We start from the raw sequence: 57671 nt of genomic DNA, 5'->3' as shown, positions 1-57671 counted from the left end.
CGACCCCGCGCTCATCCGCGCAGCTGTCTTCGAACTGTTGCACTGCGGTCGCATCCAGGCGCTGGAGCTACACACTGAAAGCCTGTCGTTTCTGACGCGCTTTGTTGCGGTCCAGGCCAAATCATGAGCCGCCGCAGACCCGAATTCCAGACACTGGATCTCGCCTCGTGGCCGACCATCGCATGGACAGAACTCGACGCCACCGGGCGCAGTCGCCTCCAGAAGCATATCGACGCCATTGAGCGTTATGCTAAAGATGAGACTATTGGAAGTATTGAGGCCGTAACTGGAGTCAACCGCAAACAGCTCTACCGGTTTCTCGACAGGGCACTCTCGCTGCATGCCGACGGGCGGATATATGGCTTTCGTGCGCTTGTCGTTCATGCCCGCGTGACGGAATACACACGCCTGCTGCCCGTGACCAAGTGCGGCGAACGGGGCGGTGCCGTGGTGCGCTTTCGCTACTGTTTGAGTGTTATCCCAGGCTCGCTGCGTGGCTCGTGCTGCAGATCAGACAGCGCCGCGTGACACTCAAGCAGATACCTTCGAACGACGGCATCCGGATCCGGCTGCACGGTTTGCGAGCCCTGCACGAAAGATTTCTGCAGGAGTGCAGGCAACTGGGCTTGACGGCCGCCGATTATCCGTTCAACACCGCGGGGCGGGCGGTCCGGTCGCTGTCCTCGCGGGTGAAGGCGGAGCTTTTGCGTGGTTTTGGAATGGTAGCGGCTGCTGCCGGCGCATCGCACCTGAAGGGGGACTACCCCGAACCGACGATGCGCCTGCTCCCGCAGCGACGCGGCCGTATCAGGTCGTCGAATTCGATGGTCACCGGCTCGATGTGCGGCTGAAGGTTGTCATTCGTGATCCGCTCGGATTCGAGCATGAGTTTGAAATCGAGCGGGTGTGGCTGCTAATGATCATCGACGTATGCACGCGCGTGGTGCTCGGTCATCACCTGGTGCTGACCCGCGAATACAGTCGTTACGATGTGATCAAGACGATCGAGAACGCGCTCGAACCTCGGCCAGTGCGCGCCTTCACCATCCCCGGACTTGCCTGCCAACCGCAGGATGGTTTCGCGTCACAGCGCCTGCCCGAGCTTGCCTACGTCAGCCGGGAGTGCATACGACTCGACAATGCGAAGGCGAACCTCGCTGGTGAAACGCTGGCTGCACTCTGTGAGTTCGTTGGTTGCGTCGTCAGTGCAGGACCGAAACACAGTCCGGACGAGCGCCCGTATACCGAGCTCTTCTTTGGCACAATCGCCAGCAGGCTGTCCTCACGCCTCCCAGGCTACACGGGCTCCCATCCTCGTGACCTGCGCCGCGCGCTGGCCGACCCAAAACGTAACCTCCGCCTGTATGTGTCGCTTGATGAACTGGACGAGTTGATCACTTATTCGATTGCAAGCTACCACGGCACGCCTCACAGTGGGCTGAATGGCGCGACGCCGCTCGAAGCGATGGAATTCTTTGTTCGTGGAAGAGTGCAATTGCTGGCTTGGTTGCCCGAGGTGCGCAGACGTACGTTATGCCTGATGCAATCCGCGCGGCACTGCCGGGTGCGCGGCTATCTTGCGCTCGGCGTCCGTCCTCACATTAACCTGTTCGGCGTGCGCTATACCAACGTGGTCCTTGCCAGCAGCGCCCAGCTGATTGGCCAATCGCTCCGCGTCTACATCAATGCTGACGATCTGCGCTGCGTACGTGCGTTCCTCGCTGATGGCAGCGAGGTCGGTGTCCTTGATGCACAAGGTGCGTGGCGTGTGATGCCGCACAACCTGACCTTGCGCAGGGAAATACTGAAGGCTAGAAGTAGCAGGGGCTCGGCCCACTTGCCAGCTGAAAATCCGATTGACGCCTACGTACGGACCAAGGTCGCGGCAGCAAGCAGGTCTCGCAGGGCGGCCTCAGATGCAGCGCGGACGCTGCGCCTTCTCGCAAACGCACCAACGGCTAGAACACCGCCAGGGCCGCCAGGATCAGATGCAATTCCAGCAACACCGTCAGCGGAAACAGCGAAGGGGACCGACGTGGTCGCCGATACAGCACCCGTCGAACCGGTTCGTCCGCGCACGCTTGGTATCGGAACGGGGCAGGTCTTTTAACAGGTAGTTCTGACAGGTGGTACCCACAGGAGGGAGGCATGTCGCTTCAGGTCTCGCGTCCAGTCGATCCGTCGCTGCACCCGCTCGTCACTGGAAACTACCGGATTGCCACACCGGCTATAGAATCATTCTACGAACTCGTCGTAAGCTGTCTTCGCTACCGTGTGACGGGCGCGCTCATCTACGGCGCTCCGAGGATCGGCAAGACGCGTTCGATAGAATACGTGCGGCTGCTGCTTGCCAGGGAATATCCCAAAGTGACGAGCTATCACGCGCGGTGCGAGCACAAGCCGCGGCACGCTGAAGGGCCATTCTTTTCAAACCTGCTGGAAGCTGTTGGCGATCATGATCCGAACGCGGGCACCAACCCCGCGAAACGCATGCGACTATCGTTGCGGATCCGGGAAGCGGCTGCTCGCGCTGGCAGCGGGACGGTTCTGCTCTTTTGTGATGAGGCGCAACGCTACAACGAAAACGAATATGAGTGGCTGAGGGATGTACACGATGCACTCGACCGCCAGCAGATCAAGCTGTTCACGTTCCTCGTTGGTCAGCAGGAGCTGCTCGCCCAGAAGAGCGCGCTGCAGATCGCCGGCAAGACGCAGATCGTCGCGCGCCTGATGGTCGAAGAACTTGCCTTCCATGGCATCCGCAATGCCGAAGATGTCGCCACGTGTCTGAACGGGTACGACCAGACTGCCTATCCCGAGGGCACGCAGTGGAGCTTCACGAGGTTTTACCTGCCCCAGGCGTTCGATGCAGGTTATCGACTTGTCAGCGATGCGGCCCTACTCTGGAATGCCTTCGAGGCCGCGCACCACAAGGCGACCCTGCCTGGCCGTCTCGAAATACCTATGGAATCGTTTGCGCGGGCCGTCGAGATCGTGCTCAAGGATAGCGAACTCAGGGATGCTCCGGGGTATTGTCCGGACGCCTCGTTATGGGCCCACGCTGTGCGGCACTCCGGCTATGTCCAGTCGCGCCATGCAACCGGCCGTGTGCTCGTCCACGCGTAAGGAGGCGCCCGCGCTCATTGCGCCGCGCTTTCCAATCCTCAGCCTCGAAGAGCGTCGTCTCAGCCCGGCATTGGGCTTCATATTCGATGCGAGGTGGCTGTTGCCTGGTGAATCGATCGTATCGATCCTGTGGAAGTTCGCGCGTGCAAATGGACTGCCTGGGCACACACTGGTCCGGCTGATGGGTGTGGACATTGACCCATACGAAGGCGTTGAGCCGTTACGTGATGCCGTCGATCTTAAACATCTGAGGCGCATGCTGCTGTTGCCCGGCAAGGTGTTGCGCGCTTCACTCCTTGACGCTGGCCAGCGGGGACGGCATCACCCGGTTTTCCGGTATTGCAGGCAATGCGTATTGCTCGGTCATCACAGCGTGACGTACCAGATGTTCAGCGAAAACCGTTGTCCCGCTCACCAACGAAAGCTCGAGACGCAATGCCATCGTTGCGGGCGGGAAACACCCTACATCCTCAACGCGAGTCTTGTGGGATCGCCGTATCGCTGTGCGCAATGCGGCGAGCTTTATGCGCGTCAATCTCCTCCAGCCTTTGCAGCGAAACCAGCGATGCGCAAGGAGCATCGTATTGCCATCGCGCGACATTTCCACAATCGCATGGCAGGCAGCTTTTGCCTTGGCAAGGATGAACGCAACCTGTAGCTCGCGGCCTCGTGGCAGGGGCGCTCGCCTCATAGATCAGAAGCTTTCCATTAATCTGCGTCACGAAACTGTCGTGCGAACTACGCAAAGACGGGTGTTGACGACTTTACTTCGTTTTTGGTGACAAATTTACTTCGCTCTACGCACGTGGCTGGTGCGCGCGCCGCATCACACCATCCTGATCGATACCGGCTCCGGCAACGACAAGGAACGGCCGCAGAATCAGATCTTCCATCATCTGAACACGCCATATCTGCAGCGGCTCGCCGCGGTTGGCGTGCGCCCTGAGGAAGTCGACTATGTGTTGCATACGCACCTTCACGTCGACCATGTCGGCTGGAATACACGGCTCGTCGATGGCCGTTGGGCGCCGACCTTCCCGAATGCGCGGCGCGTGTTCGCAAGGGCGGAGGAGGACTATTACGGCGGCCCCGACAGCCACAACGAAGTGAACGTGCCCAGCCTTGGCGTATTCGAGGACAGCGTCGCGCCGATCATTGCCTCCGGGCAGGCCGAACGCATCAGCAACGACGGGGGCGAGTACCTCGATAACTTCGTGTTCCGCCCGACCAAGGGACACAGTATTGGCCACATGTCGATTGAACTGCATTCGAAGGGGCAGGCGGCGCTCTTTACCGGAGACGTCATGCATCACCCGTTGCAGATGGTGCGCCCCGACTGGAATTCGGTGTTCTGCGAATGGCAGGACGAGGCCCGCGCGTCGCGCCGCTGGGTGCTGGAGCAGGGCGCCGAACGCAATCTGCTGCTGTTCACCTCGCACTTCGCCGAGACATCGACCGGTTACGTCACCAGCCAGGGCGACCGTTTCTCCTGGCGCTATGAATAATGAGCCAGACCCAGGAGCTACCCATCATGAGCCAGAACATCGTAGTTACAGGAAAGCAACTTGTCTTCGAGGAATTGCGCGTAGCGACCGGTACCCCCGGCATTGACCTCTACGTTCGCAACAAGCGCCCCGCCCCGCTCGAGACCTTCACGGCGGAACGCACCATCGTCATGGTTCACGGTGCCACCTTTTCGTCGGGAAGCCTGTATGACGTTCCGTTCAACGGAATGTCGTTCATCGACTTTCTTGCCGCGGCGGGATATGACGTCTATGCGCTCGACGTGCGTGGTTACGGCCATTCAACACGCCCGGCGGAGATGGAGCAGGCAGCGGATCTGAGTCCTCCGGTCGTCGGCACCGACATCGGGTTGGCCGATCTCGGCACCGTGGTCGATTACGTCCTCAAGCGTCGCCAGCTGGACAAAGTATCGGTATTTGGCATGTCATGGTGCGGCACAGTGGCGGGTGCCTATAACAGCCGCAATAACGACAAGGTCCATAAACTGGTCCTATTGGCGCCGCAGTGGCTGAGCGATCGGCCGATTCCTATCGACACTGGCGGGAGGCCCGACGCGTGGCGCCTGGTTCCGGTGCGCGAAAGCAAGGCCCGCTGGCTCAGCACCGCACCGGACACGGACGCGCGAGCCTGGTCCCGGAACGTTGGTTCGAGCAGTGGGCCGATTTCACGCTGGCCGAGGATCCCTGGAGCCGAGAGCGCGCGCCGCACCAGTTGTGGGCCAGTAACGGCCCGATCCAGGATATCCGTGACTACTGGCGTGCGGGACGAAAATACTACGAGCCGGCCGAGATTCGTGTGCCCGTGTTGCTTGTCCATGGCGAGTGGGATATCGATGTGCCTATTGACCTCGCGCAGTCGCTTTTCCTCGAACTCAGGAACGCGCCTTACCGTCAGTGGGCTGAAATAGGCGAAGCCACGCACCTCGTTTTGCTCGAGAAAAATCGCTTGCTCGCGTATCAGGCGATCCGGGACTTCTACGACCGCACTTTCCAGGAAGAAACCGGGAAGCGCTAGCACAAGCGCAGGCCCACGCCCCGAAGCCCCACACTCATTGCGATTCTCGTCGACAGGCTTATCGGCCTAAAAAGTGGTGTGCCCGATGACTGACTATTAGTGCGATTAAGTTGCGATCGTCGAAAAGATTGCTAGTCGAACACATTTTATAGATAATAGATAATAGATAAAAATCACCCGAGGCCCTCATGGCAAAAAACGAAATCGCCCTCACAGGTTCCGATCTGACGATTGACCAGATCATCGCGATCGCGCGTCACGGCGCTCGCGTTCGTCTGTCTGACGCGGTTCGGGCGAATCTGTGGTCGACTCGACGATTCATTGAGGAAAACTGGCTGGTTGACGACGCTCCCCTGATGTATGCGTTCAACACCGGGGTAGGAGCCTTGAAGAATCAACGTATCAGCGCTTCGGACATCGCGCGGTTTCAGCGCAATCTTATTCACTCGCACTCCGCGAGCACCGGCGAAAACATGCCGCTTGAGGTAGTGCGCGCGATGATGGCGATCCGGGTGAACACCTTTGCTCGCAATCACTCCGGCATACGCGTCGCAGTGGTCGAGCGGCTTGTCGCGATGCTCAACGAGGGCATTACGCCCGTCATCCCGGCAAAAGGAAGCGTCGGTGCCAGCGGGGATCTTGCACCGTTGGCGATCATGAGCGGTGCATTGCTTGGGTTGGAACAATCGAAAGTGACGTTCCAGGGCGCCGTAACAAGCGCGCGCTCAGCATTTGAGCGATCGGGCCTTCCAGCGACCTTCGATATGGAAGCAAAGGATGCGACAGCATTGATCAATGGCTCGACGGCGTCGTTGGCGTACGCGGTCATCGCCGCTTTCGACGCGCGTCGCCTGCTGACTAGCGCAACGGTCTCACTGGTGTTGTCGTTGGAGGCAATGCGGGCCGAGCGGGCCTGCTTTGAAGACCGTGTGATGCTAGCGCGTCCACATCCGGGGCAGCGCCGCGTCGCTGCGGCCATTCGCACGCTGCTCAATGGTTCCATGCGATGCACCACCGAGGCACGCGCCATTCCGATCGATGCTCTTGCCGCGCCGGGCGGCACGGTCCAACCGCGGATACAAGACGTCTATTCGTTCCGCTGCGCGCCACAGGTCTACGGGCCCGTTCTTGATGCACTCGATTACATCGACGGCATACTCGTCACCGAGATGAATAGCGCAACGGACAATCCGTTGATATTCGCTGCCGATGCAGGCTACGACATCGTCTCGTGCGGGCATTTTCACGGACAATACGTTGCGCAAGCGATGGACCTTCTCGCGTTGGTGATGACCGACCTCAGCGCAATCTGTGATCGCCGTAATAATCAGCTGATCGATCCGGCCTGCAACTACGGATTGCCGAGAAACATGATCGCTACCGAGCCGGGCATCAACACGGGTTTCGCCGTTATCCAGAGTATGGGTACCCGACTCGTGCTCGAGAACATAGGGCTATGTAGTCCAGCCAGTGTGACGAGTCTGCCTGCCAAAGGTAACCAGGAAGACCACATCAGCAATTCCTGTTTCGCTGCGCGGCGCACGCGGACGGTTGTCGAAAATGCGCAGGCGGTTGTCTGCGCCGAAATTCTGATTGCATCTCAGGCGCTCGATATTAGTCGCCAAGCGCTCTCACACCTGCCGCTCGGCCTTGGCGCATCCACGGCGCTGGAAAAAGTCAGATCGGTCGTTCCTGCGATGATGGGTAACGATCGGTGGGTGCATGACGATGTCGAAGCGGTAAAATGCCTGGTACAAAACGGCACGCTGAATGAAGCGGTTTCGGTTGCCTGCGGCGATATGTGGGCACCTTCGGCATAGGGAAAGCAAACGTGGATGTAGACAGCTCGGATTCACTTCCTGCACGCATTGCGGCGGCGCTGGCCGAACAGATTATCCGGGGCGATCTTAGGCCGGGAGCGCGAGTTCGGCAGGACGCAATCGCAGATGAGTTCAATGCCAGTCACGTTCCGGTCCGGGAGGCATTCAGGCGTCTCGAAGCTCGCGGCCTGCTGGTTTCGCGCGAGCGTAAAGGTGTGTATGTCCCAGTGCTCGATCAGGCATCCATCATTGAGATTACCCGGATGCGTACCGCACTTGAGGTTCTGGCGCTCCGGTACGCGATACCCAACCTGACTCAAGATGACATCACGTGTGCAGAAAACGCGATGCACAAAGGGAACACGGCCCGTGACATCAGCACGTGGGAGGCCGCCAACCGGGAATTCCATGCAAGTATTTATCGACCCTGCCAAATGCCTCGGCTGCTTTCACATATTGACGCCCTCCATGAGGCGCGACTTCGCTACATGTATGCGACATCGACGCTGATCGAGTGGGACGTCAAATCAGAAAACGAGCATCTGGAAATCCTAGAAGCGATAAAAGCGAAAGACGGTCGGAGTGCCCGTGCGTTGATGGAAAAACATATCAATGACGCAGGGAGCATTCTTGTCGCTGCGGTGAGTTCTCTTCACACACAAACTGACGACTGAGTCTACTTGTCGGTCGCTTGCCCTACCAGCCCATCGTCGCCTTAATGCACTGACAGCCGTGTACACGCAAACGACCATGAGTAGCCGTTCACTTGCATGCGACTTCGGACGTTCGAGAGGCTGCTTTACGCACCGGACGCGCCAGTGGCTCCCCCGCAGCTCACTGGACCTGAGGCGCACCAGTGACTAACGCTCTCCGTTAGGCTGTCGCCGCCAAATCCGGCGCGTAGTCCGTGTACGCTCGTCCGTCGCCACCATAGAACGTCGAGCGGTCATAAGGTGTGAGCGGCCTGCCATTACGCAGACGGTGCGGAAGATCCGGGTTGGAAAAGAACTTCCTGCCCAGGGCGACCAGAGCTGCATGTCCGTCAACAATGATCTGTTCCACACTTTCGCCAGTCAAGCCGGAGTTGTCGATTGCGTCCAGTGCGCTGCGCGAAAAAAAAGCCGGCTCAGGTGAGCCGGCTGGAAGTTCTGGCGATCCGAGGGCCGCGCCAGGACTGAGAGAATGTCCAGCCACGCGATGGTGCTTCTGCAATGTGCCGATCGTTCAGCTGCCTGGCACGCTGGCGGCGTCGCTTTGGCGAGCGATTGCGCGTGAATCACGAGGGCTCAACGCGGACGACCGACAGCCGCTGCCCGGTTGTTCTTCTGCACGGCGCTTTTCGCATAGCGGCCCGCAGACGATGGACGCGAGCCCAGTTCATCGAGCGGTGTGCGATACGTCTCCCGCGCCGTCCATGCGGCGAACGCCGCAAGACTTGCGATGACGAGCGTCGCGGTACCGATCACCAAAGGGATGTCCTTCGTGCCGGGCGGTGCAATCGCCGCGAACATCGAAGGCAGGAGGGCCGTCAGCGCCATGCCGATGTTCTGCCCGATCGACATCGCCGAGACGCGAGTACGGGTCGGGAACAACTCAGGCATGAAACTCGGAAACACCGCGTTGAAGCCCTGGTAAATCACGCCCCACATCAGCACCGACGTGACGATCGCCAGGGGCGCATTCTTCACGCTGATCGCGTAGAGATAGGCGTAGGAAAGCAAGCCCGCTCCCACCGAACCGACAACCACGGGAATGCGCCGCCCAATGCGGTCCGACAGCTTTCCGACGAACGGAATCACGATCACCGCGACGATGTTCCCGACGAACGGAATCACCAGATACGTATTGGCATGAAAGCCGATTCCGTACGATGGCTGCACTGCATAGGCTGCGCCGAAGATGGTGGCGACCATCGCAATGACTGCAGCAAGCGCCATGATCGCGATTCGCACGATGTCGCGCCAGTTCTCGCGCAGTGCAATGGTGACAGGCGATGAAGGCACGCCGCCCTGTGAATCCTCCTGCACGAACGCAGGGGATTCCGAGACCTTACGTCGGATAATGAAGCCCGCCACCAGCACCAGTGCACTGAGAAGAAATGGAATGCGCCAGCCCCACGACGCGAAGTCTTCCGCCGGCATGTAATAGGCAAGAGGGATGAAGATAGCCGCGGCGAAAATCTGACCCGCCTGCGTGCCCTGCAAGGCGAAGCTCGCATAGAACCCACGCTGGCCGAAGGGTGCCTGTTCGAGGATCATCGAACTGGCGCCGGAAATCTCCCCGGCCACCGCGAAACCCTGGACGAGCCGCAGCAGCACCAGAGCGATGGGTGCGAGTACGCCGACCTGATGATAGGTCGGCAGAAGTCCGACGAGAAACGTCGAAACGCCCATCAGGAACATGCACAGCAAAAGCAGGTGCTTGCGTCCGTGCGTGTCTCCCCGCCGTCCGAGGATAAAGCCGCCGATAGGACGCGCCACGTAGCCGACACCGTAGGTCGCGAGCGAAGCGACGATCGCCAGCTTCGGATTACCGGCCGAAAAGAACAATTGTGGGAACACCATCGCCGCAGCCTGAGCGTAGATGAAGAAATCGTAGTACTCGAGTGCGGAGCCGATCCAGCCGCTGGCAGTCGCGCGCCTGGTCTGCTGCGTGGTTGGACTTGCTGTCTTGCTTGTGACCTGCATGTGTGTCTCCTCTATGGTTCTTGCTGTGTTGCGTTAGAACTCGCGCGCATTCGCGGATGCGGCGCGAGGGCTCGTTGTGCGCTCAGATGTGCAGCGGCGTCATGTTCATGAAGGCGCCGAGATGCCCGAGTTGGGCCAGCGCCATTTCACCGCCGGTCTGTATGCGGCATCCCGCTGCGCGGGCTGTCTCGAGGAAAAGAGTGACGTCCGGCGACGTCACGACGTCCGCCACGAGGCTGCGGGGATCGAGGGTCGCCAGCAGCGGATCGGGAAGGGGGAGGCTTTCGTTGCCCGTCATTCCTACCGGCGACGCATTGACGACCAGATCGAACGGTTCAAGCGATGCAAGCGCGTGACCGGTCGCGACCTGCGGAAAGTGAGTTGCCAGAAGCGCGCCAAGTCGCGCTAGGCGGGCGTCGTCCGGGTCGGTCAGCGTGATGGCCGTTACCCCGTGCTCGCATAGCGCCCAGGCTATCGCGCTGCCCACGCCCCCGGCGCCGATGACGAGCGCCCGCGCCCCGCGGGGCTCGAAGCCGTGGCCGCGTGCGGCATTCATAAAGCCGTCGCCGTCGACCATGTCGCCGATTAGCGTGCCGTCGGATTCGCGGCGAATCACGTTGACGCACCCAAGCGCCGCCGCCCGTTCGCTCAGTCGGTCCATACGTCTCGCCATGTCTTGCTTGTACGGCACAGTAACGACACATCCGCGCAGATTGCGCCACGCACGCATGGCGTCGATGAAGTGATCGACGGAACCTCGGTCCAGATCAACCGGAATCATCGACGCGTCCTTGCCGTGACGTTCGAACCAGGCATTGAAGTTGTGCGGCGACTTCACCTGCTTGATGGGGGATCCGACGATGGCCAGGAGTTCGGTCGTACCGCTGATCATGTTGCGCACTCGATGACGTTGATGAGCGGCGATGATGCTACCGACTGTGGTTACCAGCAACGCCACAAACGAACGAGTAGGCCAATTATCGAATTTGCGATGCGATAATCGCACTCTGGCAACGCATCTAAAGGGTGAGAAGCGTGAATACACCGCGAATTCGCAAGCGGGACTTGATCGTCGGTCTTCAGAAGGGCCTCGCGCTCATCCAGTTGTTCACTGACGAAACTCCGAGGCTGAGCGTGCCCGACGCGGCGCGCCTGGCAGGCATGACGGCGAGTGCCGCGCGGAGATTTCTTCTTACTCTCGTTCATGACGGTTACGCTCAAACCGATGGTCGCCATTACTGGCTCGCGGCCAAGACTCTGCGGCTCGGTCAGGCCTATGTGGACTCGGCGCGATTGCCGCGCATGCTCAGGCCGATTGTCGAGAAGGTTGCCAGCGAAACGCGCGAACACGTTTCCGTTGCAGTGCGTGATGGCGATGAAGTTGTTCATATCGTCCGAAGCCGTGTCGCCAACGTCTCTTCGCTCTCAATACGACAGGGATATCGCCTGCCGATGTACTGCACAGGCAGCGGCCGCTTATGGCTCGCATCTGGATCCAACGAAGAGCTGGATCAGTATCTGGGACGTGTAGCGCTGCAAGCTTTGACGCCGTTCACGCGCACGTCGATAAGCGACATCAAACACGCGGTCGAGCAGGTTCGAACACTGGGATACGTCGAGCTGGACCAGGAGTACGAAGTCGGCATGCGCATTCTCGGCGTGCCTCTTACCAACCGTAACGGCGACATGCGCGCGAGCCTGACTATTACGATGCAGGTAACGACGATGACACAGGCGGAAATTCGGGAACGGTACCTCCGATTCTTGTATGAAGGCCAGGCTTTGCTTCGTCCGATAATCGACGTCTAGTTCAACTAGCAGAGAACCTTTAGCTTTCGGATACCTTCGATCTTCACCGGTGCACTGGGTAAGCATGTCGCCATGCCGTGCGCAGGCGGGCGCCGCGACATTTTGGTCGCCGGGGCAGGACTCGGGCCAGAAGCGGCCACTCGGCCTCGGCGGCCAGTCATTGACAATGCAGCTGCGGAAGACGTCGAAATCGGAGATATGGACAAATCGAGAGTTTTTTCTGCCGTTCAGAATCGTCCTTAGGGTTGAGGACGGTATTGCAAGCATCGAATCCGACTTGCCGGAGTCGCTTCCTAGTCATAGCGACCCGTCGAAAACGCGCGCATCGTTGGGGTCGTTGAAGGCGTCGAGTAATTGTTGCTTTCGCTGGCGCGTGTCGGTATCGATTTATCCGATCCACAGTTCGCGCAGGCAATCCATGACTGCGTAGCCAACTTGCAATCTGGCTGATCGGCAAACGGCCATGTCCGGCCGAGGGTGTGTGAAAACGCATTGATCGCCTAAACTGAATCAACGCAGTCAGACCGGGTGACTCATGAAGCGATTCGTTGAAGGCGATGACAGCAAGCAGGTCGCACTCCTACCCGAATGCATCGATGACTACATTGGACAGGATAATCCAGTCAGGGTCATAGATGTTTTCGTCGACGAACTGGACCTTGCGGAACTCGGTTTCAACGGTACCACGCCGGCGCTCACGGGTCGCCCGTCCTACCACCCAGGCCTGATGCTCAAGATCTATATCTACGGGTATCTGAACCGCGTACCCTCCAGCCGACGTCTTGAGCACGAATGCCAACGCAACGTCGAGTTGATGTGGCTGACAGGACGTCTGGCGCCAAACTTCAAGACGATCGCCGACTTCCGCCGCGACAACGGGCCGGCCATTCGCAACGTATGTCGTCGCTTCGTCGAACTGGGTCGAGGATTGAAGCTGCTATCCAGCGACATGGTCGCCATCGACGGCAGCAAGTTCAAAGCTGTGAACAGCCGGGACAGGATGAGAGTCGGCGCCGATGGCGCACGGTTGATAGCACCGGGTCGACACAATCAATCTGAGCTTGTGTCGATCCGACATTGCCGGCCGGGAGACCGGTCCTGTAGCTGAGCAATGGAGCCAAGTTTCAGGTCGACGTCGTTGCGTCGCCAACATGCGTCTCCCATGCTCTCGGCGTCTCGTTTATCTCGGCCCGTTGCCCGCCCACAGCATTGGCCGACGATTGGCCCACGGACGGGCCCGCTCAAGTTGTCCGGCCAGCCTCAGCAGCGTGTCTTCCCGCCCGAATCCTGCGGCGAACTGCATGCCGATCGGCAAACCGGTTGCGGGATGCACTTCAAGCGGGACAGACATGGCCGGGACGCCGGAGACGTTGAAGGGCGGCGTGAACGGAGAATGCTGAAAGACTCGCTGCGTCCATTGAAGACCGCTCATCGATTCGGCGCCGGCCCCGTAGGCGCCGATAGCTGGCGGCATCTGCGGCAGAGTCGGCGTGAGCAACAGGTCAATGTCCTCGAACCAGGTGGCTACTGAACGCGTAACCGTATTGCGCATCGCCAGGGACGCGGCGAACTCAGATGCTTTCTCTTGCTTGCCGTGTCGAAAACAGGCTAGGGTGGCCGGCTCGAGCGTCGTGTCGTCGATGGGGCGGCCGGTCGCAGCCGCAAGACCCTCGATCCACCCGACGAGCGTGGCCGTCCATATCGTCGCGTTCATCTGCACGAAAGCGTCCCACGAAACACCAAGCGGTGGATTGACTTCAACGACGGTATGCCCGAGTGCTTCCAGAAGACGCGCTGTCGATAACGTTGCGGCCGAGATAACCGGATCGGTACGCTCGCCGTTCCATGGATCGAGCATCAAGCCGATCTTCAGCGCGCCGGGTTCGCGGCTGACTTCCGACAGGAAGCTTCGCTCCGGTGCCGCGGTCACGTAGGGCTCACCAGCGGCGTGGCCCTGAATCGCGTCGAGCAGTGCGGCGCTGTCCCGCACGCTGCGGCTGACGCCCAACTGCACGCCGAAACCGGCGAATACCTCATCGAGCGAGGGACCGTTCGAGCTGCGACCGCGCGTCGGTTTAAGCCCGAACAGGCCGTTGTAAGCGGCGGGTACGCGAATCGAACCCGCTGCATCGGTCGCATGGGCAAGCGGAACTACGCCCGCTGCGACCGCTGCGGCGGCGCCGCCGCTTGAGCCGCCGGCGCTCAAGGACGGCAGCCAGGGGTTACGGGTTGCGCCTTGCAACGTGGACTCGGTGGTCGTGCTGAATGCCATTTCCGGCGTCGCACTTCGTCCTATCGTGACCAGCCCCGCTGCGCGAAAGCGCGACATCAGCCATGAATCCTCGGTCGCGACGACGCCTTTCGCGAGCCGGCTGCCCAGCTCGAGCTTCTTGCCTTGCATGCTGACCGCAAGGTCCTTGATGAGGAACGGCACGCTGGCAAGCGGGCCGCCCGAAGCAACTGCGTGGCCGCTTTCGGAAGCCGGCCAGCTTTCGATAACCGCGTTGATGTCGGGGTTGACGACTCCGATGGCCTGAAGCGCGAGGTCGGCAAGCTCGGCCGAAGTGACCTCGCCGTTAGCGACCAGCTGGGCCAGTCCGATCGCATCGTATTCCGTGTATTCGCCAAGTTTCATTTTTCCTCCGTGTTGATGGAGGAAACGATAGGGCAGAGGGCGTCAGCTGATTAGTCAGGCAGCCCGGCAAGGATTGAGCCACCAATGGGACAATGCCACGCTTTGTATAGCGGACTCGTGACTACCATGACCAGAGATTTCAACGACACGCTCGTCTTCGTTCGCGTTGTGCAGGACGGGAGCTTCACGGCAGCGGCGAAAGCCTTGCAGATCCCGAAGACGACCGTGAGTCGGCGCGTTCGCGAGCTTGAAGCGCACCTCGGCGCGGCCCTGCTACACAGAACGACACGAAAGCTACGGCTGACGGAAGCAGGAGCGGCCTATTTCGAGCGGTGCAACGCAATCGCCAGACAGCTCGACGATGCCGAAAACGCCGTTCAGCAGATTCGTGGAACACCGGGAGGGTGGCTGCGTGTGACGCTGCCGTATTCGTTCGGCGCCACGTGGATTGCGCCGTTGATCGCTGGCTTCTGTGCGCGCTACGCCGAAATGCGCGTCGATATCATCGCGACGCATGTGCCGCTCGATCTGATCGGCGAAACCGTCGATGTCGCTCTGCGCCTCGGCGCGCTTCCTGATTCGAGCCTGGTGGCGCAGCGGCTGGGCAGCTTTTCGACCTCGATCTACGCGAGCCCCGCCTACATCGACAAGCATGGCGCGCCGGACAGTCCAGACGATCTGCACCGCCATGCGGCGCTTGCGCTGCATCAGGCACGCACCGATAGCGGCTACGCATGGCCACTGCGCATGGCCGGACGCAAGGCAAAACAGTTTGCGGTCGATCCGGTGATCGTCGCCAGTGATCCGGTGCTGCTTCTTGACGCCGCGCGGGCCGGCAACGGCGTGTTGCTGGCCATGGAGGCAAGCATGGCTCCGGAAGTCGCAGCGGGACGCTTGTGCAAAGTGTTGCCGGACTGGATCGGTCCACAGCAGGATCTCAATGCGCTGTTTCCGAAGGAGCGCGTGCCGTCGCCGAAAGTGAAGGCGTTTCTTGCTTATCTGAAGGCTCAGCTACGGTTTCATCCGTGACCGTCATAGCTTGCGCGGTGCATGAGATAACACATCAGGCTGGGCTTCCAGGCCCCTACCAGTGACTGCCACTCATAGGATACTGTCAAGCTCGGCGCGATGCGGACGCCGTACGCGACGGCTAGTCAGGATGGCGAATTGTGGCGGGTGACGCCGCTTGTCTCGCCGCGCGTGTGGCGACCGCGCTGATTTCCACATCCACGTTAGGGCGCGGCTCCTCAGCCACTGGAAAGAGCGCCGTGCGGGCGCAAATCCACGTCGCCTGTCCCTGCGGGCACGGCGGACCCGTCTTAGCAATCCCATAGGGTGCCGGCCACAGCGAACTCGATGAGCATGTGGAGCTTCTGAGCTTCTGTCTCGCCGCGTCGAAGCAACGGTTGCCAAGAGTCGGCGACCACGCCGACAGGAAGGCGGCAGCCGACCCGCTACGGCGCCGAGGATCCGTTAGGGCGGTCAGTCAGCCGAATTAGGTACTTGCGCACTCAAGCATCTTGAAGCGGACGTTGGCGAGCTCACCCCATCGGCCAACATGAGTCGTTCGTCGATCGCGACAATTGGACACCTGAATGGCTATTCATCCCTGTCAACGGACGTGAGCAGGTCCGTCGTGGTCACGCGCAAGCTGACTCCGCCAGCCCTTCCCTGGCGCTAGAAAATGCAACGCGAGAAAGCTTCGTTTGCGGATTCCGATAGGTCAATTACTCTCACCGGGCGCAGGTATCTTTATCGGTAGGAACAGCACGGTGGACGCAATGGAACATGTAATCTCTGATGTGGAGCAACTTGATTGCCGGTCTGCGCGAGTTTGCCCCTCCATGCGGTCCTGCAACTCGCTCTGATGTCGTCGAATAACAGCGCCGCATATGCGCTGGCGCATGACTATCCTGGCGGCTTCCCGGCGTTCCAGTCCGCGATGCGTGCCAAGATCGCCGCGCTCGGGCTGAAGCACACGACGATCCAAGAGCCAAGCGGCCTTTCGTCGCTCAACACGTCGACGGCAAACGACATTAGGGGGGCGATCTTCCAGCGAAAGGATGCTTCATCCTCACATGTAGATGGCAACAAAACAACTGATGTAGTGACCTTCACTTCATCGGGCACGGCATTTCAGACTGGCGTCTACAAATCGGGACCGGACCACGAGACGGTCGAGGGCCCACGAGGCTACCTTTATAACGAGTTCATGTATTTTATCTCGGGCAGCGTTAAGCTGACTTCGTCTGACGGTTCCGTGATGAAGGTCCGCGCCGGCGAGGCTGTCACGCTTCCCAGTGGCTGGACCGGGAAGTTCGATACCGAAGGCTACAGCAAACTGTATGTCGACTATCACTCTGTCGCCGCAAAAAAGTAGTCGAGATATTTTCCCAAGATGGAGATTTGCCAACCATCTGTTTGGTGGTAATGACCGTCGTTCGAAATCGTTGGTTCGCGCGTACTGACTTTGCCGGTGGAACGGACTCAATACGAACCTGTTATTCAAGTGGCGCCGAGCCTATCAGCGGGACAGTATGAGCTGCCGACGCTATTACCGGTAGAAGCAGCTCACGAGGAACGCCCAATTGAGAGCGCGGCTGCCTTGCCCGTTCAGTCATAGAGTTTCCACCCCATGTACACCTCTAGCCACCAAGAGATTCCTATGAAAGCTATTCAAGTCACCCAGTTTGGGGGCCCATCCGTTCTCGTTGCTGCGGACTTGCCAGATCCGACGCCTGGCCAGGGCGAAATCGCAATCGACGTGACCCACGCTGCAGTGGGGCTTATCGATGTCTTCTTCCGTCAGGGACTGTTCGAGGATGTACCGGGCATGCCTAAGCCGCCCTTCATTCCTGGTCTTGAAGCGGCAGGCAGCGTGCGTGCGCTTGGGGAGGGTGTAACCGGGTTCACGGTCGGTGAACAGGTTGTGGCGATGTCGGCCGGTTCCGGCACAGGCGGCTATGCGTCGGTTTATATCGCCAAGGCCTCCTTCGCGGTGTCAATCGAAAGCTTCGGGATTGACCCGGCGCTTGCCGTCGCGGTAGTGCCAAATGCTGCGATGGCATACGTTGCCCTGACGTCGATTGCGCATCTGTGCGCAGGCGAGAGCGTGCTCGTTCACGGAGCGCTCGGCGGTTTCTCGGCCGCGTTCGCGGGCATTGCCAGGCAGCTCGGTGCGTCTCGTGTGGTAGGCACCGTGCGCGCGAGCAAGCTGGAAGCCGGACGGAACACGAAGCTGCCTTACGACCAGATCGTGGATTCCGCAGGGTTGCCGGGAATTCTCGGTGACGAGAAATTCGATGTCGTCATCGACCCTGTTGGCGGTGCAATCCGCAGCCACAGCTTGGCGTTCATGAAGCACGGCAGCCGGCTCATCGTCTGTGGCAATGCCAGCGGCGACTGGGAGCATCAGGTACGGACCAATGATCTCTGGGGCAGCGGTATCACCGTGTCCGGATTCAACGCTGGCGCTTATCTTCCGATGCATCCGCAGGTGGTCCGTCCCGCGCTGGAAGCGGCGCTGCGGGCGGTCGCTTCAGGACTTGGCGAGACCGAGGTCGACGTGCTTCCACTTCACGAGGCCGCTGTCGCGCACGAACGGATGGACGACCGCGCTCTGAACGGACGAATCGTCCTCGCACCCTAAACCGCATGCGTTGGCTTCATCACAGTTTCACTACTTAACCGACTAGCAAGTAGGTGAATGGAAATCCGACATCTGCTGTTACCTCATCGCTGTTGCGAAGGAGCTCCAAATTTCCCGTGCGGCGGAGCGTCTGCATATCGAGCAGTCCACGCTTTCACGAGCGATCAGAGAGGTCGAAGAAGATCTGGGTGTAATGCTCTTCTTTCGCACTACGCGCAGCACACGGATGATCAATGTGTCGCTTGAGAATGAGCGTTGAAGAATTATAAGCGCACGGGCAACCCATCTTGAGTTGCGTTGAAGGTCTTGGGAGCACTGTATCCACTTAAATTGAACCGATCCCGGAATGTCGGACACGATGACGTTAGTGCTGCTTATATTTCACTCTGTTGGATTGGACTAATGTCCCTGTAATCTTAGCTTGATTCGATCATGGTTGTAATAGTGGATGTAGCCTTTGATGCCCGAAATGGATCTGCTCGAGCGCTTGGTCCGGGACTTGCTGGCTTCGCAGCAAGCGCCGCCGCTCTCGCGAAACCTAATCAAGGTCGCACGACTTGGTGGCTACCTTGCCCGAGCCAGCGATGCACCTCCCGGCAACACCGTCATGTGCCGTGGCATGCGGCGTCTCACCGACATTCAACTGGGGTACGAACTCGCGCTAAACGGAAGTGGGTAACTTGCAAGCGCGGTCGAACGGGTACCGATATATCGCCAGACCCTAGGATTTCGTTTCACGGGCACGTGTTCTCGGCAGGGAGTTTACGGGGGGCTATTCTGAACGCCCGCTCAATTGCCTCGGCAGCGACGTCCAGTCCGTTACGCCGCGAAATTATCTCTTTGAAATGCTGCGCTTTCTCGCGATAGATCGGGTTAGCGAGAACCTGCCGAATTAGTTCCTCAAGAAGATCGGCCGTCAGGTTCTCGATTTCAAGAAACTCGCCGACTCCGTGGTAAGCGATGCGTTGCGCAACACCGAACTGATCGTAGGCGATAGGAATCGCCACCATGGGCAAACCCTGCGCAAGCGACTCCAGCGTTGTATTGAGCCCGGCGTGGGTGATGCACATCACCGAACGCTTGAGAATCTCGATTTGCGGAGCTTTGTCGACGACAATCACGTTGGTTGGAATCGGTCCTAATTCCGCTAACTTGATGTTGGCGCCTTTCGACAGAACAACCTGAATTTCGGGCATTTGTCCGACCGCGGTGAGAATGGCTTTGTAAACCTGGTCTAGGCCGTTCACAAGCGTTCCGAGCGATGCATAGACGAGTGGCCTGCCGTCCAGCTTCTCCCAATCAAACGGAATTGGCTCACGTCCGGCTTCGTCAAAGAACGGCCCGGCATAATGAAACTCGGAAGGCCACGGAATATTGGGAAGGTCGAACTCTCTTGGGGTCTGGGACACAACGGCGGCCGCCTGTCTTGAGACTGTTGCAGGGCGATTGCTCCAGTCGAGCTTCAATCCGACGCGCTCAGCGTATTCTTCAGCCAGGTTCTGCACGATCCCAAAAAATGCGTTGTCGCTTTCTTCCAAGACTTCGCGATTACGCGCGCGTGCGGCCGCAGTGTCCGCGTTCACACCAGGCCACACGGACGGTAACGTCGTGCCGGAAAAGTCGATGTTCAAGATAGACCACACATGGGCATAGGGTATGCCCAGGCTGATGGCAACAACCTCGAGATACATATGAATGGTATCGATGACTAGCGCTTCAACGCCTGTTTCCGCGATCACGTTTGGCAAATATTGCGACGCCAACTGAAACATTGCCCGGCCCGCCTGTTCGATGGTCCAGCGTGTCGCGGCCGGACCGTAGAGCTTTGCAACAGGCGCGACGATATCCGCTGATGAACCCAAGGGAAGCTCCGCTTCTCCGAAAGGGGCAAACTTTAATCCCGCAGCACGAACAGCGTGCTCAACGTCCGGGATTCCAATAAACACAATATCGTTGCCACGTGCTTGCATTCTTCGAGCCAATGCAAGCATGGAATTTAGATGCCCCGTAAGTGGCATGCTGATAAAGCCGATCTTCATTCTTTGCCTCCAGTCTCGATCCTGATACCGTGGATGAAGCGCAATTTCCTCACGCACGCAAATCAGGGGCGGGAGGAGTGCAGCTACCTTGGTTACAACAGCGGAATGTCTTCTTTATTCCAGCAGCGGGCAGGTTTTCTTTTTCTGTGAAGCCAGTGCGGGCGGATTTTCCCCGTCAAGTTGGATTAACGGGGTTTCTCAATCTGCCCTGTAGGAGCGGGAATCGCGACGCCGATCACACGTTCTAAAGGGCGGATGGATTCGGGATAACCTTGTATATTTTCTTTTAGGCGAACAACGCCATTCGCTTCGTTTAGTCAAGGGAAGGCGCGCGTGATCCCTTGGGAGCCGAAGGATCGTCTCTCCAGGAAACACCTGTCGTCGCAAGAGCGTGACAGCGCGCCTTCTTGCGAACACGAACCGACGCGCGCAGCATGATTGCCGGCGACTTCCCTAAAATAATTGACTCAGAACCAGTACAGTGCCGACCAGGCTAGCGAGATAGGCCAGCGTCCGGATTCCCTTGATGCCAGCAAGGTAGGTGATGACGTGAACGACACGTGCGCCCAGGAACAACCATGCACCAGCGACCGTGATCGAATTCGATACACCAATCCAACGTGCAGCTAGGACGACAATGGCGAAAGGCACGAGGTTTTCCAACAGGTTGCGGTGCGCGCGTATTCCTCGCCCCGCTATGCCGGTCGGCTCAGGCGCCCCCTCACGGTTGCCGGAGACAACTGGCATACCGACCTGCCTGGCGTAAAGGGCGACGTAGATCAATGGGAGCGCCAAGCACAGCACGCCGGAGCCCACGAGAGCCAATAATTCACTGGTCATGCTTTATCCTACCTATTAGTTGATGAATAAAAAAAACGGCGCACGGCCAACTGACCTTGCAGAACTAGTCACGCCGAATCGGTCAACCTGCGCATAGCGGACTGCACGATCGACTGGAAGTTTTCGGTTCCCCGGACGCTGCCATGCAGCGTCCGGGGAACCAGTAAGCCTTAAGCCTTAAGCCTCACCGACGACTACCGTGCTCCCAGCGCCCATCGCCCAGTGATTACGCAACAGGTTTTGCAACAGGGGCACTGTCTGATCCAGCAACGGCCCCCGTGGGCGCTGTGCCGATGTCGCTATCCAGAGGGTAGTTTGAAGTTGGGGTTGGCGGATCGGCCGGACGTGGAAATCGTGCTCGTGGCCGCTTGAGCGAACCGCTTTGAGCGACAGTATCGCGTGTACACCCTCATCGCGGACGAGCGTGAGAATCGCCGGGATGCTTTCGATTTCGAGCGTGATCCGCGGTTTTAGCGACGCCTGCGCCATGGTTGCTTCTACCAGCATACGAATGGAGTGCGGACGGCTGGGCATAACCAGATTTCGCTCGGCGACATCCGCCAGACTGATTTCGTCATTGATTGGCGGGTCAGAAAATGAAGGGTCCGACCTGCGGCTCGATACCAGATAAAGCTGTTCGTTCAGCACCGGTGCCAACTCCACGGCTGACGAAGTCGGGACCGTGTAGACCACGGCACAGTCGGCGCGGCCGATTGTCAGCCATTCGAGCACGTAGGTCGACAGCCCCTCAAGCACGCAAAGGGTCGCCTTAGGGAAGTGATCACGGAAAACTCTTACTAACGGGGCCGTCAGGGTAAGGCTAACGCTAGGCGGCAGCGCCACCACAAGCCGTCCAGTAGAGGCGCCCCGACCTTCCTCCATGTCAAGCTGCGCGCGTTCGATCTGGGCCAGAACGCTACGGCCATGCTCCAGGAGGCGCTTCCCGGCTTCGGTCAACGTCACCCCCCGACCGTTGCGCTCAAGCAGCGCCTGGCGAAATTCCACTTCCAAAGCCCGCACCTGACGGCTCAGCACGGGCTGAGCGACCGAAAGGAAATTCGAAGCCCGGGTGAAACTTCCGAGCTCCGCAACGTGAACAAACGATTCAAGCTGTCGCAGTTCCATGACCATCTCCAGAATTGCATTTCGTGCATATCTAATATGCTCGAAATGTTATTGCAGAATGGCAGATAATGTAAAAAAATACAAGCACATCAACGAGCCGGATTGGGAAGATCTATGCAACACGCCATACCACACGCACGCCGTGGCGACGATGACCACAGCAAGTACGCCGATCGCAATCCGCAGATGGTGCAGCGTGCGGCGCTGTTGCGGACGCCACGTCTGATCGTGCGTGGCGAAGTCATGGCGACTGACTCGACTTCCATGGAAGGGAGTGCAACATGATTATCGATTGCCACGGCCACTACACGACGGCGCCCGCGGCGCTGGAAAAATGGCGCAACCGTCAGATCGCGGCGTTGACCGCTCCGGCAGAGCAACCCCGGATTACCGAGCTGAACATCAGCGACGACGAACTGCGCGAATCGATTGTCAACAACCAGCTTAAAAAAATGCAGGAGCGCGGAAGCGACCTGACGATTTTTTCACCGCGTGCGAGCTTCATGGCGCATCACATCGGTAACTTCCAGACCAGCGCGACATGGGCGTCGATCTGCAATGAGCTTTGCTATCGCGTCTCGAAACTGTTTCCTGATAGCTTCATCGGCGCCGCCATGCTGCCCCAGTCTCCAGGTGTCGATCCGAAAAGTTGCATCCCGGAGTTGGAGCGGTGCGTGAAGGAATACGGCTTTGTCGGCATCAATCTGAACCCGGACCCTTCCGGCGGTCATTGGACGTCGCCGCCGCTGTCGGATCGTCACTGGTATCCCATCTACGAGAAGATGGTTGAATACGGGATTCCGGCGATGGTGCACGTATCGACCAGTTGCAACGCCTGCTTTCACACGACGGGCGCGCACTATCTGAACGCCGACACGACAGCGTTCATGCAATGTTTGACCTCCGACCTGTTCAAGGATTTCCCGGAATTGAAGTTTGTGATTCCCCACGGCGGCGGTGCAGTTCCTTACCACTGGGGTCGCTTCCGTGGTCTTGCGCAAGAATTGAAGAAGCCTTTGCTTAAAGAGCACCTGCTCAACAATATCTTCTTCGATACCTGCGTCTATCACCAGCCAGGCATCGATCTGCTAACCAAAGTAATACCGGTCGACAACATTCTTTTCGCAAGCGAAATGATCGGCGCGGTGCGAGGCATCGATCCGGAGACGAACTTCTATTACGACGACACTCGACGCTATATAGATGCCTCGACGAATCTTTCCGCGCAGGACCGGCAGAAGGTTTACGAAGGCAATGCGCGGCGTGTATATCCGCGCCTCGATGCGGCGTTGAAACGCAGAGGATTATGAGCACCATGACTGATACCCATCTCGGCAGCCAGCTTGGCGTTGTCAAGCGCAACATCGTTCGCGCCGACGAGGCTGCAGTAAAAAAACTCTCAGCCTTCGGCGTGGCAACCATCCACGAGTCGATGGGGCGTATGGGCCTGATGAAAACCTACATGCGCCCGGTGTACGCAGGCGCGTACGCGTGCGGCACCGCAGTGACAGTGCTGCTCCATCCGGGCGACAACTGGATGATGCATGTTGTGGCGGAGCAGGTTCAGCCGGGTGACATTGTCGTCGCCGCCGTAACGGCCGACACCACCGACGGTTTCTTCGGTGACCTCCTGGCCACCAGCTTCCGGGCGCGCGGAGCCGTAGGCCTCGTGATCGATGGCGGATGCCGGGATGTGAAGGATCTCACTGCCATGAAGTTTCCCGTTTTTTCGAAAGCAGTGAGCGCAAAAGGTACGGTCAAGGCGACTCTCGGCTCCGTCAACCTTCCCGTCGTATGTGCTGGCGCTTTGGTCAATCCGGGCGATGTCGTTGTGGCCGACGAAGACGGCGTCGTCGTGGTCCCGGCCGCCTTGGCGCAAAGAGTCGCCGACGCAGCGGCCGCGCGGGAGGCTAACGAAGCCGATAAACGTCAGAAGCTGGCCGCTGGCGTCCTCGGGCTGGATATGTATTCGATGCGCGAACCGCTGGAACGGGCGGGGCTGAAGTACATCGATTGACGTGAGTCAAGCGATGACCTCGCAGGGCGCTTTTCTCCACCCTTATTCCCGCATTGAAGAGCATCCAGAAACTGGGCCTGAAATAGATTGAGACGGAACGAGAAAGACAATGAGCGAGCATTTCCCGAAGTCACCCGGTTGGTTGGACTGGTGCCAGAATCCTTCCAAACCGCGTTTCCAGCTACCGGCCGGTTCGGTAGATGCCCACTGCCATGTGTTTGGTCCCGGTGAGCGCTTTCCCTATGCAACCGAGCGCAAGTACACCCCGTGCGATGCCAGCAAGGAACAGCTGTTTGCGTTGCGCGATCACCTGGGGTTTGAGCGCAATGTAATTGTGCAGGCAACCTGCCATGGCGCAGACAACCGTGCGCTGGTGGACGCGTGCCTCAGTTCTGGCGGTAAAGCGCGCGGCGTGGCGACGGTAAAACGCAATGTCAGCGATCAGGAACTTGACGCGTTGCATGCTGCCGGGATACGGGGAGTCAGATTCAATTTCGTCAAACGGCTCGTCGACTTTACACCGAGAGAAGAACTGATAGAAGTCGCACATCGCGTCGCCAAACTAAACTGGCATGTCGTTGTCTATTTCGAGGCTGTGGACCTGCCAGAGCTGTGGGACTTTTTCTCGGGATTGCCGACTACCGTGGTGATCGACCACATGGGACGGCCTGACGTCAGCCAACCTGTAGACGGGAAGGATTTCGAATTGCTCATGAAATTCATGCGCGAGCATGCCAACGTCTGGTCCAAAGTTAGCTGCCCCGAGCGACTTTCTATAACTGGAAAACCAGCGCTGAACGGAGAGGAGGACGCTTACCAGGACGTCGTGCCATTCGCCCGGCGCCTGGTGGAAACGTTCCCGGATCGGGTGCTTTGGGGCACCGACTGGCCCCATCCGAATCTGAAGAACCACATGCCGGACGATGGATTGCTGGTGGACTTTATTCCTCGCATTGCCACGACGCCTGAGCTCCAGCGCAAGCTGCTGGTCGACAATCCCATGCGACTGTACTGGGAGAAATGATGAATGCCACCAACGCTCGCGACTATCGCCAGATTCCCGGCACCTATGTCTTCGACGGAGCACATTGCCAGAAGGGATACGCGCTGAACATGTTTTGCAAGTCGCTAGACCTGGAAAGCAATCGTGCAGCCTTTCGAGCCGACTCTCCCGGCTACCTGAAGAATTTCAAGCTGAGCGACGAGCAACGCAATGCCGTGCTGAATCGTGACTGGCTCGCAATGTTACGACTCGGCGGGAACATTTACTACACGTTCAAGCTGGCAATTTTCGACGGTCTTACGATGCAGCACGTCGGCGCGGCCATGTCGGCCAACGGAATGTCAGTGGATGACTTCCGCCAGATGATGATTTCCGGTGGCCGTCCGATCAACGGTAACCGCAGTGTCGAGGAGTGGTCTCATGGCTAGGTTCGTCGGAGGGGTGGGTACTTCACATGTGCCGTCAATTGGTGCAGCCATCGATCACGGAAAAACCCAGGAACCATACTGGAAACCGCTGTTCGACGGAGTGCAGGCAGCGCGCGACTGGATGGACGAGGTCAAGCCCGACGTGGTTATCGTTGTCTATAACGATCACGCGTCGAGATTCGGTCTCGATGTCACTCCGACATTTGCAATAGGCGTCGCCGACGAGTTTCCTCCGCATGACGAGGGGTATGGACCTCGGCCTGTGCCGACGTGCTTTGGGGACCCGGCGCTGGCGTGGCACATCACCGAATCGCTGGTATTGAACGACGAAATCGATGTGACGATGGTCGGCGAGATGTCGGTAGATCACGGTCTTACTGTGCCGCTCTCGCTGCTATTTGGTCAGCCACAGCAGTGGCCCTGCCGTGTGATCCCATTGTGCGTCAATGTGATCCAGTATCCTCAGCCGACCGCCTTGCGTTGCTTCAAGCTTGGACAGGCTCTTCGCCGGGCAATCGATTCGTATGGTCCCGACATCAAGGTAGCTGTGCTTGGGACCGGTGGCATGTCGCATCAATTGCAGGGGGAGCGTGCCGGGCTCATCAACGCTCCCTACGACAATCAATGGCTCGACGACATGGTGCGTGATCCGCTGTCATTGACGAGGATCGGACATACAGAACTGTTGCGCGAGGCGGGCTCTGAAGGGCTGGAGATCATCATGTGGCTCATCATGCGCGGTGCGATGAGTGAAACGGTCCGCCTGATTCATCGTTTCTATCACGTGCCGGCATCGAACACCGCCTATGGTCTGCTTGTATTGGAGGACACTTGATCAAGCCGGTGAAAGTCGCGCTTGCCGGGGCTGGCGCATTTGGCATTCAGCATCTGGACGCCATTCAGAGCCTCGGTGTAGCCGAAGTGGTGTGCATCGTAGACGAAGACCTGCAAAAAGCCCGTGAGGTCGCGGGCCGCTACCAGATTGCACAGACAGGCACGCAACTCGAGGAGGTGCTGTCTCAGCCCGATCTCGACGCGGTTATCCTCTGCACGCCAACTCCATTGCACGCCGCTCAGGCGATCATCTGCCTGCAGGCGGGCAAGCATGTCCAGGTGGAGATTCCCCTTGCGGAGTCGCTTGACGATGCGGAAACGGTTGCACTTTGGCAGCAACGCACGGGGCTGGTCGCGATGTGCGGACATACGCGACGTTTCAACTCTGGGCATCAGTGGCTGCGCGAACGCATTCTGACTGGCGAGTTTTCGTTACGTCAGCTCGATGTGCAGACACATTTTTTGCGCCGTTTCAATACAAATGCCCTCGGGCAACCCCGGAACTGGACGGATCATCTGTTGTGGCATCACGCGGCTCATACCGTAGACCTGTTTCAGTATCAGACCCGTGAAGAGGTGATCGCCGCCAATGTGTTGCAAGGGCCGATTCATCCGAGGCTTGGTATTGCCCTCGATATGTCAATCCAGCTCAAGAGTCGCAGCGGTGCATTGTGCACGCTATCTCTTAGTTTCAACAACGATGGACCGTTGGGATCAACGTTTCGGTATATAGGCGACGGCTTGACCTACATCGCTCGCTATGACGTCTTGACCAACGGCATGGGGGAACCCCTTGATCTTGATATGGCCGAGCCGGTGCTGAGCGGAGTAGCGCGGCAAGACCAGGAATTTTTCGCTGCGATCCGCGAATGCCGCGAACCGAATGCAAGCGTCGCAAGCGTGCTTCCGTGTTACCGGGTCCTGCACCAGCTTTCCAAACAGCTAGAGTGAGCAACCGACTCACGGCTCACACTTGGCGCGCGTAATCAGCTCGCATGACGGCGTTGATACCGCAGTTGGACGAAGAAATGACTTCATGGAGGGCGTTAGCGGAAGATATCTGAATCGCGTCGTGTTGGCAGGCTCGTTAGCACTACAAAAAACAACATGAAGTACTTGTCGGCCGACAGGCAACTTTTCGCTCCTTTGCGGGTTGCCGTGTTTGACGGACGCAAACGGATCGCCGTTCGTCGTTCGTAATAAAAATAAAAAAATATCTTTTGAGGATTGGAGACATGAAACAAGTTCTGAACGCGGTGGTACTCGCATCCGCGCTGCTGGCGTCCGTGCATACCTATGCACAGGGCAGCGTGACCCTCTATGGAATTATTGATACCGGTATCGATTGGGAAAGTCAGGCGGCCAGGGCGCCGGGTCAAAAGAGCGCTTCCGGTTCTGCGGTCCGGATGACCTCATTATCCGGCTCGCTCCCGTCGCGTTGGGGGTTGCGTGGAAAAGAAAACCTCGGTGCCGGATTGAATGTCATTTTTGAACTCGAGAGTGGCTTTGCACCGAACTCAGGTGCTCTTCAAAATGGAAACCGCCTTTTTGGCCGATCGGCATGGGTAGGACTTGAAACACCGTATGGCACGGTTCGCGCGGGGCGTCAGATCAATATGACGTATATCGCGTTGATGAAGTCGACTGTCCTCGGGCCGGCCCTATATTCGTTGGCGGCGCTTGATCCGTATCTGCCCAATAGCCGCTCCGACAACACGATAAGTTACTTCAACGATTTCCATCATTTCGTCATAGGTGCCACGTACAGCACTGGCCGGGATGCTGCGAGCAGCCAGGGTAGCTCAACGGTAAATGGCGGGGCGGCATTCAACCCCGGTGCAACCAATTGTCCGGGCAATGTTCCAGGAAACTCGACAGCGTGCCGTCAGATTACGGCGCTGGCCGGTTATTGGGGTCCGGAGTACGGTCTACAGTTCGTGTACGATCAGTTGCGCGGCGGCCCGGGCTTGTTGCCAGGCAGCGTTTCTTATGATCCGTCGATGCCGTTGCTGCTCTCAAGTGCAGACCAGAAGACGACGCGATATATGGTCAGTGGCTATTTTCAGTTGGGGGAGCTTGCCTTGCGTGGCGGCGTAATCCACCGAATGACGACTGCGGCAACGGACTACCAGACCAACATTTTCTACGGCGGCGCCTCTTACATGCTCAAGCCAGATATCGCGCTGGACGCGGAGGTATCGAGGATCGCCACAACGGATCACAAGAATGCCAACTACTACGTGATGCGCGCGACGTATCTCCTGTCGAAAAGAACATCCGTCTACACGATGCTCGGCTTCATGCAGAACAGCAGTCGTGCGTCCTATTCCGTTGGGGCGGGTTACTCCACGGTGGCGAACGCGAAACAGGTCGGTGTTCTTCTCGGCATTCAACAGCGTTTCTAAAAAGGGTGTCCCATGGTTTCTGGCGAGGCCATGGAATCTATGCTGTTGCGGGTGTCACCCGTCGATGGCTCTCTCGACGTCTCCATGAAATTGCACGAGTTGCTGTCGAACGACGTCGCGTACTAACGAAGTACCTTGCGCAATCAGGGAGTCGTTGAGCGCACGCACCGGCGTCGCAACGGAAAGACTGCATTTCAAAATTGGCTTGCGAATGCGATGCAGTCGCAGTTTGGAGTCTCCGATGCAGGGGTGCACGCCACTCAACGGGATCACGGCGCTTCCGTAACCTTTGCGGACCAGTTCCAGTATCGCCGTCAGGTTTTCGATCTCGTGCACAACCTGCGGCGTCAGGCCGAGCGAGGCCATGGCGGTCGCCAGTGCCGCGTGCACCGCATTATTGGTGCCCGCTGTCACGAGCGGGAGTGTCGCCACGTCTGCGAGCGCAAGGGAGCGCGGCAGCGCTCTTCCAGCGCGCTGGGTCAGTGGCCCAGAGACAAGGTACAACTCCTCGTCGGCTAGCAGGCGTAATTCGGCGGAATCGCTAGGCGGTTGGTTATAGACCACTGAACAGTCGAGCTTGCCCGTGCCGACCATATCGACCAGACTCGCCGATAGACCGTCGACGGTGCGCAGTGTCACTTCTGGCAAGTGCTCGCGGAAGGCATCAATCAGCGGGACGACGACTGTGCGTGCAAGGCTGGGGGGTAGTCCGAGCACGAGGTTACCCTGCGCCGGCCCAACACTGCCTCTGACCGCGCGTTCCGCTAGCGCGACCTGACGCAGGACCATGGGAACGTGGTCAAGCAGCCTCTGACCGGCGTCGGTCAGGACAAGGCCGCGGCCGTTGCGCCGGAATAGCTCGGTGCCAAGCTCTGCCTCGAGCTGCGCGACCTGACGGCTCAGTGCCGCCTGGGTCAACCCAAGCACGCTGGCGGCCCGCGTCAGGTTGCCGATCTCAGCGATGCGCGAGAAATGCTGAAGCTGTTTTATTTCCATTTGCCAGTCCCATCAAAAATGTATATCAGATATGCGGACAATGTGGTTTCTTTAGGTCAGATATCACTATATCTTAACACTCATGGACACCGAGTGAACTGGCAATGTCTCTGCAGCGATGGATCACTTTATGGCGGCGTGGCCGCACTGTTATCAGGAGCGGCCTGCTCGGCTCGTTTCTGACCTGCCTGGCGGGCACGCTGTTCAATGCATTCGTTGACGGTCACTTCGAGGTGTTGGGAACAGCGGGGCTCATGCGGAGGCTGGCCATCGGGTATGCCGGATCGGCTGTGGTGGTAGTGCTTGCATTCCCGCTTCTGTCGGGACGTCCGCGTCGCAGGAGTCCGGACGGCGGCGCATAGGTGACGCCTGTCCCAGCCGGGTGCGCCCGCCTTTTACGTCTTGCCCTTTGAACAAAACACAGGAGACATTATGGACACCTCCACACATCCGATCACCATCAAGCCACGGCCGCGCGGAGCCGATCGCTATCAGTATCTGACGCAGACCAATGCGGGTACGCCCGCAGGCGAATTGCTCCGGCGTTACTGGCAGCCAGTGGCGTTGATCGATTCGTTGCCCCCCGGCGCTGCACCACAGCCCATTCGTATCATGGGCGAAGACCTGGTGTTGTTTCGCGATGACGATGGTCATGTCGGTCTGATCGACCGGAAGTGTGCTCACCGCTGCACGGACCTCGCGCTGGGCCGTATTGAATCTGGCGGTATCCGTTGTCCTTATCATGGCTGGCTGTTCGATGTGAACGGCCGCTGTCTTGATCAGCCCGCCGAAGCTTCCGCTGCCGCCAAAGACCGGATCCGGATGAAGTCATATCCGCTTCATGAGGCGGGCGGCGCGTTCTGGGCGTATATGGGTCCAGGCGAACCACCGCTTTTTCCGAATTATCCGGCGCTCGCGGGCGGTAGCGAGTATCGCTACACGACGCGCTGGTTCGGGGACTGCAACTGGATGCAGGCGAGCGAAGGCAATATCGATCCTGTTCACACGTCTTATCTGCATCAGTTGGAACTGTCGAGCGCGGACATGCAAGCCCGCTGGGGCGTGTTTTCCAATCAGGCGAGGCCCGAGCTGGCTGTCGAAGATACACGCTTTGGCGTGAGGCTCTATACCCTGCGCAAGATTGAAGGCACTGATCGGTCGTCAATCCGCATCACCAATTTCGTGATGCCTAACGCCTGCGCTGTTGGTGGCTTCGAAGGCTATCTCGGTGACGGTGGGGTCACGATGCTGTGGGACGTTCCTATCGATGACGAACATCACTGGCGCTGGGAGTTCATTTTTCATCGCAGCGGCAAACTCGATAAGGCCGCGCTCGCGGAACAATACGAATCCGAAAAAGCCGAAGGCGACCGTATGCGGCGCGCCAAAGACGACCTGTATTCACAGGATCGCGAATCGATGAAGCGTCAGGCTTACCTGGGTCTGGGCGAGTGTTTTTCGGTGCATGACATTGCGATTACGCAGTCGCAAGGGACGATCCACGATCAGACCGGCGAACACCTCTCGTCGTCCGATATTGCCATCGTACGAGCGCGCCGGATGCTAGACGAGGCGGCTCAGGTCGTAGCGGAAGGGGGAGATCCTCGCGGTGTAGTTCGCCGCCAGGAAGACAACGATTTCCGGGACATGGTCGTGATAACGGGAGAGATTGGCGCTGGGGAGTCGAAGGAAACGTATTGCGCTGGTTACAGCGAAAGTGCCGAGCTGTTCAGTTTGCAACCGCGCACGACTTAAGGAAACGTCCACGCGTCTCGCCAGGTTTTCCGGCGGGACGCAATTACTCTTTGCCGCAATGACGTCGTCGTTGTGTGACCTGACTTTTCCTGACGTATCTTTGCCATGAATACCATCCCCGTTCGAGTCGTTGCTGCCGAAGTCATTGCAGAGGGAATCCGCCTGTTGAAACTCTCGTCGCAGGACGGATCTCCGCTGCCTACATGGGAGCCGGGTTCGCATATCGATGTGCATCTTGATCCGGGAGTGATCCGGCAGTACTCTCTGTGCGGTTCGTGTACCGACACATCGACGTACGAGATCGCCGTCAAGCGGGAGCCCGAATCGCGCGGCGGCTCGAAGTTTGTCCATGAATCGTTGGGTGTCGGCAGTCAATTGAGCATCTCTGCGCCGCGGAATCATTTCACCACTAGTACTGAAGCTGATCACAATCTGCTGGTGGCGGGCGGTATCGGCATTACGCCGATTATCAGCATGGCGCGACAGTTCCACCGCCAGGACCGTGCGTTCGAATTACTGTATTTCACCCGCTCTGAAACTCACACGGCATTCCGCGACGAACTGGCCAGTGGGCCGCTCAATAGCTCGTGCCGGCTGCTATTCGGCCTGGAACGCGATGCTGTCGAGGCGACGTTGGACGATGCGCTGCGCAACCGTCATGACGGAAGTCATCTGTACCTGTGCGGACCTCAGCCTTTCATGGACACGGTCCGCGCGGTCGCCGCGCGTCACGGTTGGCCAGACGACGCCGTTCATCTCGAGTATTTTGCCGCTGCGGCGCCATTAGACGCCGAGCCGCAAACGTCGTTCGACGTCAGGCTCGCACGCTCGGAGAAGACTTTCACGATCCCGGCTGACAAGACGATTGTCGACGTGCTGCGAGAGCATGGAACTGACGTCGAGACGTCCTGCGAACAAGGAGTGTGCGGGACATGCATTGTGAAGGTGCTGGAAGGATGCCCCGACCATCGTGACTACTTTCTGACCGCACAGGAACACGCGAAGGGAGATTGCATGGCGATGTGTGTATCCCGTTCGCTTACGAAGTTGCTGGTGGTCGATTTGTAATTCGGAGCCCGCCGTTAAGGGCAAAACTCAATAAAAAAGACTGGAGACAACGATGTCAAAGCGCTTTGGCAGGACCGGCTGTGTGCGCGCGCTAACCGCGAGCGCCCTTGTAATACTCCCCGTGAAGCATGCAGTGGCTGTCGACGGCATCGCGCTTAGCGGGTCCAATGTCCTGTCCGCCGGTATGGGCGGAACTTCGATCGCGTATCCGCAGGACAGTACAGCCGCGGCCGACAATCCTGCCGGCATGGGGCTAGTCGGATCGCGCACCGACTTCGGCCTTCAGCTTCTTGAGCCGTTGACAGACTTCAACTACGGAAGTGCCTCCAACAGGCTGCATAGCGGAAAAGTATATCCGGTTCCCAACGGTGGCGCGAACTGGCAGATTTCGCCGCGGCTCACGTTGGGCGTCTCGCTGTTCGGCGTTGGTGTGGGCACGAGCTATGGCCGACCCGCGCTCCCGATTGCCGGTGCCGGAGTGGCTCAATCGAGCTTGCAGACCGCAATCGCTGCGCCGACTGTCACGTACAGAATTACTGAACACAACATCGTCGGTTTCAGTCTGGCGCTGGCCTACCAGCGATTTTCTGCGAATGGCGCCATTGTCCCCATGAGCGACGGGACACTCCAGCCGCTGCCTTCGCACGGTGTGTCGAACGCGTTCGGCTACGGAGCACGGGTCGGTTACATCTGGCAACCGACGCCTGCTTTCACCTTTGGAGCAAGTTACGCCTCGCGCATCCGGATGAGTAAGCTCGCCGGCTACAAGGACGACCTGCTGGCGGCTGGCGGCGGCCGCATCGATATCGGCGCCCAATACGGCGTCGGCATTGCCTACAGGATCATACCGAGCGTGACACTGGCGGCAGACTGGTTACATATGGAGTTTTCCAATACGGTAATCGGCTCCGCGCAAGGATTCGGCTGGCAAAACCAGGACTTCTTCCGCGTCGGTGCGGCGTGGGACGTCAATTCGCGGTGGACGCTGCGCACGGGGTTCTCACGCGGCAATCATCCGATCGGACCGTCAGTGGTCGCGCAGAATCTGCTTTCCGCGATGCCGGTCTCAACATCGGTTTCCGTCGGCACGACGTACCGGTTGAACAGGACCGATGAAGTGAGCGGAGTGTTCGAATATGGATTCCCTGTCACGGTGACCGGAGCCGGCGCCAGTACCGGGTTCAGTGAACGAACGAGAACCGAGGTCGTCGGCGTCAGTTTTGGGCACCGCTTCTAGGGCGCATGCCTCAGCGAAGCGATGCCGGCCAGACCGGTTGTCTTATCCCGCCACGAAAAAAGCAGTTAATACCAGGAGAACCCATGCCTACGTTTCCGTTCGACCCGAAATCCGAACTGACCCACGACGTCCTATCCCGCTTTTACATTGATGGGCAGTGGGTGAAAGCCGTGTCCAACGCATCGGTCTCACTTGTGGCGCCCTCGACCGGGCAGGCCTTTGCATCGGTCCCCCTTGCGAACACCCAGGATGTTGACAAGGCTGTCGAGGCTGCGCGAAGGGCGTTCGATAACGGGCCATGGCCACGCATGACCGGCCCGGAGAGGGCGGCTTGCCTGCGAAGGATGTCCGCGGCGCTGGCGTCGCGCATGCAGCTTCTGTCGCGTATCTGGACTGCGGAAGTCGGCGCGCCCGTCTGGTTCGCGGATATGTTCGTGCCCACGGCGACGGCAATGCTTGACTACTACGCCGACCTTGCATCGACGTTCGCTTTCGAGGAAAGTCGGCCGACGCGCAATGGCGCGGCCAGCATTATCCGGCAGCCCGTCGGCGTTGCCGCGCTGATCGCGCCGTGGAATGCGCAGTTGCCAATTCTGTCTTACAAGCTGGGTGCGGCACTGGCTGCAGGCTGCACGGTGGTGGTTAAAGCACCGCCTGAAACGCCGTTCGACGCACTCGTCGTCGCACAATGTGCGCATGAGGCAGGCCTCCCGCCGGGCGTGCTGAACGTGATTACTGCCGATGCAGACGGTGGCGCGCATCTGGTAGCCAAGCGGGAAGTCGACAAGGTCAGCTTCACTGGAAGCACAGCGACAGGAAAAGTGATTGCCAAGACTTGCGCAGACCGGCTCGCGAGAGTGACGCTCGAACTGGGCGGAAAATCCGCCGCCATCGTTCTGGATGACGCGGAACTGAATCCGACGCTCGCCGCGCTAGTGCCGTTCACAATGCCGTTCTCCGGCCAGATCTGCTTCGCGCAGACAAGAATCCTGGTTCCGCGCACGCGCGAGCAGGAGTTCGTCGAAGCCTATAGCGCGGTCATTGGCTCTCTCAAGGTAGGGGACCCCTGGGACATGGCCACGCAGGTTGGCCCGCTCGCGAGCCGCCGTCAGCTCGACCGGGTGCTCGGATACATCGAGGCGGGGCGTAAGGAAGGGGCGCGGATCACGACGGGCGGTGCCCGGAGCCCTCGATTCGAACTAGGGTTCTTCGTCGAGCCTACGGTGTTCGCAGGCGTGACAGCCGACATGACGATTGCCCGCGAAGAAATTTTCGGCCCCGTCGCGTCGATCATCGCGTACGACGACGTCGACCAGGCGGTGGCATTGGCGAACGACACCGACTTCGGACTGAGCGGTACGGTGTTCACCAGCGACGTCGAGCGCGGTTATGCAATGGCGCGGCGGATCAGAACCGGCAACGTTTCGGTGAACGGACTGGAGATGGCGCCTAACGTGCCGTTTGGCGGCTTCAAGCAATCGGGGATCGGCAGAGAGGGCGGTCCGGAAGGCTTGCATGCATTCCTGGAAGACCAGGCGATATATCTTCCTGCAGGTTCGCCGCGCGCGCGGCAGGAGTGACGTGATGGACTACGACTACATTGTGGTCGGCGCCGGGAGCGCTGGCTGCGTGACGGCGAGCCGACTGGTTCGCGAGTGGCGGGCGAAAGTACTGTTACTGGAAGCGGGGCCGCCAGCCAACAGCGCCCTTATCCGTATGCCAGCCGGGACGTTCAAGATGCTGTTCAACGGTAGCCCTTATATCAAGCGCTACGCGTCGGGCCAGCAGGCGTCGCTGGGCGGTCGCACGGTTTCCATTCCGCAGGGCAACGTTGTCGGCGGCGGCAGCTCCGTGAATGCGATGGCCTATACCAGAGGATCGCGTACCGACTACGAACGCTGGGTCGCCGCTACTGGCGATACGGGTTGGTCGTGGGAGGGATTATTGCCGTATTTCCGCAAACAGGAGGGCAATCAGCGACTCGACAACGAGGCGCACGGCGCGGACGGCCCACTGAAGGTTTCGGACCCGTTGTACAAAGCCGATGTGGCGGACCGGTTTGTGCGCGCCATGCAACGCCAGGGCTTACCGTTCGCAGCGGATTTCAATGCCGGAACGCTGCGCGGAGTCGGGTACATGCAGACGACTACGCACGGGGGGCAACGCTGCAGCGCTGCAGATGCGTTTCTTGCGCCCGTCATGTCGGATCCGCTGCTGTCCCTGATCACACAAGCCAATGTGCACCGCATTATTTTCGAAGGAGAACGGGCGGTCGGTGTCGAATACTCCGCAGGCGGTGCGCTCGTGCAGGCGCGGGCGTCATCTGAAGTGATCGTCTGCGCCGGCGCTTTTGCGACGCCCAAACTGCTGATGTTGTCGGGCATCGGTCCCGCCGCCCATCTGCGCGAACACGGCGTGGAGGTGCGGGTCGACTCGCCGGGCGTGGGCGAAAACCTGCAGGACCATAACGTCGCGGTGGTCTCCATGACCACGCACGGGCAGCACGGTTACTTTGGCGAAGATCGCGGGGTACGTGCTCTGTGGAATGGATTGCAATACCTCGCGTTCCATAATGGCCCTATTGCGTCGAACGGCGCGGAAACTATGGCATTCGTGAACCTCAGAGTCCCGGACGGCGAACCGGACCTGCAGCTTTATTGCGTTGGGGTAATGTGGCCCGATCCGCAGGCTCCAAAGCCGTCCCATGGCATGACGCTGATGGCAAATCTTGTCCGGCCGCGCTCGCGCGGAACAGTGCGACTGAAATCGGCCGACCCGACAGACGATGCATTGGTCAATCCCAACTGGCTCCAGGATGACGAAGACACGAAGCGGCTCGTCGAAGCGATCCGGTATCTGAGACGAGTCGCGGCTCATGAACCTTTCGCGTCTATCGTAAAGGCCGAAGTGGGGCCGGGGCGCCAGCTCCAGTCAGACGACGAACTCTCCGGGTACATCAGACGGACCACGGAATCCAACTATCATCCGGTCGGCACATGCAGGATGGGACATCCTGACGATCCGATGGCGGTTCTGACGCCGGATCTCAAAGTGAAAGGCGTCACCGGGCTGCGTGTGTTCGATGCATCGATGATGCCGTCGATCATCAGCTCCAATACGAACGCGACGGTAATGGCGGTCGCGGATCGAGCGGTGGACATCATGATGTCGAGCGCAACCGTGGTATCTGCGGCGCGCGACCGTTCGCATGCGGTGCACGCCGGGTGAAACCATGACAGCCATCCGGGACGCTGCGAGCGATCTTTGCGAGGTGCAAACATGACGTCAAACGGACGCCGTCCACTCGTTATGGTGGCACTTGATGGGAACGTTGAATACGTGAACGACACATTCGTGAAATCGCTCGGGTGGTCCCGCGAAGCCGTGCTCAATGCGCCAGCGTCGTCGCTACTTGCGGATATACCTAAGGCCGTCCTGCTCGATCTCCAGAAGACCGTGCGAGCCAATCGCCCATGGATTGGATTCCTCGCTTACCGAACGGTGACTGGTGAGGTTTTTTGGGCCCGATCGAACCTGATGCCCAGCCGTTCCGGAAAACGGGCAATTGCGATGATCGAACCCATCGAACTTGCCGAAGCCGCCGACGTAGCCCACGCCTACCGAATGATCGGTGACGGCAGCAGGGACTGGTCTATACACGGCGGAAGAGTTCGGAAGAAAAGATGGTTCGGTTGGCCGTCCAACGCCATACGCGTAAGTTTGCGTTGGAAGATTGCGAGCATCGCGCTCGGGCTGTTGCTGGCATCGTTTTCGGCGTGCATCGCATCTTCCAATGGAATACGTCCGGAAGCTATATGCGCCGTACTGCTTTCAGTCTTCGGCATTGCCGGTTGGCTTTTGACAAGGATGGTCTATCGGCCTTTGCGCGAAATTACCCGGGTGGCTATTGGTCTGGCGGCAGGACAACTCGACATTGCGCCTGGCTTGCCGCGTGATGACGAATTAGGGGACGTCCTGCTGCTACTCAACCAGGCGATCCTGAACTTGCGGACAACGGTAGCCGATGTGCGTGACGGAGTGATCCAGGTATCCTCGGGGACGGAGACGCTTTCTGGCGGAAATCGTGACCTGTCGGCACGTACCGATCAACAGGTTAGTAGTATTCAGAATACTGCAGCTAGTGTCGAGCAGCTCAACGCGACGATTTCGAACAATACGGAGGCGGCCAGGGAGGCAGATCGGCTTGCGCAGGAATCCACGGTTGTGGCACGTGCGGGAGGAGAGATAGTCGAGAGACTGGCCGAGATCATGCGGCAGGTTGATGCATCCAGCTCAGAAAGCGGGAGCATACTGGGTGTGATCGATGGGATCGCGTATCAGACCAACATTCTTGCTCTAAACGCCGCAGTTGAAGCGGCTCGTGCGGGACCAGGCGGGCGCAGCTTTGCGGTCGTGGCCGCTGAGGTGAGGGCTCTTGCTCAGCGAAGCGCGGCGGCCGCCAATGAAATCCGTAGCCTTGCCACAAATAGCGTAAATCTGGCCCAGGAGGGCCGCGGCGTCGCAGAAAGAGCCGGCGCGAAAATGCGGGAAACGGAGGCCGCCGTAACCACAGTCTGCAACCTGATTGGTGAGATAAAGGATGCGTGTTCCGAACAACGGCATGGCATGGTGCAGATCGAAGAGGCAATAACAGCGATTGACGTTACGACGCAACAGAATTCGGCACTGGTGGACACGGTTGCATCGATCTCCGAAGAGATCCGTCTGAAAGCGGCCGGCGTCGCGCAAGCCGTCTCCCTCTTCGACATCTGACCTGACGCCTGGCGTAGATCGCGAGAGACACCGTTTCACAGCTTGAAAGACCGCGAGAGCGCCTCTCCAGTGAATCCGGTGCCTTAAAGGCATTCGTCATGCCTCATGGGAAAATTTTTCGGCAGGAAGGCTCGCGAGATGGATACAGGTGCTAGCGTTAAGAACGAATTCTTCGAGGCCGACATCCGAAATGCGGCCCATACCGGCGAACCGGACGACAGCGACGCACGGTTGGCCACCGAGGAGGGATCGCAGGTCTGCCAGGTGCGGCATATTCCGGAGAAGAAGGCGGAGGGCAATGTTGTCGGCGTACTCGGCGTCGCGCGCGGTGTGACTAACTTGAAAGCGACGGAATGCGCACGGCGTGGGAGCGGGGCCACCTTTCATACTTTGGCTCAGCATGCCCCAGAGATGATCGTCCGTTACGACTGCAGTTGTCGTTGTTGCTATGCCGACCCTAGGTTCGAACGGGTCAGCGGCGTCAGCGCATCCGATGCAGTGGGAAAAACGCCCGCTGAGTTATCGACCAAGGCGATGCCGGCGTTGCAAATGATCACTGGAACGCTTAAGCAGGTAATGGCGAGCGGGATCGGCGCCAAGATGGACCTCATCCTGGAGAGGGCCGGAAAGTCGGTCGGCTGGCACGTAAGCGCGGTTCCCGAGCCAGATGCTGGTGGAGAAATACGGGGGGTGCTGACGATATGGACTGACATCGTAGAGCGGATGGAGGCCGACGTCCGATTGCGCGACTCGTATGCTCTGTTGCAGGAGTTGACATCGCGACGGGAAACAGCGCGGGAGGAAGAGCGCAGGCGCATTGCCCGCGAGATGCACGATGAGCTGGGGCAACAACTGACGGCGCTGCGCATGGGTGTGTCGGCAATGCGTATGGAGTTCGCGACAGGCAACCCGGCGCTTCTGGGTCGTTTTCAGAATCTGTTGGGCCTCGCGGACGGGACGATGCAGGTGGTGCGCAACGTGATTGCATCGCTGCGGCCAGCCGCGCTCAACGCTGGCATTGTCGCGGCACTGGAGTGGCAGGCTGCTGAGTTCTCCCGAGATGGCCGTGTGACCTGCAGGCTAAACATCGCCGACGACAATCTGGTCCTGGACGAGGCGCGAGCGGTGGCGCTGTTTCGCATCGTACAGGAGGCGCTGACGAATGTTGCGCGCCATGCTCAGGCAAACCAGGTCACCATTTCGCTCAAGAAAGTCGCCCGTCACTGGATTCTCAAAATATGTGACGACGGGCACGGGTTCGATCCGATGGCGAACAGTATGAAATCGTTCGGGCTGGTTGGTATGCAAGAGCGCGCGCACATGCTGGCTGGCGAAATCTCGGTTCTCAGCGCGCCGGGACGGGGTACGTCGATTACCGTGCGCATACCGGTAGACGACACTGCGCGCACTTGAGCGGAGGGACTGTGGCTGCTGGCTCGCGCCGTGTCAGACCAACATTCTTGTTCTAAACGCCGCAGTTGAAGTGGCTCGCGCGGGACCAGGCGGGCGCAGCTTTGCGGTCGTGGCCGCCGATGTGAGGGCTCATGCTCAGCGAAACGCAGCGGCCGCCAATGAAATCCTTAGCCTCGCCATAAATAGCATAAATCTGGCGCGAGAGGGCCGCAGAGTCGCGGAAAGAGCCGGCGCGAAAATGCGGGGAACGGAGGCCGCGGTAACCACAGTCGGTGAGAAAGGATGCTTGCTCCGTACGACGGCATGACATGATGCAGATCGGAGAAGCCATAACAACGATTGACCGAGCCTGCCAGAATTCGTGTGACGAGGTCATGAGACGACAACGCAAATAACGTCCTATGACCGAAGCAACCGTGACCAGGAAGAGCAAGAACCAGAAAGCGCCGAAGCCGTTCGCCGACGAGTTGACCGACCAACTGCTGGCGCAGATTCAGAACGGCGACGCCGAGTCGATTTTCGGCGAATCGGGCGTCGCATGGCAACTGAAGAAGCAACCAGCCGAGCGCATACTGGGGGTGGAGCTGACCCATTATCTCGAGAGCGAAGTGGAGCAAAGGCACGGAAGACAATCGTCGCAACGGGAGCAGCCCGAGGACCGTTCTGACGCCCAATGGGAAATTGAAGCTGGATATTCCACGTGACCGACAGTCGACGTTCAAGCCGCAATTGGTGGGAAATATCAGCGCCGACTGGCCAGTTTCGACGACCACATTATCAGCATTTGCGCGTGCGGCATGGGCGTGCGTTAGATCCAGGGCCATTTGCTGGCCCAATCGTGTATTTCGACGCGCTGCGGCTGAAGATCCGCGGCGAAGGGACGGCTAGAGCAAGGCGGTGTATCTCGCGCTGGGCATTCGGGCCGGCGGCCGCAAGCAAGAGCTGGGTTTGCGGATTGAACAAACTGAGGGTGCGAAGTTCTGGCTGAGGGTCTTCATCGAACTGAAGAACCCGCTTTGCACGAATTCTGATCGCCGTCGTCGACGGCTTGCGGTTTCCCGGAAGCGATCGAGGCAGTCTATCCGGCGCCCCAGGTCCAAATCTGCATCGTGCATCTAATCCGCAATTCGCTGAATCTGGCGAGCTGGAAATACCGCAAACTGCTGGCTGCCGCGATCAATCCGATCTACCAGGCCCAGGCGGCGGCAGCGGCGCTCGACGCCTTTGCGCAAAGCGAGTGGGGTCGCAAACTTCCTATCGTCGCGGCCATGTGGCATCGCCAAGGCGAGCAGGTGATCCTCTTCTTCGCCTATAACCCGAGGTACGTCGAATTGTACACACGACAACGCAATCGGGAGCATGCACATGCAGTTGCGCAAGATCGTCAAGAACCGCGGCCACTTTCCGGGTGGCGAAGCGGCCAGCAAACTGCTGTACCTGGCCTTGCGCAACATCGAAAAGGACTGGAGGATGCCACCTATCACCTGACGGCAAGCAATCAATCAATTCGCCAATGTGTTCGGCGAGCGATTTACCGCCGCCCTCAGCTGAGTTTTTCAACCGACCTCAGCACACAAAGTTTCTGACAGCGCTCCCAATTGACGCGACGACGCAACAGAATTCGGCACAGCCGGACGCCGTTGCCTCGATCTCCGAAGATATCCATCAAAAAGCGGCCGGTGTCGCGCAAGCCGTCTCGCTCTACGACATCTGACATAAGGCCAGGCTAGATCGGGCCACGCACCGGATCACAGCTTGAAAGACCGCGGCAGCGCCTCTCCATATTTCTTGAAAAGGCGCGCGAGATACGACGGTGAATCAAGGCCAACCGCAGCAGCGGCCGCAACCACTGTCATGTCGGGTGCCTGTAGCAGCACAGCCGCGCGGCGCACACGCTGCCGCGATTGGTATTCGACGATCGAATTACCCACCTCTTCTCGAAACATCCGTGTCAGCGTGCGCCGAGACAGGCTGAACTCGTAGGCGATACGATCGAGCCCGACCGAACGATCTAGTGTTGAGTCGAGATACGTCTGGATATCATTCACGAGTTCCCGGCGAGCTTGTGCGGCCGACAAGGGCGCCCGTTCCACCATCAACCCCGCTTCGACGCACGTGGCGGCCACCATTCTCGCCGTCAGTTCCTTGCGATAGATTGCGAGATCGCCGCCTTCACGGCTGCCGGTCTCGGTTGCGAGCCGCACCGCTTTAAGCAACGGCAATGGAGCAGACCGGGTCGATATCTGCGTGCAGGAAAGCGCTCCCTGCGCTTTGCGTTCGCAATACCCGACGAAATCGCTCGCGACATAGACAGCGATGTGCTCCTGGTCAGCTTGGTAGGCACGTGTGTCGTGAAGACGTCGCGGCGGGACCATGACGAACGACATCGGCGCCACCCACAACGGAGCAGCGTTCGGTTCCACATTGATGATCAGTTGGCCTGTACGGGGCAGCAGGAACATGTACTCATCATGCTCGTGTGGTTGCGTGCGGTAATTGCCGACAGAAATCTCACGGACATCGGCGACTCGATCTCCGGACAAGTGGCTATGCGTGGTCGGATAGTGCTTCATGGAATCGGCCTCGAGGCACTGAAACGGTGCGCGACCGCTAGAGAAGCGGCCTTTGAAGGCTGCGCATCGAGACAGGCGGCCAGTATAACGGTTAAAGCTTGGCACGCGCGCACGGAGATCTTCCTGAGCAGCCAGCTATTCGGGAAAAACCGGATGGGTCCGGAAACCAGTACGGTGGGGGACGCAAGCGCTTGGCCCGATCGTGCGAATGCCGGTGCCCGATAGGCTGCGAAACTTTTTTTTTGCTTCGGCATGCTGGCGACATTTACTCGCTGGAGCCTGTTGATGACCTTTGTAAAAGACGCATCCGTCTCACCATATTCATTCAACGCCGCATTTCCACCTCGCGGGAATCTTCACTTCGTGCGTGTCTTTCCGTCGGGGCCCGGTGGCGGCAATCCCGCTCCGGTCGTTCTGGATGCAGACGCGATGCCCGCCGATGCGATGAAGGCGATCGCCGCGCACTATGGCCACGAAAGCGCATTCGTTTGCATGCCGCACGATGCGGCAAACACTATGCGCCTTCGCTTTTTCGTTCCTGAGCACGAGATGGAGATGTGCGGTCATGCGACGCTGGGCGCTTTGTGGTTACTGCGCAGGCTCGGCCGTTGGACGTCGCGCGTTGCAACTCTGGAAACGCTCAGCGGTATTGTCGACGCCCGTTACTGCGAACACACGCAATCGATTGCCGTGAGTCAGCCGAAAGGCAGCGTTGTACCGGTCGGCGATGAAACGCTGCGTGCCAGGATATGCGACGTGCTGCGCATCAACGTCGAGGAACTGGATTCACTCGGCATTGTGAACGCGACGACGAGCCGGACCAAGACGCTAATCCCGGTCCGCTCGGTACAGCGCCTTAATTCACTGACGCCGTCGCTCGACGATGTTCAGGAGTTGTGCGATGCACTGGGGTCAACAGGGCTGTATCCGTTTGCCGTAGAAAGCGCAGAGCCGTTAAACGTGCATGCCCGCCAATTTCCACGCTCGTCTGGCTACCCGGAGGATGCGGCGACCGGTATCGCTGCAGCCGCGATGCTCTACGGCGCATTGCATTACCGTCTTCTTGCACATGGAGCATCGGATATGATCGTGCACCAGGGCTATGCAATGGGAAAGCCATCGTGCATTCTCGTTCGAATGCGAATTCCCGGCGACCCTGACGCCGGCTGCTGGATCAGCGGGGCGGTGGAGAGCACGACGTTGGAGCCGGTGCAATGAAGCTCTTCAACAACCAGGAAATCGCCGCTCATCTGGACGTATCTTCAGCATCTGAAGCAATTCGCGCCGCTTATCTCGACCTCGCCAGCGGCGCTGCCGCGATTCAGCCACGAGCGCGCATTGGTCTCGGCGACGTGAAGTTCAGCGCAATGAGTTCCATGCTGGGATCGGCGCGGACAGCTGCAATCAAGATGTATACAACCATCGATGGACAATTTCGCTTCTATATCGGATTGTTTTCACTGATAGATGGTGCGTTCGTCGCGATGTTCGAAGGCGATGCTATCACTGGCATACGCACTGCCGCGACTACGGCGCTCGCTGCCCAACATCTTGCGCGCGCTGGCAGCCGAAGTCTGGGCTTGTTTGGAAGCGGCTTGCAGGCTCGAGCGCATGCCGAGGCGTTCGCCGAACGGGACGGCTTGCGCGAAGTACTGATTCACAGTCACGACGGCAAGAGCGCGAGCGCACTCAGCGATATTCTTCGACGCCAGTTTGATCTCGACGCCCGGGTCGTGGAGCCGGAAGAGGCGGCCGGTGCAGACATCGTGGTGCTCGCAACGCGCGCTTCCGAACCAGTGATTAAAGGGGAGTGGCTTCGACCGGGCTCGTTCATCGCAAGTATCGGTGCGACGCGTCCCGAGCAGCGCGAAATTGACGACGCATCGCTGTCCGCGGCGTCCCGCATCGTCGTCGACTGGATGCAGCAGACGCCATACGAAACCGGCGATCTTCTGCGGCCGCCGCGCGCTCTGATCGAGAGTAAGCCGATGGTCGATCTGTCGTCGGTCATAGGCGCCAACGAGTACCGTAACGCCAATGCCGCAGACATCGTGATCTACAAGGCCGTCGGCATAGCGCTGCAGGACGCAGCTGTCGCCTGGCTGGCCTACACGCGACTCACCTCCTGAAACGTCTCGCCAATGTTCCCTCCTTACGGAGATATTCGGAGTCACCTGTGAAATTTCCTCTCACTGCACGTATTCTCGCTGGCATGTTGCTCGGTATCGTAACCGGCGTAATTTGTCACGCGACGTTGCCCGGCACAGACGCCACTGCCCAGTTCGGTGGCTATTTCGCGCTGCTCGCACAGTTGTTTCTGCGGCTGATAAAAATGATCATTGCGCCACTCGTGTTCTGCACACTTGTGATCGGCGTGACAAAAATCGGCGATGTGCGCGCAGTCGGACGCATTGGACTCAGAACGCTGGGTTGGTTTCTGGTCGCCTCATTTTTTTCGCTGGCGTTTGGCGCGCTGATTGCCAACTGGCTACATCCGGGGAGCGGTCTCAACTTGCCGTTACCGGCGTCAAACGCGTCTTCCGGACTGAATTCGGGCGCGCTGTCATTGAAAGAGTTTGTCGTACACCTCGTTCCCGCCAGCATCGTTCAGGCCATGGCCGGCAACGAAATCCTGCAGATCGTCGTGTTCGCGGCTTTTTTTAGTATCGGCCTCACGGTGATCGGCGATAAGGCGCAACTTGTCGTGCAACTGCTGGATCAGATTGCGCACGTGATGTTGAAAGTGACGGGTTACGTGATGGCGCTGGCACCGTTTGCTGTATTCGGCGCTATCGCAAGCGTGGTGACGACGCGCGGCCTATCGGTGCTCATCACATACGGCCGGTTCATGGGCGAGTTCTATGCAAGTCTGATTGCCCTGTGGTTTCTACTAGTCTTGGCCGGTAGTTTGTTGCTTGGGCGTAGAGTGTTTGCGCTCGTGCGTCACATGCGCGTTCCGATGCTGATCGGTTTCAGCACGGCGAGCAGTGAGTCGGTGTACCCTAAGACTCTGGAGCAGCTCGCACGATTTGGCGTCCCCGAACGGATCGCAAGCTTTGTATTGCCGATCGGCTACTCGTTCAATCTCGATGGCACCATGATGTACTGCACGTTTGCGACGCTTTTCATCGCGCAGGCTTATGGTGTCCATCTTTCATTCGCACAGCAACTGTCGATGCTTGCGATCCTTATGTTGACGAGTAAAGGCATGGCGGCAGTGCCTCGTGCATCGCTGGTTGTGATCGCCGCGACACTCGGTCAGTTCAATATTCCCGAGGCGGGGCTCCTGTTAATCATGGGCGTTGATCATTTTCTCGATATGGGGCGTACGGCGACCAACGTGCTCGGTAATGCTATCGCTTCGGCAGCCGTGGCGAAATGGGAAGGAGTGCTTGCGCCGTCGTCGCTTGAGGCGGTTGTAATCCAAGATGCTGGTGAGCATCACGAGAATGAACTGCGTACTGGCGATGAAACGGTTGTTGCGAATGTTTGACGCGGATATCGCGTTGGAACGATCTGATTTACGTATTGCTCGCCGGTTCCGGTGACTTGCCTGTTGCTGGCACTAACATGGCTTTCGATCCGTCGGCGCCTGCCGTCTGATAGCACGCCCTCTGTCGGTCCATCCCGATTCGGCATGGAACACATTCAGCTTTGAGGGTGGTGCTTCCCTTCGCTGAATTCCATACTGGCTTTCAAGCTGGCCGGCTAGCGGGGTATCGATTGCCGGTGCGGCGGTCTGACTACTCACCAACCAGGAGACGCAATGGAAACCGGGCTGATACGTGGACTCCATCACATCACGCTGTGCACGTCGACGGCACAAGGCGACGTCAACTTCTTCGTCAAGGTAATGGGGCAACGCTTCATCAAGCGTACGCTGTTCTCCGATGGCCGCATTCCGATTTATCACCTGTATTTCAGCGATGCGGACGGAACGCCCGGAACCGTAATGACAACATTCCCGATGCGTCGCACGCGATTGGTCGGCCGCAAGGGGTCCGGGCAATTTACTGCGATTGCTTATTCGGTGCCCGGAGGATCGATTGATTTCTGGCGCGAACATTTCGGTCGGAACGGGGTGAAGATTGCCGAGGAATCGGAACGGCGGGCAGTGGCGGCGGCCGGCGCATCGACGTACTACACATGCCGGATTTGAGGCAAGGAACATGGACGCTCGCCGAAGGGATCGTTCATCACGGAGCGTTGGATGTGCCCGACTACGACGCACAGGCTCGCGTCAAGTTCGATACCGAGGGCATGGGTTTTACCGATTTCTCTGACCGGAAGAATCGTGGTTACTTCGAATCGATTTACGTGCGTACGCCGGGCGGCGTCATGTTCGAGGCGACGAAATCTCTCGGGTTCAAGATGGACGAGGACGAGGCGAGCCTCGGGAGCGAATTGAAGATATCGCCACAGTTCGACATGTCGCACGATGACCTGCGCAAGCTGATGCAGTTGGAGGATCCGATCGATGTCTGACGGGAAAAATCGGGGGCAACGCGCCCGGTCAAGTAGGAGGGAACTGTGAAATCGATGAGGCTCGTTGGGCATGGGCCCAAAAAAATCCTGCTGTTTCCGGGGCTGCTCGGAACACGTGATGCGTTCGACGAGATGTTGCGCTACGCGGACCTTGATGCGTTTCAGTACGCGGTGGTTGAGTATCGCGGTTATGGTCACGCACGCAGCGATATCGGTTTGCTGACATTACGTGAAGCGGTCATTGACGCCGTACGGCTAGTCGAGTATCTGGGCTGGGCGCGAGTTGCCGTGGGCGGGCATTCGCTGGGGGCACTCGTGGCGCAGATGCTGGCGGTTGCATTGCCTAACCGTGTAAACGCGATCGTGTCGATCGCGGGACTAAGCGCGAACGGCGCGAGTACCGATCCGGAACGGATGGCATTTATGCAGTCCTTGGCCTGTTCGCGGGAGCGGCGTGAGGCGCTTGTGCGGGCAGGAACTGCCGGGCGCTATGCAGAGGCGGTTGCCTGGGATGCGATCGACGGACGTGCGCTTGCCAGCTACGCATTGGACGCGAGTCGGACCGATATTCACGAAGAGGTTCGAAAACTCGACACGCCAGTGCTGGTGCTCATCGGCGAGCACGATCCGAATTGCACCGAGGCAATTGCCCGCGCGACGACGTTGCGATGGTATCGACATGCCATGTTGGAAGTGCTGCGCGGTGCGGGGCACTATCCGACGTTCGAGACTCCGGCGGCGACTCTGTCGGCGATTGAACACTTCGTCGCCTTCCCGGAGGAGAGCATCGAGCAAAGCAAAAGGGAGTCATCGGCAGGGCAAGCCTGACGAGCTCCCGATCGGGCGCGTTTTCCGGCAAGCTACTGATGCCGCGGAACGCGCGGTCGATCCATATTTCTTATCCACCGAGTACGAGATCCGCGCGTGCGCTACATCCTCACGCGCTCGCGATTGCGTCTCGATCAACGTCCGGACATCTCCGATCTCGCCATGTTCCAGCGTTCATTCATCTTTTCGTCACTGCCATCCCGTGTGGTTTTCGGCGTCGGCAGTCTCAGCAATTTGCCTGCTGAATTCAACGAGTTGGGAGTCGAGCGAGCGCTCGTAGTCTGCACACCCGAGCAGTCCGACCTCGCTTACTCTGTGGCTAGAATGCTCGGCGACAGATGCCGTGATGTGCTCCCCGGCGCGGTCATGCATGTGCCGATCGAAGCGGCGCGCCGGGCACGTGCGCACGCATTGGACGCCGGTGCGGATTGTATCGTGGCCGTCGGTGGGGGCTCGACGATCGGACTCGGGAAAGCGATCGCATTGGAGTCGAGCATTCCGATCCTCGCGATTCCGACCACCTATGCCGGCTCCGAGATGACGCCGATCTACGGTCTCACAGAAAATGGAGCGAAGAAGACGGGGCGTGACCTCAGGGTATTGCCTCGTACTGTAATCTATGATCCGGAGCTCACGGTGTCGCTGCCAGCACGGATGAGTGCGACAAGCGGCATCAATGCGATTGCACATTGCGTCGAAGCGCTCTATGCCGGGAACGCAAGTCCCTTCACGTCAATGATGGCCGAAGAAGGAATCCGGTATCTCGCGCGCGGGCTGCCGCAAGTGGTGCAGCGTCCCGGCGATCTGGACGCCCGCGCGGAATGCCTGTACCGCGCATGGCTAGCCGGCTCGGTGCTGGCAACGACTTCAGTGGCGCTTCATCACAAACTCTGTCACACATTGGGCGGTATGCTGAATCTGCCCCACGCTGAAACGCATGCGGTTGGTCTACCCCATGCGACGGCCTACAACGCTTCGGCGGCACCGCAGGCGATGGATGGCATATGTCGAGCGCTGGAGAAGAGAGATGCAGCACAGGGTTTGTTCGATGTCGCGGCACAGTTGGATGTACCGCTTTCCTTAAAGGCGCTCGGGGTGCAATTTGCAGACCTCGATCGCGTCGCTGACGCCGCGCTGACTGCACCGTATCCGAATCCACGCCCGCTGGATCGCGCCGCGATCCGTGTGTTGCTCGAGAACGCGTATTGGGGGCGTCGGCCAGGCACCGCACTCGAGTGCGTGAGCTCGCTCAGCGGACGGGAGCTCCCCCCGGAAAACTGACCGTCTGCGCACGCACGGAGCCCGCTCAATATGGCATGTCAGGTCGCCGTTCGCTAGTAGCATACGAATGGAATGCGGTCGACTCCGAATGACGAGATATCGCTCGGCTATTTCCGCCAGACTGATTTCGCCGCAGGTTGAGCTGGCAGTGAAAGCCGCGAGCCGGCGAGCCCGCTAACTTACGGATGGTTTACTCAGTGGGGTGAACTCACCATAGCAAATTCGCATAACAGCTAGTAGGAACTTCGCACTAGGCGACGCACCGCCTGACAGGCAAAATCGGCCAATGAAAAAGGTTGCTGCCTCTCTCTCCGATGTCAGATTGACCGGCGTATCGTCTATGGCTACGCGGCAATTTGTCGCCGACGTTGGCGTGTTCTACCGCAAACAATGCGGTATCGACGTGCATTTTATGTCTGTTGGCGGGGTCGACGCTGCACGATTGGTGAGGCAAGGGAATTCGTTCGATCTCGCCGTGCTCGCAAGCGATGCCATCGACGCGTTGATTTCCGATGGTCATATAGTGGGCGACAGTAAGATCGATGTTGTCCGCTCAAAAGTAGCAGTGGCCGCACGTGCCGGCACACCGCACCCCGCGATAGATAACGAGCGAGCACTTTGTGACGCAATACGCGCCGCACGCAGCATCGGATACTCCACCGGACCGAGCGGGAAGGCCCTTCTCAATCTGCTGGATGCGTGGGGGATTGCCGATTCGATTGCCGATCGGTTAGTACTGTCGCCACCGGGCGTGCCGGTCGGCCAACTCGTTGCAGACGGAGTGGTGGACTTGGGTTTTCAACAATTTAGCGAATTGATGAATCTTCCCGGCATTGACGTACTGGGAACGATGCCGCACGACTGCGCGATCGTGACGACGTTTTCGGCGGGACTCTGTGTAAACGCGACGCACCGAACGGAAACGCGGGAACTGCTTGATTTCCTGCGCTCGCAGGTAACCGATGAGCTCAAGTATCGCCACGGCATGGAACCAGCGTGATCTCCTTTTGTCACGAATCTTCCCATCGCGCTGTTTGCGATAGCGCATGCCACAGATCCTGTCTTGACCCGATGGCTACAGTGGCAGCCAGTTGCTATGTCCAGTGTCGGCTAGGCATTCGATCTGTTTGATCCCTTCATCCTGCTGAGACTGCAAAGATGACTCAGGCCGCTCAGCGTACCTTCCTGATCACCGGCGCGAGCAAAGGCGCCGGCCGTGCACTCAGCAGGCGGCTCGTAAGCGCGGGTCACCGCGTCGTCGACCTCGCGCGCGGCGAAGACGACTTCCCCGGCGTAGTCGGGGCAGTTGATCTCGCCGACCATGTGGCGACGGACACCCTACTGCAGGAACGTACGCGCCGCTTCGCTTCTGAGGGCGTCGTCGACGCGCAACCTCGGATACACCAACGCGCTTGGTCATCGCAAGCCTCACCGCCTCTTTACGGTATTCCTTTGTGTATATGGCTTCGGGGATTAGAGTCATGTATAGCTCCATTCCTCGGTTCTACGGAATGTTGGCGTCCACTTTTTCGGGCGGGACTCAGACTTCAGCGGAGCGCACAATCTGGTCAACATTCGTAGGCCCAGGCAACAAGGGATTCGTGAAGGACGACTACGCGACATCCTGTCTTTACGGATATCCCCTTGCGCCGCTCTAGGATGTCTAGACCAAAAAAAAAGCCAACGCCGGCAACCGGCATTGGCCCAAGACATACACACACACCCGGCAGGGATCAGCCGGCCTGGCTACACGGATTACGGCGGCCGCTCTTAGGAAGCTATCGCGCGGGTGCGCTTGCGACTCGACCGCGTGACGGCGGGGCAGGATGTGGCGAGCCCCGCGACTCTCGCATCCGCCGCCGCATTGATTAGCGAGTCCGACCGCGCGTGGGCAACCTATATGGCTTTTACGGCCGGTGACGAAGAGAGGCGCGTGCAATCACAATCCGGCTGGTTTTTTAGAGTCTGGTGAAAAAGATGAGACCAACGCTCCCGGGATTCGCAAGCTTCCCCGAGAATGCCCGTTGCCGCCTTTCCACGCACGGGGAGTACTTCCTCATAGTACGAAGCCGGAACCGAATGCTCGGCCTTCCCGGGCGTTTGGCCTTGCTGGTTCCCTTCCTCACGGCGGCCGAGGCGATGAAACAGGCGCATTTGACTTCAGGCATTCTCCACTCACGCTTTCAGCATTTTCACACAAGGCTATTTTTGGCTTTCTTGTCTAAAGGGTGTCACATGGAGGCCGTTAAGCCGTCACATGTTAACGCCCGAAAACGAGGTTCACAGCAATGAAAATCCGCACCCTCCTCGCTGCCACCCTTTTTGCATTGGCCTTTCTCTTGGCCATGATCGGCGTGCTGGGCATCTATGGCATTCATTCGACTAACGATGCGCGACGACGAACTCGGAGGACTACTTCGCAGTCTCGCGAGAATGCGGGATAGTTTGCGCGAGACGGTGATGACCATCCGTACGGGCGTTGATCATGTAGCCGACGCGGCCGACGAAATTGCCTCCGGCAATGGAGATCTGTCTAAACGCACTGAACAGCAGGCCGCTTCGCTCGAGGAAACAGCGGCCAGCATGGAAGAACTGACCGCGACGGTGAAACAGACGGCAGACAACACGCGTGAAGCGAGCAATCTCGCCAAGGTGGTCAGCGATGCTGCCGGCGGCAGTGCCGATGCTGTCAAACGGCTTGCGGACACCATGAGCGAACTGAGGCTTGGGTCGAGCGAGATCGCAGAGATTACCGCGATCATCGAGGGCATCGCGTTCCAGACCAATATTCTCGCGCTCAACGCGGCGGTCGAGGCCGCGCGGGCCGGCGAACAGGGGCGTGGGTTCGCTGTCGTGGCGACTGAAGTTCGCGCGCTCGCACAGCGTTCCGGCAAGGCGGCGAAGGAGATCAAGGATCTGATCGGCGCATCGGTGACTCGCGTCGAGGAGGGCGCAACGCAAGCCGTCGATGCGGCCGGGCGGATGGATCACATGCTCGTGGCGATCGATCGCGTCGCCGTGTTGCTTGGTCAAATCGCGTCGGCCTCGCAGGAGCAGGCGCGCGGCATCGAGCAGGTTAATACTGCCGTCTCCCACATGGACGAAGTGACACAGCAGAATGCGGCCCTCGTCGAAGAGGCCGCCGCGGCGTCTGAATCGATGACGGAGCAGGCGTCAAAAATACGTGGTGTGGTGGCGGGTTTCAAAGTCCACGCAGCCACCTGACGTCGATTGCTTCCGAGCGGCGATGCAGTCCGGTGTAGGCGTTAGTTTTTGGGCGAGCGCCACCGATAGCCAGTTCCTTTCACATGCGTCATGACGGTCGCACCTTCAAATAGCCTGTGCGAGCTCTGAGCACGTTCCGCGAATGCGCAGCGCTCGCACGTCGCTGCCCGAGTGCGGATATTTCTGGAGGAGGGCGCGCGGCGCTGCCGAGTGTGACGCGTTTTCATGAACGCCAGTTCAGAGCATTAACAGGTCTATTGTGATAAGAACAGTTATCGCGCCAGTCGTGTTTTCGCCAACATCTGCTGCGGCTCGCGACTTCGAATGGCCGGTGTGGAGCGGCTCGAAAGGCCCAGTACGACCCCTTGCCGTCATCGGACCGTTCGACGGCGCATGGCGGCTTTCGGTAGCGAAAGCGCCATTCGTCGGGGACTAACCTCGCATCGCCGGCCTCCGAATCGCTGCATACCGGGCGTCGTTTCGTCATGCAGGGAAAGCCGGTCGTGTGAAGCGTCACGTGACCGCGGCTCCACGCGAGGCAGTTCCCGCCTATCGAGATCGCGGCTGCCGGCAGCAGCATGAAGCGTGGTGCGAACGGGGCAGCACGACGTCGGTAATGGTTTCGATGAACGATGGCAGGCTTCAACGCTGGTGCGCGGCTCTGATTGCTGGACTCCGCTGAACGATATTCCATCTCTCCCTGAACAATCGAAGTCGACGCTCAGTCGAACCCCGTCGCGTCTGCCCCGGCAACGCATATTTCCCTCCATAGGGCGTTGGGACATGTCTTGACTATCAGGATTATGTATGTAATCTTGCGGTTCCGATTGCATTCATTGATCACGGATGGTCAGAGTGAGAGAAAATCTTGATGATGGCGTGGAAGGCGGCAGTGCGCCCACGTCTCGCCAAACTTCGAAACTACGCAAGCGCTCAGCCGCTTATGCGCTTGGCGCGGTCGTGCTGGCCGCCGGGGGAATTGGGCTATATCTGTCGCGCGCGGATCAAAGCGCCGCGCGAGCGCAGCCTCTACCGGCGCATGAAGTGACGGTCATTCGTCCACTCGTGCGAAACATGGAGACGCAACTGGGTTTCCTCGGCCAGTTCTCCGCCGTTGACGAGGTGGAATTGCGCCCGCAGGTCGGTGGCATTCTCACAGGCATTCGGTTCAGAGACGGCGACGTGGTCAAAAAAGGCGACTTGCTTTTCACCATCGATCCGGTTCCGTATCAGATCAGCCTTTCGCGGGCCGAGGCGCTGCTGAAGACCGCACAGGCGCGCCAGCTGCTTGCGAAGCAGGAACTGGCACGGGCCGAGGAGTTGCAGCGCAGCGACGCGGGAACACTTCAGAACGTCCAGCAGAAAGTGGCGGAACTGGATGCAGCCAACGCGGCGCAGCAGGACGCAAGCGCTCAGATCAGGGATGCCAGATTCGACCTGGATCATTGCCGCATCGTCGCACCGTTCACGGGCAAGATCGGCCGGCACCGGGTGTCCGTCGGCAATCTCATCGCCGGCAGCCGGGCAGCGACCAGCCCGACCACCTTGCTTGCGACAATGGTGTCGCTCGACCCGATCTACTTCGACTTCGACATGAGCGAGGCGGACTATCAGGGATTCATGGCTTCGCGCGCCGATGCTGGAGGCCCACTGTCCAACGGTGTGGTGCTGTCGACGGCAGGCGAGTCCTCGTATAACCGCGCGGGCAAGCTCGACTTCATCGACAACGTTCTCGACAGGCGTAGCGGCACCATCCACGCCCGGGCCACGGTCGCCAACAGTCGTCTCGATCTCACGCCGGGCCAGTTCGCCAGAGTCCGTCTGGGCGTCGGCCAGGCGCTACCGGCGATGCTCTTGCCGGACGCCGCGGTCATCCCCGATCAGTCCGATTACCTCGTGATGACCGTCGGCAACGACGGTACCGTCATACCCAGGCACGTTAAGGTCGGCGAGGTTCGCGACGGCCTGCGGGTCATCAGGTCGGGGCTTGCCGCCGACGAACGCGTGGTGGTGGGCGGACTACCCTACGCATCGCCCGGCTCCAAGGTCGTCGCCCGAAATGGCGACGTTGCGGCCATTGCGGCGACGCACTGAGACATCAACCCATGCGTATCGCTCACTTCTTTATCGACCGTCCGCGCTTTGCGACCGTCGTCAGTTGCTTCCTGACCCTGATCGGCCTCGGCGCAATGTTCGTCTTGCCGGTGGCTCAGTACCCGGACATCGTTCCTCCGACCGTGCAGGTCACCACGTCGTATCCCGGCGCCTCCGCCGAGACGATCGCGCGAACCGTTGCCACGCCGCTCGAGCAGCAGATCAACGGTGTGGAAAACATGTTGTACATGAGTAGCCAGTCGACCGGTGACGGAAGGTTGACCGTGACGGTGACGTTCCGCATCGGCACCGATCTGAATGTCGCACAGATGCTCACGCAGAACCGCGTGCAGGACGCCTTGCCGCGTCTGCCGGATGACGTGCAGCGCCTCGGCGTACAGGTGCGGAAGGCGACGCCCAGCATTCTGCTTGCCGTGCATCTTTATTCGCCCGACAGTACGCGCGATACGCTTTATTTGTCCAACTACGCGACGCTGCATGTGAAAGACGCGCTGGCGCGCCTGCAAGGTGTCGGCGATGTGCAGTTCCAGGGGGCTCGCGAATATGCGATGCGTATCTGGATCGATCCCGACAAGGCGGCCGCGAACAACCTCACTGCGGGCGAAGTCCTGTCTGCGCTGCGGGCACAGAACGTCCAGGTGTCGGCGGGCGTGCTCAACCAGCCGCCGACCAACGGCAATGCGGCGTACCAGATCAACGTCGAGGCGCTGGGCCGCCTCACATCGCCGGCCGAATTCTCCGAGATTGTCGTCAAGTCGGATGCACAAGGACGCGTGACGCGGGTTCGGGACATTGGCCGCGTCGAGATCGGCGCGGCCGATTACGGGTCGACTGCGTTCATGGACCGCCGCAATGCATCGACGTTGCTGATCTACGCGGAACCGGGTGCCAACTCGCTCGCGGTGGAGAAGTCCGTACTCGCGCAGATGAAGACGCTGCAACGCGCGTTTCCGGTCGGCGTCGATTACAAGATCATCTATGACCCGACGATCTTCATCGGCAAATCGGTGGACGAAGTCATTGTCACCATCTTCGTTGCGGTGCTGCTGGTGGTCGGCGTCGTCTTTCTGTTCCTGCAGAACTGGCGCGCGACCATCATTCCTGTCGTGGCGATTCCGGTCTCGCTGCTCGGCTCCTTCATCGTGCTCGCGATATTCGGGATATCGTTGAACAACCTGTCTCTGTTCGGCCTCGTGCTCGCCGTGGGGATCGTTGTCGATGATGCGATCGTTGTGGTGGAGAACGTCGAGCGCAATATGCGCAGCGGGATGTCTCCGGTTCTGGCCGCCCATCGGACAATGGACGAGGTCGGCGGCGCGCTTCTATCGATTGCGCTGACGTTGTGCGCCGTCTTCGTTCCCTCCGCATTTCTCAGCGGCATCTCGGGGCTGTTTTTCCGGCAGTTTGCGGTGACCATCGCCGCGTCCACGGTCATTTCGTGCTTTGTGTCGTTGACTCTGAGCCCGGCCCTGTGCGCTGTGCTGTTCAAGCCGCACGTCGATCACGCGAGCCCGGAGAGCAGCGCGGGCCCGCTCGTCCGGGCGCTGCATGCAGGCTTCGGGCGCTTCAACAGAGGGTTCGAATGGCTATCGCTCGGCTACGGCCGTCTGACGAAACGGTTGATCAGGGGACTAGCGGTCGTGCTTGCCGTGTACGTCGCGCTCATCGGCATAACCGGCCTCGAGTTCGCGCGCACGCCGACCGGTTTCATTCCCGAGCAGGATCAAGGCTACCTGATCACGGTGGTGCAGCTGCCGCCGGGAGCCTCGCTGCAGCGAACGGAAAACGTCGTGAGGAAAGCAATCGACGTGTCTTTGACCACGCGAGGCATCGAGCACGTTGCGCCGTTCGTCGGTCTGGATGCCACTACGCAGACGGTTGCCTCGAATTCCGGCACGGTGTTCTCCGGCCTGCCTTCGCTCTACGAGCACTCGTTGCCTGGCGTCACTGCGGGCACCGTGCTGGCGGACCTACGCAAGCGTCTCGCCGTCATCAAGGATGCGTATGTGCTGACCATTCCGCCTCCACCCGTGCAGGGGATCGGCAATGCCGGCGGCTTCAAGATGATGCTGGAGGATCGTGGGGGTCTCGGATCGCAAGCGCTGGTCGACGCGGCAAAGGCCCTGGTTGCGGCGGCTAACAAGGACCCTCATTTTGCGGGCGCCTTCACGCTGTTCAACGCCGGTTCGCCGTCCATCTTTGCAGACATCGATCGGGTGAAAGCGGAGAAGGTCGGGCTGACGCCTACCGATGTGTTTTCCACCTTGCAAGTTTATCTGGGCTCGCAGTACGTGAACGACTTCAATTATCTTGGCCGTACCTATGAGGTCATCGTGCAGGCAGATGGCAATTTCCGACGGGATGCAGCCGATATTACGCGGCTCAAGGCGCGCAACCGCCAGGGCGACATGGTCCCGATCGGCAGCGTGGCGACGATGGAAGACCGCACGATTCCTTACCGTGTGCCTCGCTACAACCTGTATCCCGCTGCGGAAGTGCAGGGCGTGGCTGCGCCGGGCGTCGCGACCGGCACCGCGCTGCGGCGCATGGAAGAACTCGCGCGGGAGGTGCTTCCCCAGGGCATCGACTTCGAATGGACGGACCTCGCGTATCAGCAGCAGCAAAAAGGCACGCCGACGCTGGTGGTGTTCGGTGCGGCAGCGCTGTTCGTTTTCCTCGTGCTGGTCGCGCAGTACGAAAGCTGGCGCTTGCCGCTGGCGATTGTGCTGATCGTGCCGATGTGTATTCTTGCGTCGGTGACGGGGCTCGTGATACGGGGCATGCCCATCGACATCCTGGCACAAATTGGCTTCGTCGTGCTTGTAGGGCTCGCAGCAAAGAACGCGATTCTCATCGTCGAGTTCGCCCGGCAGAAGGAGGACGACGGCTCGACTCCCGGCGCGGCGGCGGTTCACGCGGCGCGCACCCGACTGCGTCCGATCCTGATGACGTCGTTCGCATTCATTC

Annotated in this window: 52 protein-coding genes and 4 pseudogenes (2 of these 56 cut by a window edge); 45 read left to right on the top strand and 11 right to left on the bottom strand. The window is 59.3% G+C overall.

The genetic code is table 11. The features are described from left to right. The 10 genes from J2W46_RS30880 to J2W46_RS30835 all read left to right on the top strand — a co-directional run. On the top strand, positions 1-127 hold the 3' end of the coding sequence (locus J2W46_RS30880) for a hypothetical protein (RefSeq protein WP_310359132.1). 374 nt of this gene lie to the left of the window's left edge; only the last 127 of its 501 coding nucleotides appear in the window; its start codon lies off the left edge, out of view; its stop codon occupies positions 125-127. Next, entirely contained in the window at positions 124-528 is a 405-nt protein-coding gene (locus J2W46_RS30875) for a hypothetical protein (protein ID WP_310359129.1), read from the top strand. The genes J2W46_RS30880 and J2W46_RS30875 overlap by 4 nt, the downstream gene beginning before the upstream one ends. After that, positions 525-851: a hypothetical protein gene (locus tag J2W46_RS30870; RefSeq protein WP_310359127.1), complete on the top strand. Its 327-nt coding sequence runs from the start codon at positions 525-527 to the stop codon at positions 849-851. Before J2W46_RS30875 ends, J2W46_RS30870 begins: the two co-directional genes overlap by 4 nt. Beyond that, positions 842-2110, top strand: coding sequence for an integrase (locus J2W46_RS30865; protein WP_310359124.1), 1269 nt, complete (start codon positions 842-844; stop codon positions 2108-2110). The genes J2W46_RS30870 and J2W46_RS30865 overlap by 10 nt, the downstream gene beginning before the upstream one ends. Before the next feature lie 38 nt (positions 2111-2148). Beyond that, on the top strand, positions 2149-3126 hold the full coding sequence (locus J2W46_RS30860; RefSeq protein ID WP_310359121.1) for an ATP-binding protein: 978 nt from the start codon (positions 2149-2151) through the stop codon (positions 3124-3126). 70 nt (positions 3127-3196) lie between these two features. Then, positions 3197-3784, top strand: a complete 588-nt coding sequence (locus J2W46_RS30855; protein WP_310359118.1) for a hypothetical protein — start codon at positions 3197-3199, stop codon at positions 3782-3784. Positions 3785-3938: 154 nt separating this feature from the next. Then, positions 3939-4631, top strand: a complete 693-nt coding sequence (locus tag J2W46_RS30850) for an MBL fold metallo-hydrolase (protein ID WP_310359115.1) — start codon at positions 3939-3941, stop codon at positions 4629-4631. A 26-nt stretch (positions 4632-4657) separates the two neighbouring features. Further along, entirely contained in the window at positions 4658-5557 is a 900-nt protein-coding gene (locus tag J2W46_RS30845; protein WP_310359112.1) for an alpha/beta hydrolase, read from the top strand. 295 nt (positions 5558-5852) lie between these two features. Next, positions 5853-7484, top strand: a complete 1632-nt coding sequence (locus tag J2W46_RS30840) for an HAL/PAL/TAL family ammonia-lyase (protein WP_310359109.1) — start codon at positions 5853-5855, stop codon at positions 7482-7484. An 11-nt stretch (positions 7485-7495) separates the two neighbouring features. Further along, complete coding sequence (locus J2W46_RS30835; protein ID WP_310359105.1) at positions 7496-8158, top strand: GntR family transcriptional regulator; 663 nt, start codon at positions 7496-7498, stop codon at positions 8156-8158. A 199-nt stretch (positions 8159-8357) separates the two neighbouring features. Here the strand turns inward: J2W46_RS30835 and J2W46_RS34450 are convergent, their stop codons facing one another. From J2W46_RS34450 to J2W46_RS30820, 3 genes are all read right to left on the bottom strand, one after another. Beyond that, positions 8358-8696, bottom strand: coding sequence for a hypothetical protein (locus J2W46_RS34450; protein WP_374726895.1), 339 nt, complete (start codon positions 8694-8696; stop codon positions 8358-8360). Positions 8697-8770: 74 nt separating this feature from the next. Then, positions 8771-10171, bottom strand: coding sequence for an MFS transporter (locus tag J2W46_RS30825; protein WP_310359103.1), 1401 nt, complete (start codon positions 10169-10171; stop codon positions 8771-8773). 82 nt (positions 10172-10253) lie between these two features. Further along, entirely contained in the window at positions 10254-11063 is an 810-nt protein-coding gene (locus tag J2W46_RS30820) for a shikimate dehydrogenase family protein (RefSeq protein ID WP_310359100.1), read from the bottom strand. Positions 11064-11197: 134 nt separating this feature from the next. Here J2W46_RS30820 and J2W46_RS30815 point away from each other — a divergent pair, with 134 nt between their 5' ends. Both J2W46_RS30815 and J2W46_RS30810 read left to right on the top strand, forming a co-directional pair. Then, positions 11198-11980, top strand: a complete 783-nt coding sequence (locus J2W46_RS30815; RefSeq protein WP_310359097.1) for an IclR family transcriptional regulator domain-containing protein — start codon at positions 11198-11200, stop codon at positions 11978-11980. Between the two features lie 535 nt (positions 11981-12515). Further along, positions 12516-12980, top strand: a pseudogene (locus J2W46_RS30810) (transposase); the annotation flags it as partial. A 180-nt stretch (positions 12981-13160) separates the two neighbouring features. On the opposite strand, the gene J2W46_RS30805 reads toward J2W46_RS30810, so the two are convergent. Beyond that, positions 13161-14615 carry an amidase gene (locus J2W46_RS30805; protein ID WP_310359095.1) on the bottom strand — a complete coding sequence of 485 codons (1455 nt, stop codon included), beginning with the start codon at positions 14613-14615 and terminating at the stop codon, positions 13161-13163. A 126-nt stretch (positions 14616-14741) separates the two neighbouring features. On the opposite strand from J2W46_RS30805, the gene J2W46_RS30800 reads away from it, so the two are divergent. The 4 genes and pseudogenes from J2W46_RS30800 to J2W46_RS30785 form a co-directional block, all read left to right on the top strand. Then, the gene (locus J2W46_RS30800) at positions 14742-15644 is read left to right on the top strand and encodes a LysR family transcriptional regulator (protein WP_310359093.1); all 903 of its coding nucleotides are present in this window, start codon (positions 14742-14744) and stop codon (positions 15642-15644) included. 787 nt (positions 15645-16431) lie between these two features. After that, positions 16432-16995 carry a cupin domain-containing protein gene (locus J2W46_RS30795; protein WP_310359091.1) on the top strand — a complete coding sequence of 188 codons (564 nt, stop codon included), beginning with the start codon at positions 16432-16434 and terminating at the stop codon, positions 16993-16995. A 285-nt stretch (positions 16996-17280) separates the two neighbouring features. After that, positions 17281-18264 carry a quinone oxidoreductase family protein gene (locus J2W46_RS30790; protein WP_310359088.1) on the top strand — a complete coding sequence of 328 codons (984 nt, stop codon included), beginning with the start codon at positions 17281-17283 and terminating at the stop codon, positions 18262-18264. Between the two features lie 57 nt (positions 18265-18321). Further along, positions 18322-18493, top strand: a pseudogene (locus J2W46_RS30785) (helix-turn-helix domain-containing protein); the annotation flags it as partial. A gap of 170 nt (positions 18494-18663) precedes the next feature. Here the strand turns inward: J2W46_RS30785 and J2W46_RS34445 are convergent. From J2W46_RS34445 to J2W46_RS30770, 4 genes are all read right to left on the bottom strand, one after another. Further along, positions 18664-18810 carry an IS3 family transposase gene (locus J2W46_RS34445; RefSeq protein ID WP_374726894.1) on the bottom strand — a complete coding sequence of 49 codons (147 nt, stop codon included), beginning with the start codon at positions 18808-18810 and terminating at the stop codon, positions 18664-18666. Between the two features lie 188 nt (positions 18811-18998). Next, positions 18999-20303: a glycosyltransferase gene (locus tag J2W46_RS30780; RefSeq protein WP_310359085.1), complete on the bottom strand. Its 1305-nt coding sequence runs from the start codon at positions 20301-20303 to the stop codon at positions 18999-19001. 453 nt (positions 20304-20756) lie between these two features. Continuing rightward, positions 20757-21143 (bottom strand): MAPEG family protein, encoded by a 387-nt coding sequence (locus tag J2W46_RS30775; RefSeq protein ID WP_310359082.1) that lies wholly within the window; start codon positions 21141-21143, stop codon positions 20757-20759. 177 nt (positions 21144-21320) lie between these two features. After that, positions 21321-22268: a LysR substrate-binding domain-containing protein gene (locus tag J2W46_RS30770; RefSeq protein WP_310359079.1), complete on the bottom strand. Its 948-nt coding sequence runs from the start codon at positions 22266-22268 to the stop codon at positions 21321-21323. 281 nt (positions 22269-22549) lie between these two features. Here J2W46_RS30770 and J2W46_RS30765 point away from each other — a divergent pair, with 281 nt between their 5' ends. The 7 genes from J2W46_RS30765 to J2W46_RS30735 all read left to right on the top strand — a co-directional run bounded on the left by J2W46_RS30765 (position 22550) and on the right by J2W46_RS30735 (position 28955). Beyond that, the gene (locus J2W46_RS30765) at positions 22550-23578 is read left to right on the top strand and encodes an amidohydrolase family protein (RefSeq protein ID WP_310359077.1); all 1029 of its coding nucleotides are present in this window, start codon (positions 22550-22552) and stop codon (positions 23576-23578) included. A gap of 5 nt (positions 23579-23583) precedes the next feature. Beyond that, a complete protein-coding gene (gene ligK, locus J2W46_RS30760; protein WP_310359075.1) occupies positions 23584-24285 on the top strand; it encodes a 4-carboxy-4-hydroxy-2-oxoadipate aldolase/oxaloacetate decarboxylase in 702 nt (233 codons plus the stop codon). A 109-nt stretch (positions 24286-24394) separates the two neighbouring features. Beyond that, positions 24395-25309 (top strand): amidohydrolase family protein, encoded by a 915-nt coding sequence (locus tag J2W46_RS30755; protein ID WP_310359073.1) that lies wholly within the window; start codon positions 24395-24397, stop codon positions 25307-25309. After that, a complete protein-coding gene (gene ligA / locus J2W46_RS30750; protein ID WP_310359070.1) occupies positions 25309-25716 on the top strand; it encodes a protocatechuate 4,5-dioxygenase subunit alpha in 408 nt (135 codons plus the stop codon). Before J2W46_RS30755 ends, ligA begins: the two co-directional genes overlap by 1 nt. After that, a complete protein-coding gene (locus tag J2W46_RS30745; RefSeq protein ID WP_310359068.1) occupies positions 25709-26551 on the top strand; it encodes a class III extradiol dioxygenase subunit beta in 843 nt (280 codons plus the stop codon). The genes ligA and J2W46_RS30745 overlap by 8 nt, the downstream gene beginning before the upstream one ends. Beyond that, complete coding sequence (locus J2W46_RS30740; protein WP_310359066.1) at positions 26548-27501, top strand: Gfo/Idh/MocA family oxidoreductase; 954 nt, start codon at positions 26548-26550, stop codon at positions 27499-27501. Before J2W46_RS30745 ends, J2W46_RS30740 begins: the two co-directional genes overlap by 4 nt. Positions 27502-27785: 284 nt before the next feature. Then, on the top strand, positions 27786-28955 hold the full coding sequence (locus J2W46_RS30735) for a porin (protein WP_310359063.1): 1170 nt from the start codon (positions 27786-27788) through the stop codon (positions 28953-28955). A 54-nt stretch (positions 28956-29009) separates the two neighbouring features. On the opposite strand, the gene J2W46_RS30730 is transcribed toward J2W46_RS30735, so the two are convergent. Then, entirely contained in the window at positions 29010-29951 is a 942-nt protein-coding gene (locus J2W46_RS30730; protein ID WP_310359060.1) for a LysR family transcriptional regulator, read from the bottom strand. Positions 29952-30353: 402 nt separating this feature from the next. Here J2W46_RS30730 and J2W46_RS30725 point away from each other — a divergent pair, with 402 nt between their 5' ends. From J2W46_RS30725 to J2W46_RS30685, 9 genes and pseudogenes are all read left to right on the top strand, one after another. After that, positions 30354-31706: a Rieske 2Fe-2S domain-containing protein gene (locus J2W46_RS30725; protein WP_310359056.1), complete on the top strand. Its 1353-nt coding sequence runs from the start codon at positions 30354-30356 to the stop codon at positions 31704-31706. Between the two features lie 105 nt (positions 31707-31811). Continuing rightward, positions 31812-32774, top strand: a complete 963-nt coding sequence (locus tag J2W46_RS30720) for a PDR/VanB family oxidoreductase (protein WP_310359055.1) — start codon at positions 31812-31814, stop codon at positions 32772-32774. A gap of 52 nt (positions 32775-32826) precedes the next feature. Next, entirely contained in the window at positions 32827-34011 is a 1185-nt protein-coding gene (locus tag J2W46_RS30715; RefSeq protein WP_310359053.1) for an OmpP1/FadL family transporter, read from the top strand. Between the two features lie 83 nt (positions 34012-34094). Further along, the gene (locus J2W46_RS30710; protein WP_310359051.1) at positions 34095-35591 is read left to right on the top strand and encodes an aldehyde dehydrogenase; all 1497 of its coding nucleotides are present in this window, start codon (positions 34095-34097) and stop codon (positions 35589-35591) included. A 4-nt stretch (positions 35592-35595) separates the two neighbouring features. Further along, positions 35596-37239: a GMC family oxidoreductase gene (locus tag J2W46_RS30705; RefSeq protein ID WP_310359046.1), complete on the top strand. Its 1644-nt coding sequence runs from the start codon at positions 35596-35598 to the stop codon at positions 37237-37239. A 51-nt stretch (positions 37240-37290) separates the two neighbouring features. Continuing rightward, positions 37291-38784 carry a methyl-accepting chemotaxis protein gene (locus tag J2W46_RS30700; RefSeq protein ID WP_310359044.1) on the top strand — a complete coding sequence of 498 codons (1494 nt, stop codon included), beginning with the start codon at positions 37291-37293 and terminating at the stop codon, positions 38782-38784. 105 nt (positions 38785-38889) lie between these two features. Next, a complete protein-coding gene (locus tag J2W46_RS30695) occupies positions 38890-40197 on the top strand; it encodes a PAS domain-containing sensor histidine kinase (protein ID WP_310359042.1) in 1308 nt (435 codons plus the stop codon). 70 nt (positions 40198-40267) lie between these two features. Beyond that, a complete protein-coding gene (locus J2W46_RS30690) occupies positions 40268-40504 on the top strand; it encodes a hypothetical protein (protein ID WP_374726893.1) in 237 nt (78 codons plus the stop codon). 94 nt (positions 40505-40598) lie between these two features. Further along, a pseudogene (locus J2W46_RS30685) lies at positions 40599-41748 on the top strand (IS256 family transposase). Between the two features lie 197 nt (positions 41749-41945). On the opposite strand, the gene J2W46_RS30680 reads toward J2W46_RS30685, so the two are convergent. Next, a complete protein-coding gene (locus tag J2W46_RS30680) occupies positions 41946-42770 on the bottom strand; it encodes an AraC family transcriptional regulator (protein ID WP_310359041.1) in 825 nt (274 codons plus the stop codon). A gap of 285 nt (positions 42771-43055) precedes the next feature. On the opposite strand from J2W46_RS30680, the gene J2W46_RS30675 reads away from it, so the two are divergent. The 8 genes from J2W46_RS30675 to J2W46_RS30640 all read left to right on the top strand — a co-directional run bounded on the left by J2W46_RS30675 (position 43056) and on the right by J2W46_RS30640 (position 50364). Next, positions 43056-43988: a PhzF family phenazine biosynthesis protein gene (locus J2W46_RS30675; protein WP_310359038.1), complete on the top strand. Its 933-nt coding sequence runs from the start codon at positions 43056-43058 to the stop codon at positions 43986-43988. Then, positions 43985-44899, top strand: coding sequence for an ornithine cyclodeaminase family protein (locus tag J2W46_RS30670; protein WP_310359035.1), 915 nt, complete (start codon positions 43985-43987; stop codon positions 44897-44899). Before J2W46_RS30675 ends, J2W46_RS30670 begins: the two co-directional genes overlap by 4 nt. Before the next feature lie 47 nt (positions 44900-44946). Beyond that, a complete protein-coding gene (locus J2W46_RS30665; RefSeq protein WP_310359032.1) occupies positions 44947-46263 on the top strand; it encodes a dicarboxylate/amino acid:cation symporter in 1317 nt (438 codons plus the stop codon). A gap of 273 nt (positions 46264-46536) precedes the next feature. After that, positions 46537-46929: a VOC family protein gene (locus J2W46_RS30660; RefSeq protein ID WP_310359030.1), complete on the top strand. Its 393-nt coding sequence runs from the start codon at positions 46537-46539 to the stop codon at positions 46927-46929. Positions 46930-46982: 53 nt separating this feature from the next. Continuing rightward, complete coding sequence (locus J2W46_RS30655; RefSeq protein ID WP_310359027.1) at positions 46983-47255, top strand: VOC family protein; 273 nt, start codon at positions 46983-46985, stop codon at positions 47253-47255. A 54-nt stretch (positions 47256-47309) separates the two neighbouring features. Next, on the top strand, positions 47310-48083 hold the full coding sequence (locus J2W46_RS30650) for an alpha/beta fold hydrolase (RefSeq protein WP_310359161.1): 774 nt from the start codon (positions 47310-47312) through the stop codon (positions 48081-48083). A gap of 162 nt (positions 48084-48245) precedes the next feature. Continuing rightward, a complete protein-coding gene (locus J2W46_RS30645) occupies positions 48246-49364 on the top strand; it encodes a maleylacetate reductase (protein ID WP_310359158.1) in 1119 nt (372 codons plus the stop codon). Positions 49365-49650: 286 nt separating this feature from the next. Beyond that, positions 49651-50364 (top strand): substrate-binding domain-containing protein, encoded by a 714-nt coding sequence (locus J2W46_RS30640; protein ID WP_310359023.1) that lies wholly within the window; start codon positions 49651-49653, stop codon positions 50362-50364. Positions 50365-50474: 110 nt separating this feature from the next. Here J2W46_RS30640 and J2W46_RS30635 read toward each other — a convergent pair whose 3' ends face one another. Next, positions 50475-50687 (bottom strand): hypothetical protein, encoded by a 213-nt coding sequence (locus J2W46_RS30635; RefSeq protein ID WP_310359168.1) that lies wholly within the window; start codon positions 50685-50687, stop codon positions 50475-50477. 466 nt (positions 50688-51153) lie between these two features. Here J2W46_RS30635 and J2W46_RS34440 point away from each other — a divergent pair, with 466 nt between their 5' ends. From J2W46_RS34440 to J2W46_RS30620, 5 genes and pseudogenes are all read left to right on the top strand, one after another. Next, positions 51154-51336 carry a Tar ligand binding domain-containing protein gene (locus J2W46_RS34440; protein ID WP_374726892.1) on the top strand — a complete coding sequence of 61 codons (183 nt, stop codon included), beginning with the start codon at positions 51154-51156 and terminating at the stop codon, positions 51334-51336. A 316-nt stretch (positions 51337-51652) separates the two neighbouring features. Further along, a complete protein-coding gene (locus J2W46_RS34435; protein WP_374726891.1) occupies positions 51653-51808 on the top strand; it encodes a Tar ligand binding domain-containing protein in 156 nt (51 codons plus the stop codon). Further along, positions 51756-52589: pseudogene (locus J2W46_RS30630) on the top strand (methyl-accepting chemotaxis protein); the annotation flags it as partial. The gene J2W46_RS34435 and the pseudogene J2W46_RS30630, both read left to right, overlap by 53 nt. An 846-nt stretch (positions 52590-53435) precedes the next feature. Next, the gene (locus J2W46_RS30625) at positions 53436-54683 is read left to right on the top strand and encodes an efflux RND transporter periplasmic adaptor subunit (protein ID WP_374726890.1); all 1248 of its coding nucleotides are present in this window, start codon (positions 53436-53438) and stop codon (positions 54681-54683) included. 11 nt (positions 54684-54694) lie between these two features. Next, positions 54695-57671, top strand: partial view of an efflux RND transporter permease subunit gene (locus J2W46_RS30620; RefSeq protein ID WP_310359021.1) — the 5' portion only. 167 nt of this gene lie beyond the right edge of the window; the window shows 2977 of its 3144 coding nt (coding positions 1-2977); it begins with the start codon at positions 54695-54697; its stop codon lies off the right edge, out of view.

The organism is Paraburkholderia strydomiana (assembly GCF_031456815.1).
Classification (GTDB): Bacteria; Pseudomonadota; Gammaproteobacteria; order Burkholderiales; family Burkholderiaceae; genus Paraburkholderia; species Paraburkholderia caledonica.
Note: the sequence above shows the minus strand (reverse complement) of the source record. Positions and strands in the feature narration are given on the sequence as shown.

Bases quoted from the DNA above. Each gene is read 5' to 3' on its own strand.
- J2W46_RS30875 (WP_310359129.1), top strand. From the start codon at position 124: ATGAGCCGCCGCAGACCCGAATTCCAGACACTGGATCTCGCCTCGTGG.
- J2W46_RS30860 (WP_310359121.1), top strand. From the start codon at position 2,149: ATGTCGCTTCAGGTCTCGCGTCCAGTCGATCCGTCGCTGCACCCGCTC.
- J2W46_RS30845 (WP_310359112.1), top strand. From the start codon at position 4,658: ATGAGCCAGAACATCGTAGTTACAGGAAAGCAACTTGTCTTCGAGGAA.
- J2W46_RS30840 (WP_310359109.1), top strand. From the start codon at position 5,853: ATGGCAAAAAACGAAATCGCCCTCACAGGTTCCGATCTGACGATTGAC.
- J2W46_RS30825 (WP_310359103.1), bottom strand. From the start codon at position 10,171: ATGCAGGTCACAAGCAAGACAGCAAGTCCAACCACGCAGCAGACCAGG.
- J2W46_RS30820 (WP_310359100.1), bottom strand. From the start codon at position 11,063: ATGATCAGCGGTACGACCGAACTCCTGGCCATCGTCGGATCCCCCATC.
- J2W46_RS30805 (WP_310359095.1), bottom strand. From the start codon at position 14,615: ATGAAACTTGGCGAATACACGGAATACGATGCGATCGGACTGGCCCAG.
- J2W46_RS30800 (WP_310359093.1), top strand. From the start codon at position 14,742: ATGACCAGAGATTTCAACGACACGCTCGTCTTCGTTCGCGTTGTGCAG.
- J2W46_RS30790 (WP_310359088.1), top strand. From the start codon at position 17,281: ATGAAAGCTATTCAAGTCACCCAGTTTGGGGGCCCATCCGTTCTCGTT.
- J2W46_RS30780 (WP_310359085.1), bottom strand. From the start codon at position 20,303: ATGAAGATCGGCTTTATCAGCATGCCACTTACGGGGCATCTAAATTCC.
- J2W46_RS30775 (WP_310359082.1), bottom strand. From the start codon at position 21,143: ATGACCAGTGAATTATTGGCTCTCGTGGGCTCCGGCGTGCTGTGCTTG.
- J2W46_RS30770 (WP_310359079.1), bottom strand. From the start codon at position 22,268: ATGGAACTGCGACAGCTTGAATCGTTTGTTCACGTTGCGGAGCTCGGA.
- J2W46_RS30765 (WP_310359077.1), top strand. From the start codon at position 22,550: ATGATTATCGATTGCCACGGCCACTACACGACGGCGCCCGCGGCGCTG.
- ligK (WP_310359075.1), top strand. From the start codon at position 23,584: ATGACTGATACCCATCTCGGCAGCCAGCTTGGCGTTGTCAAGCGCAAC.
- J2W46_RS30755 (WP_310359073.1), top strand. From the start codon at position 24,395: ATGAGCGAGCATTTCCCGAAGTCACCCGGTTGGTTGGACTGGTGCCAG.
- ligA (WP_310359070.1), top strand. From the start codon at position 25,309: ATGAATGCCACCAACGCTCGCGACTATCGCCAGATTCCCGGCACCTAT.
- J2W46_RS30745 (WP_310359068.1), top strand. From the start codon at position 25,709: ATGGCTAGGTTCGTCGGAGGGGTGGGTACTTCACATGTGCCGTCAATT.
- J2W46_RS30735 (WP_310359063.1), top strand. From the start codon at position 27,786: ATGAAACAAGTTCTGAACGCGGTGGTACTCGCATCCGCGCTGCTGGCG.
- J2W46_RS30730 (WP_310359060.1), bottom strand. From the start codon at position 29,951: ATGGAAATAAAACAGCTTCAGCATTTCTCGCGCATCGCTGAGATCGGC.
- J2W46_RS30720 (WP_310359055.1), top strand. From the start codon at position 31,812: ATGAATACCATCCCCGTTCGAGTCGTTGCTGCCGAAGTCATTGCAGAG.
- J2W46_RS30715 (WP_310359053.1), top strand. From the start codon at position 32,827: ATGTCAAAGCGCTTTGGCAGGACCGGCTGTGTGCGCGCGCTAACCGCG.
- J2W46_RS30710 (WP_310359051.1), top strand. From the start codon at position 34,095: ATGCCTACGTTTCCGTTCGACCCGAAATCCGAACTGACCCACGACGTC.
- J2W46_RS30705 (WP_310359046.1), top strand. From the start codon at position 35,596: ATGGACTACGACTACATTGTGGTCGGCGCCGGGAGCGCTGGCTGCGTG.
- J2W46_RS30700 (WP_310359044.1), top strand. From the start codon at position 37,291: ATGACGTCAAACGGACGCCGTCCACTCGTTATGGTGGCACTTGATGGG.
- J2W46_RS30695 (WP_310359042.1), top strand. From the start codon at position 38,890: ATGGGAAAATTTTTCGGCAGGAAGGCTCGCGAGATGGATACAGGTGCT.
- J2W46_RS30680 (WP_310359041.1), bottom strand. From the start codon at position 42,770: ATGAAGCACTATCCGACCACGCATAGCCACTTGTCCGGAGATCGAGTC.
- J2W46_RS30675 (WP_310359038.1), top strand. From the start codon at position 43,056: ATGACCTTTGTAAAAGACGCATCCGTCTCACCATATTCATTCAACGCC.
- J2W46_RS30670 (WP_310359035.1), top strand. From the start codon at position 43,985: ATGAAGCTCTTCAACAACCAGGAAATCGCCGCTCATCTGGACGTATCT.
- J2W46_RS30660 (WP_310359030.1), top strand. From the start codon at position 46,537: ATGGAAACCGGGCTGATACGTGGACTCCATCACATCACGCTGTGCACG.
- J2W46_RS30650 (WP_310359161.1), top strand. From the start codon at position 47,310: ATGAGGCTCGTTGGGCATGGGCCCAAAAAAATCCTGCTGTTTCCGGGG.
- J2W46_RS30645 (WP_310359158.1), top strand. From the start codon at position 48,246: ATGTTCCAGCGTTCATTCATCTTTTCGTCACTGCCATCCCGTGTGGTT.
- J2W46_RS30640 (WP_310359023.1), top strand. From the start codon at position 49,651: ATGAAAAAGGTTGCTGCCTCTCTCTCCGATGTCAGATTGACCGGCGTA.
- J2W46_RS30635 (WP_310359168.1), bottom strand. From the start codon at position 50,687: ATGGTCGGCGAGATCAACTGCCCCGACTACGCCGGGGAAGTCGTCTTC.
- J2W46_RS34435 (WP_374726891.1), top strand. From the start codon at position 51,653: ATGAAAATCCGCACCCTCCTCGCTGCCACCCTTTTTGCATTGGCCTTT.
- J2W46_RS30625 (WP_374726890.1), top strand. From the start codon at position 53,436: ATGGTCAGAGTGAGAGAAAATCTTGATGATGGCGTGGAAGGCGGCAGT.